The organism is Nocardia sp. NPDC004340 (assembly GCF_053602575.1).
Genome location: NZ_JBSGDW010000002.1, coordinates 114,302 through 171,972 on the forward strand (window position 1 = coordinate 114,302; position 57,671 = coordinate 171,972).

Below are 57,671 nucleotides of genomic sequence, written 5' to 3' on the forward strand. Positions count from 1 at the left end.
CCCCTCGCCCTGGCGCTCCAGCACGCCTGGCAGTTCGCCGTCCTGGCCGCGGCCGCGGTCTTCCTGCTGGCCGCCCGCCGTGGCGTGGTCACCACCCTCCTCGCCGCCGCCGCCATCGGAATCGGCGCCGCCGCGGTGGGCCTCCCGATCAGCTGACCGCAAAGCAAAGGGCCGACGCGGATTCCGCGTCGGCCCTTTCTCCCTACCCCGGGCTCTCGTCCCCCAGGCCAGTCACGTTAGTGAAACACTGCCGTTTCCGAAGGCCCCCGCTTTCATGGGCGAAGGAACCGACGGCCTGGGGTACGGAGCAGGTCACAGGTCGGCGATGGCGGCCAGCGGGGGTGTGCGAGCGGCTCGGATGGCGGGCCACAGGGCGGCCAGCACACCGACGAAACCGGAAGCCAGGAGCATCAGAATGATCTGACCCCAGGGGACGGCGATGGTCGCGATGCCGAGATCCTTTAGGGTGCTGAGGAATCCGATGCCGAGACCGATGCCGAGGATGACGCCGACCACCGCGCCGAAGATGGCGATCAGCATGGATTCCAGGTAGATGCTGCGGCGCACCTGTGGGCGTTGCATGCCGACCGCGCGGAGCATGCCGATCTCGCGGCGGCGTTCCACGACCGACAGGGCCAGCGTGTTGACGATGCCGAGGATGGCGATCACCACCGCCAGGGCCAGCAGGCCGTAGAGGATGGCCAGCAGGGTGTCGATCTGCTTGCCCTGCGCGCCCTTGAAGTCCTCGCGGTCCTGGACCTGGACGATCACATACTGCTCGGTGGCCTTCTCCAGGTTGGCGCGCATGGCCGGCAGGTCCGCGCCCGGCTGGGCGGCGACCAGGACCAGGAAGCTGCTCTGATAGCTGACCGGCACGGTCCGGTCGTACAGGGACATGGAGGTCACCAGGTTCTGCAGCAGCTGTGTGTCCTTGTAGATGCCCGCCACGGTGACCGGGAACTTGCGGTAGTCCAGGCTGGTGATGTCGACGCTGTCGCCGAGATGCCAACCGTGGTCGGCCGCATAGGTTTCCGAGACCATGATGTCGTCCGCGCCGAGCTGGTCGGTGCCTTCGCGCATGGTGTAGTCGAGCACCTTGGTCATCTGCCCCTCGGGCGCGGTGCCCAGCACCTGCTTGCCGTCGACCTTCAACGCCACCCCGTGGAAGGCCACCACATCCTTGACCTGCGGCACCTGGGCGACGGTGGCGGTGGCGGCGAGCGGGACGCCGATCAGGCCGCCGGGCGGGCCCGCCAGCATGTAGTCGGCCTTCACGCCGTGGTCGACCAGTTCGCTGATGCTGGCCTTGGCCGAGGACCCCAGCATGCCGATGGCCGACACCAGCATCAGGCCCAGCGTCAATGCGAACGCGGTCGCCGCGGTGCGCCGCGGATTGCGAATCGCGTTGTTGCGCGCCATCCGTCCGACCGGGCCGAACGGCCGGGTCAGCACCCCGAGCGCCGACACCACCGGCCGCGACAGGGCGGGCGAGGCGAACAGCACCGCGAGAATCAGTGCGGCCGCGCCGATCCCGACCACCGAGGCGGCCGTCCCGCCGGTACCGCGTGCGCCGAGCACCACCAGCACCACACCGGCCACCGCCAGCACCGCGCCGACAATGGTCCGCAGCCGCAACGACTCTCCGGACGAATTGGACTCCGACCGCATGGCCTCCACCGGCGGCACCTTGGCCGCCCGCCGCGCCGGGGCGTACGCGCTGAGCACGGTCACGACGGTGCCGACCACGATCGCCACCACCACGGTCCGCGTCTCCAGCGACATGGTCCCGGTGGGCAGCCCCAGCTTGAACGCGTTGAGCAGTCCGGACAATCCGAACGCCAGCCCGACGCCGGCGGCCAGACCCAGTGCGCTGCCGATCAATCCGACGATCAGCGACTCCCCCACCACCGACCGCGCGATCTGCTGCCGGCTCGCGCCGACCGCCCGCAGCAGCGCCAGCTCTCGCAGTCGCTGCGCCACCAGCATGGAGAAGGTGTTGTAGATGATGAACGTGCCCACCAGCAGCGCGATGGACCCGAACGCCAGCAGGAAGTAGTTGATGAACTTCAGCGCGTTGCCCAGCTGCGCCTTGAAGTCCTCGCGCACCTCGTCGGCGTTCTGCACCTTGTACTCGGGCAGCGCCGCCTTGATCTCGTCGCGCAGATCGTCGGCCTTCACACCGGGCGCCGCCGCGACGTCCACCCACGCCACGTGCTTGCCGTCGGTGAACAACTGCCGCGCCTGGGTGTCCTCGAACAGCAGCTGCACGAAGCCACCGGTATTGGAGGAGCCGTCGATCTCATAGATGCCGGACACGGTCACATCGACATTGCCCTTGGACGGCACCAGCACCTGGGTGCGATCGCCGACCTTCAAGCCGGCCCGATCCGCGCCGCCGTTGTTGATGGAGATCTCACCCGGCTTGGCGGGCGGAACACCGTCGACATACTTCTCCGGCTCGGCCACCGACTTCTCCGGCGGCAGATACGACTGCCCGAAAGCCGGTGCGCCACCGGTCTGTACGGCGTGCCCGTCCTTCAACAGGACCACGGGCCCGTTGACGCTCGGCGCGACGGTCCGCACCCCGTCCAGCTGGGAAATCTTGGTCACCACATCGTCCGGCACGCCCAGCGACTGCTGCCCCTTGGGCTGCACCCGAACGTCCACGCCCTTGGCCTGATTGGCGAAGATGCCGTCGAAGGTGCTCTGCAGGGTGTCGGTGAAGATGAACGACCCGGAGATGAAGGCGGTGCCGAGCACCACCGACAGCAGGGTCAGCACCAGCCGCACCTTGTGCGCGGCGAGATTGCGCAAGGCGACCTTGCGCATCGGGGAGCCGGCCATCAGAGCTCGTCCTCCCCGGCGGTCGTCTCCAGCGACTTCATCTTGTCCAGAATGGAATCCGCGGTGGGCTCGCGCAGCTCGTCCACGATCTGCCCGTCGGCGAGGAACACCACCCGGTCGGCGTGCGAGGCCGCGCGCGGATCGTGGGTCACGATGACCACGGTCTGCCCGAACTCGTCGACCGCGGCGCGCAGGATCGACAGCACCTCACCGGAGGAGTGCGAGTCCAGGTTGCCGGTCGGCTCGTCGCCGAAGATGATGTCCGGCTTCCCGGCCAGCGCGCGGGCGCAGGCCACACGCTGCTGCTGGCCGCCGGACAGCTCGGCGGGCCGGTGCGTCAGGCGGTCGTTCAGGCCGAGCCGCTTGGTCACCGTGGAGAGCCACTCCTCGTCGGGCTTGCGGCCCGCGATGTCCAGCGGCAGCGTGATGTTCTCCAGCGCGGTCAGGGTGGGGACCAGGTTGAACGCCTGGAACACGAAGCCGATCCGGTCGCGGCGCAGGTTCGTCATCTGCTTGTCCGAGAGCCGGGTCAGATCGGTGTCACCGATGTGGACCGTGCCCGCGGTGGCCGCGTCGAGCCCGGCCAGGCAGTGCATGAGCGTCGACTTTCCGGAGCCCGAAGGGCCCATGATCGCGGTGAACTCCCCCTTCGCGAACTCGGCCGTGACCCCGGCGAGCGCGCGGACCTGTGTATCGCCGGAGCCGTAGACCTTCACCAGGTCGGTCGCGCGAGCCGCGGCCGTGTCGGTGCCTGTGTCGAGAGTGACGGATTCCGAGACGTTCGAAGTCATGCTGTCCAGTGTGTCGAGCTTCGCGGGCGGATGCCATCCGGGATGTCCCTGATGGCCGTGTCCTCACGAAGTCCACACAAACGACCGGGTCGGAGCCTCAATTGATGGGGGCTGACCGCCACCAGTCCAGCAACTGGTCATCCGTGGCGAGGAAGCCGGTGCTGTACATGAGGAAGGCGTGCTTGCCGTCCTTGGCGTCCTTACCCTCCTTGCCCTCCTTGGCGTGGAACTCCGTCACCAGCCGCGGGCGCAGCAGCGCGCTGCCGCTGATCTGGTAGTTCGTGTACTTCCCGCCGCGCACCTTGACCTCGGAGCGGGTGTAGCCGGGCAGCGCTGCCAGCGCCTCTTCCAGCTCGGCGGTCGAGGAGTACATGACGAACCGGTACGCCGGATGACCGACACCGCCCGCGCAGTCCCAGGCCACCGACCAGTTGCCCAGATCCGGGTCCCCGGAACCGGAGTCCGGCGGCGGCGCGGAGTGCTGGTAGGTCGTGCAGGCCGCGCCCTGGTAGCCGATGCCGGCATTGGTCTCGGCGGACGGGTCGGCGGGCGGCAGCATCTGCGGGAAGCGCTGGCTCAGCAGCTGCGCGTCCGCGCCCGCGTGCTCGGGGACTCCGGCGGGCTCGGTCGCCTCGGTCGGCGCGGGCGCCTCGTCCGTGCTCGGCGCGGGCGCGGCGGTCGTGGTCGCGGGGGTGTTCGAGGTGGCGGCCCGGTCGAGCACGGCCAGGCAGCCCGCGATGCCCACCAGCGGCAGCACCACGATCGCGACCCCGCCGATCAGGCAGCCGCGCAGCTTGGAACGCTTCTTGCGGGGCGCGGGTGGGGGCGGCGGCAGCGGACGCGGCGGCGTGGTCACCGGAGCCATCGCGGTGTACTGCATCGTCCGGCGCGCTCCCGGAACGGAATTCGGATCGCCGCCCGCCGGGGTGTTCAGCACCGCCGTCGGAGCCGGGCCGGAAGGTCTCGGCGGCCCACCGTGCCCGAACGGCGCGGGCGCGAGGAACTGCGTCGCACCCGCCGGATTCTCCAGCGCGTCCTGCGCCGCGGCCGCGAACTCGCCGCACGAATCGAACCGTCCCTCAGGGTGTTTCGCGAGCGCCCGGGCCAGGACCGCGTCCAGGGCCGCGGGCAGGCCGGGCCGCAGCCCGCTCACCGGCGGCGGCGTCTGGTTCAGGTGACCGTGGATGATGCCGACCGGATGTTCGGCGTCGAACGGCACGTTCCCGGTCAGCAGCCGGAACAGGGTGCAGGCCAGCGAATACTGGTCCGACCGCGGATCGAGGGGCTGGCCCGAGAGCTGTTCGGGCGAGGCGTAGGTCAGTGTCGCGGTGAACGAGCCGGTCTGGGTGAGCTTGCTCGCGTCGTCGCGCAGCCGCGCGATGCCGAAGTCGGCGAGGAAGACCCGTTCCTCGCCGTCGGCCCGCTCCAGCAGAATGTTGGCGGGCTTGACATCCCGGTGCAGCACCCCGCGCTTGTGCGCGAAGTCCAGTGCCCGGGCGGTCTCGGCGATGATCCGGATCGCCTCGCGCGGCGGCAGATTCGCCGCCTCCAGCTGGGAGGCGTCCGGTCCGTCCACATACCGCATGGCGATCCACGGCTGGGCGTCGTCGATGCCCCGGTCGTAGATCGGCACGATGTTCGGGTGATCGAGCCGGGCGATCAGATCGCCCTCCCGCTCGAACCGGCCCCGGATCTCCGCATCGCCGAACAGCTCCCGGCCCAGCAGCTTGAGCGCGATCAGCCGAGGCAGGCGCGGATGCCGGGCGAGGAATACCGCCCCCATCCCGCCGCGCCCGAGCTCGCGTTCGATCTCGTACCCGGCGAACACTTCCCCGCTGCGCAGCACAAAGACCCTTCCTGTATCCAACTGCCTCCGCTTCGCTCCGGCGGGTTCGTGCGCGACACTAGCGTGCTCGGACAGGGGTTTCGAACTGCCCAGGTCAGGTCAGTTGATGGGGGCGCTCTTCCACCACTTGACGACGTCGTCGATGCTGCCGACCAGACCGTCGGTGTACATGAGGTACTGGGTGCGGCCCGGGTCGGTGAAGGCGGTCACCATGCGCGGGTGGCTGTCGTCGGTCATCTGGTAGTTGGTGTAGGTCTTGCCGCCGTTGGTGTCCTGGGTGGTGGTGTCGGCGGTCAGGCCCTTCACCACCGACTGCGCGTCGGCCGACGAGGAGTAGGCGAAGATGCGGTAGAAGGGGTCCTTGTTGTCGCTGCCGCCGTAGCAGCGCCACTGCACCTTCCAGTCGCCGAAGTCGGGGGTGCCGTCGGTGGCGTCGGAGGAGACCGGGGAGTCTGCCACCCAGCAGGTCGCGCCATTGAGGCCCTTGCCGCCGGTCTTGGTGGCGGGCAACAGCTTCGGGAACTCCTTGGCCGCGGCCGACCAGTCGATCGACTTGTCACTCTTGGGCGCGGCGCCCGGCGACGTGGTGGCCGAGATGGTCGGCGACCCCAACTTGTCGTCACCCGTCTTGCTGCCGATCGCCGCCAGCACCACGACCAGGACGATCAGCAGCACCACGGCCGCGGACACGATGCCGATGATGAGCCCGGCATTGGACTTCTTGGGCGGCATCGGGCCGGCGAGCGGCGCGATCGGCGGCCGCTGCTGCTGGCCCGGGCCCGCGTAGCCGTAGGCCGGCGGCTGCGTGTACTGGTTGGCGCCATGGCCGGTGTAGCTGCCGGTCACCGGCTTGGGCGGGACCGGATTGACCGGATTGACCTGTGTCGGAGCCGGATACGGCACGGCCGGGGTGGGCGGCGTGGTCTGCGGGCGCGCGGTCTGCATGTGGCCGCCGGTGACCGGCATCCCCGTCTGGTGCGCGCCGCCGGTCAGCGGATTGCCGGTCTGCATCGGCCCACCGGTCTGCATGGGCCCACCGGTCGGCATCGCGCCACCGGTGTACATGGGCATCCCGGTCTGCATGCCGCCACCGGTCAGCGGCGCGACCGGAGCCGGTCCCCCGGTGTAGGGCATGACCGGCATGGGCGGCGCGGTCCGATTGACCAGCGGGATGGCGGGCGCGCTCGGATTCGCGAGCGCACTGCGCGCGGCGGCCGCGAAGTCGCTGCAACTGGCGAAGCGGTCCTCGGGCCGCTTGGCCATGGCCTTGGCGATCACCATGTCCATGCTCGGCGGCAGTCCGGCCCGCGCGCTGCTCAGCGGCGGCGGCGGATTCTGCAGGTGCCCCTGGATGACCGCGGCCGGGTTGGTGGCCGAGAACGGCCCGGACCCGGTGAACAGCCAGAACAGTGTGCACGCCAGCGAGTACTGGTCGGAGCGGCCGTCCAGCGCGGACCCGGTCAGCTGTTCGGGCGAGGCGTAGGCGAGGGTCGCGGTGAACGTCCCGGTCTGGGTGAGATGACCGCTGTCGTCGCGCAGCCGGGCGATGCCGAAGTCGGTCAGGTACACCCGCTCGCCCTTACCGCCGGTGGAGCGGGCCAGCAGGATATTGGCGGGCTTCACGTCCCGGTGCAGCACCTCGTTGCGGTGCGCGTAGTCCAGGGCGTCGGCCATCTCGGCGACGATCTGCACGGCCCGCTCGGGCGGCAGGGTCTGCGGATTCACGCTGGCGGCGTCGATGCCGTCGATGTACTGCATGGAGATCCACAGCTGGCCGTCTTCCATCCCGCGGTCGTAGACGGTGACGATATTGTGGTGGTCCAGCTGGGCGACCAGATCGGCCTCGCGTTCGAAGCGGGCTCGGACCTCCTTGTCGAAGACCATCTCCCGATTCAGCAGCTTGAGCGCCGTCAGCCGGGGCAGCCGCGGGTGTTTGGCCAGGTACACCGACCCCATGCCACCCCGGCCGAGCTGCCGCTCGATGACATACTCAGCAAAAACGTCACCTTCGGACAGCATGACGATCTCCCACTTCCCACTCCACGCGCCGGGACCCACCAGCGTGCGGAGTACCACAGACGATCGGCGTGATCGTTAACGGGCCGATCCGGAAAACACCGAAACTGTAGCCGATCCGACCCGCGCCTCGCGCCGGGCCGGGCGCGCCGCGCGAACCTGCAGCGTTCGCCTGCAACGGTATTCACCTCCTCTGATCGGCCGGGCTTCGGAATTCCTACCGAACTATCTACGCACGACTCGCTAACGCAACACTCAACGTTTGCTTGTCGTCCCGGTCGGACCCGCCCTGAGCTGTCGGGGGTCGGGGATACGCTGGGCATATGCGCATTGGAGCTCACGTCCGGACGGACAGCGACCCGATCGGCTTCGGCGAGCAGCTCGGGGCCGATGTCATCCAGATGTTCGTGGTGGATCCGCAGAGCTGGGACAAACCCAAACCGCACCCGCTGACCGAGCAGATCAAGGCCAGCGACATCGACGTGGTGGTGCACTCGTCGTATCAGATCAATGTGGCCAGCCTGAACAATCGGCTGCGCATGCCCTCGCGCAACGCGGTCGCGCAGCAGGCCAAGGCCGCCGCCGACCTGGGAGCGTTCGGCCTGGTGGTGCACGGCGGGCACGTCCGCTCCGACGAGGAGATGGCGGAGGGATTCGTCAACTGGCGCAAACTGTTCGAACGCCAGGCCGACAAGGGCGGGTTCGCGGTGCCGATCCTGATCGAGAACACGGCCGGCGGGAATCACGCCATGGCACGGTATTTCGACGATATCGGGCGGCTGTGGGACGCGGTCGGCGAGTACGGGGCCGGGTTCTGCCTGGACACCTGCCACGCCTGGGCGGGCGGTGAGGAACTGGTCGGGATCGTGGAACGGATCAAGGCCATCACCGGGCGAATCGACCTGGTGCACCTGAACTCCTCGCGCGACGCCTTCGACTCGGGCGCGGACCGGCACGCCAATTTCGCCGACGGCACCATCGATCCGCAGTTGCTGGCGGAGGTGTGCCGCACCGCGGGCGCGCCGGTGATCCTGGAAACCCCCGCCGAGGGCGTGGCCGACGATCTGAAGTATCTGCGCGAACACCTGGGCTGAGCGCCCGCGGCGCCCGCCGCCGTCCTTTCGATCCCGCTGATCCTGAACCTGTTTCGGCGGCGCACCCGATGGTGTCCTGATCATGGCTCGAATCCGGGCCGGACTCCATCGGGCGAAAGGCATGGCATGTCCGTCGATTACGCAACTTCCACCCCCACGGTCGTGCAGTTGGGCAGCAGGATCGGTGCGCGCATCGACGGCGTCCGGCTCAGCGGCGACCTGGATTCGGTGACCGTGCAGGCCATCCAGGACGCGCTGCACAAGCACAAGGTGATCTTCTTCCGCGGCCAGGAGCATCTGACCGAGGACGGGCAGTACGAGTTCGCGCAGCTGCTGGGCGCGCCCACCACCCCGCACCCGACCGTCACCTCCAAGGGCGTCAAGACCCTGCCCATCGACTCCGAGTACGGCCGCGCCAACAGCTGGCACACCGATGTCACCTTCGTGGACCGGGTGCCGAAGGCGTCCATCCTGCGCGCGGTGCACCTGCCGTCCTACGGCGGCTCCACCACCTGGGCCTCCACCGTGGCCGCCTACGACTCGCTGCCAGCGCCGCTCAAGGTGTTCGTCGAGAACCTGCGGGCCCGGCACACCAACGCCTACGACTACGCCGCCGACCGGACCGAGGTGGCGCGTGGCGAGAACGCGGAGGTGACCGCCAATATCAAGGCCTACCGCGAGGAATTCGAGTCCAGCTACTACGAGACCGAGCACCCGGTGGTGCGCGTGCACCCGGTGACCGGCGAACGCGCCCTGCTGCTCGGCCACTTCGTGAAGAACTTCGTCGGTTTCTCCGCCGCCGAATCCCAGGCCCTGTTCCAGCTCCTCCAGAACCGCGTCACCCGCCTGGAGAACACCACGCGCTGGAACTGGCAGCTCGGCGATGTCGCGATCTGGGACAACCGCGCCACCCAGCACTACGCCATCGACGACTACGACGGCCAGCCCCGCCGCCTCACCCGCATCACCCTGGCGGGCGACGTCCCGGTGGACGTGCACGGCGACCCGAGCACCATCATCACCGGAAACGCCGACCACTACTCGATCATCGAGGAGGTCACGCCCCGCGCCGCCTGAAACCCGGCGCGAAGCACCGTGATTCGGGCCCTGCCGGGTGCTGCCACTCACCCGTGACCGCCCGATTTCGCGGACCGACACGACTCGATGCAGTGGGGCGCGTGCCACACGTACACCCCGCGCCCCACTGCCAGGCCGGTGCGACGACACCAACCTCACCAACGCCGTCGCGCCGGCCTTTGTCGTTTGCCTGCTCGCTCGTCGCTCGTCGTTCCCATCGACTTCGCCGGATTCGCTCGAACCCCATCGGGCAGACTGTGGGCATGGAGATTCGGCCGCTCGACGGCGTTCGGGTTCTGGAGTTGGGTAACTATGTGGCCGCGCCGACCGCGGGGCGGATACTCGGGGACTTCGGGGCCGAGGTGATCAAGGTCGAGCGGCCGGAAACCGGTGACGAGCTGCGGAATTGGCGGCTGTACGGCGGCGATACCTCGATGCTGTACCGGACGGTCAACCGGAACAAGAAGTCGATCACGCTGGATCTGCGCACCGAGGCCGGGCGCGGGATCGTGCTCGACCTGATCAAGCAGTGCGATGTGCTGCTGGAGAACTTCCGGCCGGGGATGCTCGAGAAGTGGGGACTCGGGCCCGAGGCGCTGAACGCGGCGAATCCGGATCTGGTCATCACGCGGATCTCCGCCTACGGGCAGACCGGGCCGCTGTCACAGCGGCCGGGCTTCGCGGCGGTGGCCGAGGCGGTCGGCGGGCTGCGCGAACTCGTGGGCGATCCGGATCGGCCGCCGGTGCGGGTCGGCGTATCGATCGGCGATTCCATCGCCGGCATCTACGCCGCCTTCGGCACCGTCATGGCCCTGTTCCAGCGGGAACGGGTGCAGCGGGTTCCGTTGGAGCAGCGCATCATCGACGTGGCGCTGAACGAGTCCATCCTCTCGGTGATGGAATCGCTGGTGCCCGACTACCTGGCCTACGGCATCAATCGCGAGCGGGTCGGCGGGCGGATGGAGGGCATCGCGCCCAGCAACGCCTATCCGACCAGCGATGGCTACAGCATCATCATCGGCGGTAACGGCGATGCCATCTTCCAGCGCTACATGCAGGTCATCGACCGCCCCGACCTGGCCGCCGACCCCGAGTTGCAGGACAACGCGGGACGCTGGCGCAACCGCGATCGGCTGGACGCCTCGATCGCCGAATGGACGCGTCTGCGCACCCGCGAGGAAGCGCTGAAGGTGCTGGAGGCGGCCGCCATCCCGTGCGGGCCCATCTACACCGCCGCCGACATCGTCACCGACGAGCAGTACAAGGCGCGCAATATGATCCAGCCCTTCCCGGTGGACGTGGGCGAGCCGGAGCCCAAGGAAGTCGGTTTCCCCGGCATCGTCCCCGTGATCGGCGGGCAATCGCTGCCCATCCGCAATGTCGGCCCGGACCTCGGCGAGCACACCCGCGAGGTGCTGTCCGAGCTGCTCGGCCTGACCGACGCCGAGATCGATGCCCTGGAGGCGAAGTCATGACCCTGCGCGATGTCACGCTGCGCGACGGCCTGCAGCTCACCGGGAAGGTGCTGCCCACCGAACGCAAGGTCCAGATCGCCCGGCAGCTGCTGGCCGCGGGCGTGCCGGAGCTGGAGATCGGTTCCATGGCGCGCCCGGATCTGGTGCCGCCCATGGCCAATACCCTCGAACTGGTCGAGCGGCTGACACCCGAGGAGCTGGAACGCTGCTGGGTGTGGGTGGCCACGCCGCGGCACGTGGCCAAGGCCGCCGAGGCCGGGGTGCGCAACTTCCAGTACTGCTTCTCGGTGTCGGACGCGCACAACAAGGCCAATATCGGCCGCACCACCGAGGACAGCCTGGCCGCCATGCCGGAGGCGGTGCGGTACGCGCACGAGGCGGGCGGGCGCATCCAGCTCTGTCTGGCAACGGCTTTCACCTGCCCGTTCGACGGGCCGGTGGATCCGGCGCGGGTGCTGGCCATCGCGGCCGATCCGCGCGCGGAGGGCGCCTCGGACATCGTGATCGCCGATACCCTCGGGCAAGCACATCCGGGTCAGGTTGGCGCACTGGTGGCTTCGGTGGCCGCGACCGGGCGCTGGGGAACTCCGGAGCACCGCATCGTCTTCCACGGGCACGACACCTGGGGCATGGGGGTGGCCAATTCGCTGGCGGCGCTGGCCGCGGGCGCGGACGTGGTGGACGGTTCGCTGGGCGGGCTGGGCGGCTGCCCATTCGCGCCGGGCGCCTCCGGGAACACCTCGAGCGAGGATCTGTTGTTCGCGACCCGGCCGGAATGGTTCACGCCGTCCGTATTGTCGGACTTGGTGCATATTTCCGAGGATTTGCTGAAAGAACTCGGCGAACCGAATCGATCCCGGACCATAGAAGGCGCGAACTCGGAAGCCACGGCATTCGAGTGGACAATTACCAGCCGGAATTGATTCGCTAGAAATTAGCTATCGTGCGCGTCGGCGCGAATCTTGAGCAGAATCAGACCCGCGGTACAGGCCAGGATCAAACCCGCGACGGTGATCTCCACCCGCAGTCCGGCAATACCGAGAATCGCGCCGGTGAGACCGCCGAGAAAGAACACCCAGGCGGCGATACGGGCCAGGAGTGCCGGCACCCGCGGCGTCGGAGGGGCGGCAGGCTCTCCGGAGCGCGCCGACGCGCGCAGCGGAGATGTCGAGAATGCACCCATCATCCACTCCTCGGTGACGCCCGCCGGGTTCGCGAATCTTCGGCGCGCCCCTCGGCTAATTTCGAGCGTCTCTTGTGTAACTTTGGACACACATTACGGCCCGGCAACGGAAAGTCCATACGACACGTATGCAAAACGCGCCGAGTTTACTAATTCGATATTTGAATCACTGCTGTTTGAGATATTTTCGAGGCCCCGAAAATGCCCCGCGCGGGTCCTCGGATCGAACCGACCACCCGCCTGGCCGATGCCCATCGGCTCCGTTAGGGTGAGCCCACTCGATACGAATCAGGAGTGCCACCCATGGACGGCAGCAACGCCCGCGCGGACGACCACGCGGTCACCCCGTGGCGTCGCCTGCCCAAGCCCGTGGTGTACGCCGCGGCCGCGGTCGGCACGGTCTCGGCGGGTCTCATCCTGCTCGGCGCGTGCGGCCTCGGCCACACCGACACCTATGTCGCGCCGCCGCCGATCAACGCGGATCTGCAAGCGGCCCCGGTGACTTCGGCCAAGAGCGGCGCCTCCGCCACCCCGGCCATCGTCATCCCGCCGTCCCCGACCTGGCGGGTAGCCGCTGACCAGCCGTCGCGGCGCGCTCCCATCTCCACCGTCACCGGCACCCCGGAGGATCCGGCCGACCCGAGCAATACCCGCTCGACCCCGGCCCGCCCGACCACCACCACCCGGCCGGTGACGACCGAATCCAGTCGGCCCACAACGGAATCCCCGCGCACCACCACCGAGGCGCCGGTCACCACCCGCACCGAGACCACGCAGCCCGCGAGCGTCTCGCCCACGGACCACGCGGCTTCGGACACCTCCGACAACTAGCGGACATCTCGGACGGCCAGCGCGCCTCCGACATTCGGCACGCCGGGGACGACCAGCCTCTACCAGTCGCCGTCCTCGACGGGCTTGCCCTGCTTGTCGCCCAACTGATGCACCTGACCGGGTGTCGGCGGATGCCAAGGTTCATGGTCGTCGCCCAGCCAGTCACCGACCGGGACCACATTCGCGAGCGGGTCGGCAGGCGCGAGATCGGTTGCGTCCGAATCGAAGTAGTCGAACCAGGGTAGGCCCGCGGCGGTGTACGCCGCGCGATCGACCGGCGACGGAGGCGCGGCCTCGCCGGTGATGCGCCGCCAGTCGGGCGGGGTCACCAGGTGCACGAAGACGCGGCCCGAGCGCTCGGTGGACCAATCCGCCAGGGGCCGTTCGTCTTTGTAGATCTGCTGCCGCATGGTGCCGCCGACGCCCAGTCCCATGGCGGTGGCGCGCGGCGCCCCGGCCGGATGACCACCCGGGGCCGGCGGCGCGCCGTAGGCCGGAGCCGCGGCCGGCGGCGGCAGGGCGCCGGGGGCTCCCGCCAGGAAGGCGGAACCCGACTTGCGGTAACGCCGGCGGGACGCCCGCTCGCGGCGCTCCTCCTCGGCCTTGCGCCAGCGCGCGAGCTCGAGATCGTTGAGCGCGAAGTTCTGGAGTTGAATCCCGCCCCAGGTCTCCTCCCCGGTGACCTGCCCCTCCACGGTCGCGCCCAATCCCAGTGGCACCGCGACGAATTGCCGGATGGTGCCCTTCCCGGAATTGATGCCGTCCAGCCACGGCTGCCGGGGCAGCACCACGTAGTTCTGCGGATCGCGATCGAGCCGGGCGCTCCACGGCTTCCCCGACACCGCGCACACCTTGCCCACGCCGATCTGCAGCGCCGCGGGCTCCTTCGCGGAGAACGACAGCCACATGGCCTCGCGCAGATACATGGGCAGCATGACGCCACCGCGTTCGGCCCATTCCGGCGGCACCGAGGCGGCGTAGTCCGCCACCCGCCGCACCGGGAACTCGCCGAGCCCGGGCGGCAGCGGATGCGTCCCCTGCTCGGGCAGTCTCAGCGTGCGGATGAACCGCACCCCCACCTCACCGGGCAACACCAGGGTGTTCCCGTCCAGCCGTACGGCGTCTCCTCCCATGCTCCGACCCTACGCCCGCCAATCCGATTGCCGACACCGGAATTTCAGCTTCGCACCCCGGATCGGACACGAACGCGCCCCGCTCGAGGCTCGAGCGGGGCGCGTTCAGGGGGCTTGCGGGTCAGAACTCCACGAGGCTGTACTCGCCGACCCGATCGCTGAGCACCCGCAGATGCTCCAGGTCGCCGCCCAGGGTCCGGGCGATGGCGGTGAGCCGGGCGACATAGTGGCTCACCGGGTATTCGGTGGTGATGCCGATGCCGCCGTGCATCTGGATCGACTCCTGGCCGATGTGCCGGGCCGAGCGGCCGACCTGCAACCGCGCCCGAGACGCCGCGACCCGGTCCGCGGAGCCGTCGGCCACCGCCGCGGTCGCGTACAGGCTCATGGAGCGGGCCAGTTCCAGCGAGACGTACATGTTCGCGGCCCGCTGGGTCAGCGTCTGGAACTTGGACAGCGTGACCCCGAACTGCTTGCGCGTCTTCAGGTAATCGGTGGTGAGCCGCATCGACTCCTCCATCGCGCCCAGCGATTCCGCGCACAGGCTCGCCTGCGCCGCCACCGTGACCGCGTCGATCACCGGCTGGGCGTCGCCGCCGTCGCCGAGGAGTTCGGCTGCCGCGGAGGCGAATTCGAGCTGCGCGCCCCGCCGCCCGTCGAAGGTGCGGAACGGGGTGCGGGTGACGCCCTCGGCGTCGGCGGCGAGCAGGAACAGCCCGACTCCTCCGCCGGGCAGGGCGGCGCTGACCACCAGCTGATCGGCGCAGTCACCGTGCGGCACCGGGTTCTTGACGCCGGTGATCCGGTAGACGTCCCCGTCCGGCACCGCGGTGGTGGCCGGATCGGCGGCGGGCCACCGGGAGCCGGGCTCGTCGTGGGCGAAGGCGAGCAGCGTCTCCCCGCCCGCCAGCGCGGGCAGCACCCGCTGCCGCTGGTCGGCCGTGCCCGCGCGGGCGATCAGCCCGCCGGGGACCAGCACGGCATCGAGGTAGGGTTCGGGCGCGTTGCGGCGGCCGATCTCCTCCATGACGACCATGGTCTCGACCGGGCCCGCGCCCACGCCGCCGTCCTCCTCGTCGAAAGGCAGTCCGAGGACGCCCAATTCGGCCAGCTGCCGCCACACGTCGCGGTTCCAGCCGAGTTCGGTGTCGATGACCTTCAGGCGCGTCTCCGGGTCGTAGGCGCGGCCCAGCAGGTCCCGGACCGTATCGCGCAGCATGACCTGTTCATCGGTGAGTTCGAAATCCATGGCGGCGGCTCACAATCCGAGGATGGTGGAGGCGATGATGGTGCGCTGCACCTCGCTGGAGCCTCCGTAGATGGTGGTCTTGCGGTAGTTGAGGTACCCGGGGCCGCTGCGCTGCGCCCAGCCCGGCGAGGCGATGTCGGCGGCGTTCACCGGCAGCGCGTCCGGACCGGCGATCTCCAGCAGCAGTTCGGTGGCGGCCTGCTGCAGCTCCGAACCGCGCAGCTTCAGCACCGAGGAGGCCGGATTCGGCTTGCCGTCACTGGAATTCGAGATCACCCGCATCAGGGTGAGCTCCAGCGCCAGCAGCTCGTTCTCGATCTCGGCCACCCGGGCCGCGAAGACCGGATCCTCGAGCAGCGTGCCGTTGCCCGAACGGATCTGCGCCGCATGCTCCTTCGCGACGCCCAGCTTGACCTTGGTGCGGCCCACGCCGGTGATGCCGGTGCGCTCGTTGCCGAGCAGGAACTTGGCGTAGGTCCAGCCCATGTTCTCCTCGCCGACCAGCTGGTCGGCGGGGACCCGGACGTTCTCGAAGAAGACCTCGTTGACCTCGTGGTGGCCGTCGATCAGCTTGATCGGGCGGATGGTGACGCCCGGAGTATTCACGTCGAAGAGCAGCATCGAGATGCCCGCCTGCTTCTTGGCGTTCGGGTCGGTGCGGACCAGGCAGAAGATCCAGTCGGCGTACTGGGCCAGGGTGGTCCAGATCTTCTGGCCGTTGACGATGTAGGAGTCGCCGTCGCGGACCGCCGTGGTGCGGAGCGAGGCCAGGTCCGAACCCGCGTCGGGCTCGGAAAAGCCCTGGCACCACCAGATGTCGAGGTTGGCCGTCGGCGGCAGGAAGCGCTGCTTGAGCTCCTCGGAGCCGAACTGGGCGATGACCGGGCCGATCATCTGGGCGTTGAAGGTGAGCGGCTCCGGCACCGACGCCAGCTGCATCTCGTCTTCCCAGATGTGCAGCTGCATGGGCGAGAAGTCGCGGCCACCCCACTGCACCGGCCACTTGGGCACGGCCAGGTGGTTCTCGTTGAGGATGCGGTGGGTGGTGACGATGTCATCGCGAGAGAGCTCGAGACCGTACTTGACGCGGTCACGGATCTCCGCCGGGATCTTGGTCCGGTAGAACTCGCGCAGTTCGTCCCGGAATGTCACCTCATCGGGTGAAAGGGCCAGCTTCATTGCTTCTCCCGAGCGTCGCTGTGATGTCGCCATCAAACCTACCCCCCGGTAACGATCCAATTGTCACCCGGATCACACCGACTGGACGGCTCGGCGGCACCGGGACCGACCTGAACTGGTAGGTTGCCCGAGAACCCCACACCCGCAACGCAGGAGCAGCCAGAGTGAACGGCAGCACGCTTTTCCGGCGCACCGCGGCGATCGCCGCGCTCACCACCGCCGCGGCCCTCAGCACCACCACGGCCACTGCCGATCAGCCCCGCACTCCCGCCGAGACCGGCGTCGAACAGCTCACCCACGCCGTCGGCGACGACGTGGCGGGCAGGACCGCGGTCGCCGACATTGCCAAGTCCGCCCAGCTGGTCGCCGCCGCGAAGCTGGAAAATGTTCAGTTCACACCGTTCTCGTACCTGGCCCCCACCCTGGGCTGCGGCTTCAACATGCCGTTCAGCCTCACCTCGGCCACCGCCGTCACCGGCATCGCGGGCCCGGCGGCCACGGTGTCGCTGCCCGCCGGCAATGTCAGCTTCCAGGTCATGGCCCAGCAGAACGGCTTCCCCCTGTCCTCCGGCTTGACCGTCGCCTGGCTGAACGTGAACAACGGCCGCAGCGGCATCGTCCCCCTCGACGATCACACCGAGTACAGCCTCCCGACGCTGTCCAAGACCGTCGAGACCGGCCCGGGCACCATCATCGCCTCGCTCTGGGGCACCATCGACTACCCCAACGCCCGCTGCGTCGTGCTCCCGACTGTCGGCCTCTCGACGGTCCCGGACGCCCCCGCGGTCCAGGCCACCCCGCCCGCCACCACCCCGGCGGCCCCCGACGCCTCCGGCGCGACCCCCTCGACCACCCCGGCCGCGCCGACCACTCCCGCGCAGACCCCGGCCGACAACTCCGGCTCCGGCAGCGCCCCGGCCTAGCCACTCACGACTCACCGAAAACACAACGCCCGCATCCATTCCGGATGCGGGCGTCGTCGTTTGGAATGCGCTACGTCAGAAGCGCGGCTTGCGCCGGTGCTGGTCCGGGCGCTTGCCCTCGCGGCGGGGGGCTCGGCTCATGGAGCGGGCGCCGGGGGCGCCGGCGTCCAGCTGCAGTTCGATGAGCTGACCGCTGATCCGGGTGCGGCTCAAGGCGTTCAGCGTCTCGTTGGACAGGTCCGCGGGCAGCTCCACCAGCGAGTGGTCCGGGCGGATGCTGATGTGCCCGAAGTCGCTGCGGCGCAGGCCGCCCTCGTTGGCGATGGCGCCGACGATCGCGCCCGGCGCGACCTTGTGGCGCTTGCCGACCGAGATCCGGTAGGTGACCAGTTCCGCGCCGGTCTGACGGTGCCGGGACGGACCGCTGGGCTCCCGGCGTTCGCGGGGGCCGCGATCGCGGTCGTCGAAGGTGCGGGGGGCACGCTCACGGCGCTCGCGCGGGGCGGGCTCCGGGTCGGGCTCCATGAAGAAGTTGTCACCGTCGTGGCCGCCGACCGCCAGCGCCGCCGCGATGTCCACCAGCGGGATGTTGTGCTCGCGCTCGTAGTCCTCGATGAGCTTGCGGAACAGCGGCAGGTTGTCCGAGGCCAGGTTGTCGGTGATGGCGTCGTGGAACTTGGTGACGCGCTGCGCGTTGACGTCCTCGACGCTGGGCAGCTGCATCTCGGTGACCTGCTGGCGGGTGGCGCGCTCGATGGCGTCGAGCAGCCGGCGCTCGCGCGGGGCCACGAACAGCAGGGCGGTGCCGGTGCGGCCGGCGCGACCGGTACGGCCGATGCGGTGCACGTAGGACTCGGTGTCGTGCGGGATGTCGTAGTTGACGACGTGCGAGATGCGTTCCACGTCCAGACCGCGGGCGGCGACGTCGGTGGCGACCAGGATGTCGAGCACGCCCGACTTGAGCTGGCCGATGGTCCGCTCACGCTGCGCCTGCGCGATGTCACCGTTGATGGCCGCGGCGGAATACCCACGCGCGCGCAACTTCTCGGCCAGCTCCTCGGTGGCCTGCTTGGTGCGCACGAACATGATGATGGCCTCGAAGGGCTCCACCTCGAGGATGCGGGTCAGCGCGTCCAGCTTGCGCTGATGCGACACCTGCACCCAGCGCTGGGTGATGTTGGTGTTGGTCGAGGTCTTGGTCTTGACCGTGATCTCGACCGGATCCTTCAGGTACTGCTTGGAGATCTTGCGGATCACCGTCGGCATGGTGGCCGAGAACAGCGCGACCTGCTTCTCCGCGGGCGTGTCACGCAGAATGCGCTCGACGTCCTCCTGGAAGCCCATCTTGAGCATCTCGTCGGCCTCGTCGAGCACCAGGTACTGCAGCTCCGACAGGTCGAGCGTGCCGCGCTCCAGGTGATCGATGACGCGACCCGGGGTGCCGACCACCACCTGGGCGCCGCGCCGCAGCCCCGACAGCTGCACCGCGTAGTTCTGACCACCGTAGATCGGCAGCACATGCGTTCCGGGCATATGGGTGGCGTACCGGCCGAACGCCTCCGCAACCTGGATCGCCAGCTCACGAGTCGGGGCCAGCACCAGCGCCTTCGGCGCCTTGCCCGCCCCGTGCATGCCCTGCAGCACCGGGATGGCGAACGCCGCCGTCTTACCGGTACCGGTCTGGGCGAGACCCACCACGTCATGGCCGTCCAGCAGCGGCGGAATCGTCGCCGCCTGGATGGGCGACGGCGATTCGTAGCCGACATCGGCGATGGCCCGCAGAATGCGGTCATCGAGGCCGAGATCGGCGAAGGACGGGCCGGAAACGTCCCTCTCGTCGTCAGTGGGAACGCTGTCGGCCGGTGAGGTGCTCATTGCCATGGATTTTACTGCCTGCTAGCTGCGGGGTTGACCATCGGGTGAATACCCTGGGAGTCGTGCAACCGGACAACCCGCCCGCGCCCGCCCTCCCGACGCCCTCGAGCCCGGTTTCCGGACTCGAAAATACCGAAGCCGCTCCCGTCCACAACTACGTCGCCGGGACCCTGGCCTCGCCCGATGCGGCCAGCTCGGGAGCCGTGGCGACGGCCGACCCCGAACCGGGCGCCGCGGCCCGGCAGCAGGCCGGCACCGCGCCCGCGGGGTCGGTGGACGTGGCGGTGGTGCAGTTCGATCCGCACACCGACACCGTGGCCAATCTCACCGCGCTGCGCGCCGAGGTCAAAGCGGCCAGCGAACTCGGAGCGAAGGTGGTGGTGGCCCCCGAGTACGCGATGTTCGCCACCAAGCGCCTGGACGAGCGGGTGCTGGCCGCCGCGGAGCCGCTCACCGGAGAGTTCGTCACCGGATTGCGTGGCGTGGCAGCCGAATTCGGCGTGCACGTGGTCGCCGGCGTGGTCGAGGCCGGGGGCCCGGACCAGCCCGCCGGGCACATCTACAACACCCTCGTCGCCGCCTCCCCCGACGCCGAGTTCGCCGCGGTGTACCGAAAAGTTCATCTCTACGACGCTTTCGGCTCCCGCGAATCCGACCTGCTCATCCCCGGCCCGCTCGACCAGTCCCAGACCTTCACCGTCGACGGCGTCGTGTTCGGCATGCAGACCTGCTTCGATCTGCGCTTCCCCGAGGGCATTCGCCGCCTGGCCGCCGCCGGCGCGCACACCCTGCTGCTGCCCGCGCAGTGGATTCCCGGCCCCGGCAAGGTCGATCAGTGGACAACGCTGCTGCGGGCCCGGGCCATCGAGAACACCATGTACGTGGCCGCCGCCGACCAGGCCGCGCCGCGCGGCTCCGGCGCCTCCATGATCATCGCCCCCACCGGTGCGGTGCTGGCCGAACTCGGCGACCAACCGGGCATCGCCACCGCCCGCGTCGACCTGGCGCACCTGGGCGAGGTCCGGTCCACCAACCCGAGCCTGGCGCTGCGCAGATACACCATCCGCGGCGAATGAGCCCCGGTCAGCCGAGGCTCACGCAACTAGACTGAATACCGATGATCTATCCGGATCGCGGGGCCGCCGGGCGCGCGCTGGGTGAGGTTTTGGGGCACCTGCGCGCGGCGGATCCGCTGGTGCTTGGACTGCCTCGCGGCGGGGTTCCGGTGGCGGCGGCGGTGCACGAGGCGATCGGCGGGGATCTGGATGTGCTGCTGGTCCGCAAGCTCGGGGTGCCGTGGCAGCCGGAACTGGCCATGGGGGCCATCGGCGAGGACCGGGTGCGGGTCCTCAATCACGACGTCATGCGGCACACGGGCGTGTCCCCGGAGCAGCTGATCGACATCGAGCACGTCGAACGCGCCGAGCTGGAACGGCGGCGGCGGGTGCTGCGCGAGGGGCAGCCGATCGACATGACCGATCGGACCGTGGTGATCGTCGACGACGGCATGGCCACCGGCGCGACCGTGGCCGCCGGCTGCGAGATCGCGCGCAAGCACGCGCCCCGGCGGGTGGTCGTGGCCGTGCCGGTGTCCTCGGCCGAAGCGCTGCAGCGGATCCGGGCCATCGCCGACGAGGTGGTGTGCCCGATGGTGCCGCGCAATCTCGGCGGCGTGGGCGGCGCGTATCGCGACTTCCACCAGCTCACCGACGCGGAGGTGGTGCGGCTGCTGCGGCCCGCCACCGCCCGCGACCCGGAACGGTGACCGCCGTCAGACCAGCGAGCGGGCGTGCACGAAATCGACCACCTCGGCGGTGACCGCCGCGTGCGCGGGCTCGTGCAGCAGATCGTGGCCGGTGTCCGGGTAGGTGAGGAAGCGCGCCCCGACCTGCTCGGACCAGGCCCGGACCGGATCGATCGGCGCGCGCCGATCGTCCGCGCCGTGCACGATCAGCACCGGCAGACCCTCGGGCAGCCGGGGGCCCGGCCAATCCGATTCGCTGGCGGTCGCCGCCGCGGCCCGGGAGCGGGCCTCGGCCGAACTCCCGCCGGAAACGGCTTGGGCCCGGCCACGATTCGCGACCGCGCTGCCGCGGGCGGACTTCGGCGACCGGCCCTCCAGCACCGCCTGCGGCGTGCCGGACAGCACCAGACCGGAGAAGTCCCGGGGTTCGGCGTCCCGCAGCACCGCCAGTGCGGTGGCCGCGCCCAGCGAGTGCCCCATCAGGAAGGGCGTGGAGTCGGAGTGCTCGTGCACCTGATCCAGGAACATCCGCGCGTCGGCGGCCAGTTCGTGAATATTGCCGGGCCGCTCCGGGTCTCCTTCGCTGAGACCGTGGCCCGAGGTGTCCAGGGCCCAGAGTTCGATTCCGTGGGCGGCGAGCGCCCGGGCAAACCGATGGTAGTGCGCGCTGTGCTGGCCGATTCCGGGCAGCAGAGCCAGGACGGCCTGCGCACGGTCGAGCCGCCATCGTCGGTAGTGAAGGCGGCCGCGAGCGCCCGCGAGGTAAAGCATCGGCAGATTGTGACAGACCGAACGCGGCTATGGGGGAGCTCCGAACAGGCAACTGGTCAGTAATTAACGCGGGGACCGAACGGTCGGCCCGGATTCCCGGTCCCAGGCCGGTCCCGGCGGCCGGACCGGACAGGCGACCCGGTCCCGCCCGCCGGACGACACGCCGGAATGGCGGGGCGATTTCTGGCGTCCGACCGGGCGTTGAGCCGACTACGGCCACCGCACCGCGCACGAGTCGCGTTGTCTCCCAACACCGCCCGCAAACGCGCGCTGACGTGGGCGGCTCGCGACCGGGACGACCCGGCGCGCGGGCCCGACCTGGCGGCACATCACACAGCCCGCAGTCATTACGCTATGGCCGACTCGGCACGTGACGATCCCGGCCGGGCGGGCGGAGCAATGGCACAGGAGGGCCGCGGTTGATGCTGTTCGGTGATCGTGTCGTGTGCAGCACCGGAGACCTGGTGGCGGCGGCGCGTTGTGAGTTCGCGCTGCTGCGCGCGCTCGACGCCGAACTGGGACTGGTGACCCCGGCCGAGTACCCGTCACGCGGCACGCTCACCCCCGGCCCGGACCCGGCCGTCGAACACCGCCTCGCCGACCTCCGCGACCGCCACGGCGACGCCGTCACCCGCATCCGCCTATCGCCGGCCGCCACGGCCACCCTCGGCGTGGCCGCCCTCACGCCCCCGGACGCCGACCCGCTCGCGGGCCTACCCGACGACCATCCCTGCGCGCTCCGCCGCGACACCGCGGCTGCGCCGCCCGAGCACACGCGGGACGAGGCGCTGGCCGGGCTGCGGGTCGCGCACGAGCAGACCGCCACGGCACTGCGCGGCGAGGCCGAGGCGGTCGCGGGGGCCGTCCTGTTCGACGGCGACTTCGCGGCGCGCTGCGAATTCCTGGTCCGCGACCACGCACCCGAGGGCCACGACTACATCGTGACCGGCGTCGCCGGACGCCGCGGCGGCGTCGCCACCCTGCTCGGCCTTGCTGCGGCGGCGGAAGCCCTGCGGCACAACGGCTTCCGGGCCGCGTCGCACGCGCTGGTGTGGGAGGACGGGGTCCCGGTCACCCATCGGCTCGCGGACATGGCGGTGGTCTACCAGGCCCGGCGCGCGCGGCTGAACCTCATCGTGGAATCCAAACTCGGCGAACTACTCCCCGTGCAGTGGGGCGATCGGCGCTTCCTGGCCTGCGGCCACTGCCCCACCTGCACCGCCGAACTCGAGGCCCGCCGGGACCTGCTGCTGGTCGCGGGCATGCGCCCGGCCACCCGCGCCCACCTGCGCGACGCCGGCATCACCACCGTGGACCGACTCGCGGTCGCCGACTCCACGGTCACCGGCATCCCCGCCGCCACGCTCACCGCGCTGCGCCGCCAGGCCGAGGTCCAGATCCTTCGCGAACGCACCGGCCGCCCCGTGCACGGCCTCGTCGAGCCGGCCGCCCTCGCCGCGCTGGCCGCCCCCGCCCCGGGCGACCTGTTCGTCAGCGTCACCGCGCCGCCGGGACCCGACGGCGTCGGCGTCCCCACGGTCAGCGCCTGCGGAACAGCCCGATCTCGGGCCGGGATATGCCGTACCGCAGGCGATTTGATCGTTCACGTGGGTTTCGCAGCGGCGATCGGCGACTCCGATCCCGCGAACGCCCGCTCCCATCGCGCCGACGGCCCCCGTGACACCCTGGCCGATGCCGCTGAACACCCGCGCGAGCCGGAGCGCGCCGCCGCCGGGCTCGGCAACGCGGAAATCCCGCCGGTGGCACTGAGTTTCGGTCCCAGAACGCCCGGCGCGACGGCCCCCGGGACCGTCTGCGATCGCGTGGCCACCGCCGAGCGCGAGCCGATGCCCGGCGTGAGCACCATCGACCTGGGCTTCGTGCCCGCGCCCGCGCTGCCGAAAACCGAGCGCACCTTCGTGATTCGAGGCGGTGAGCGCGACGGCGGGGTGTCGCTCACCCGGCGGCGGGACGACGCGGACGAGCTGCTGGAGTTCCTGATGGAGCGGCAGCGCGAATTCCCGGAGCTGCGGATCCACCATTACCGCGGCGATCTGCGCGAGGTGCTCGACACCGTCGGGGAGCGCGACTCCGAGGCCGAGGACGCCGTGGCGGAGCTGCTGCCCGCGCTGGTCGACCTGTACCCGGTGGTGCGGGCCGCGCTGGTGGTCGGCGAGCGGTCCTACGACCTGCACCAGCTGCCGCCCAATCAAGAGGAGACCGCGCACGGCGCCGAAGCGGTCCTGCGCCTGCGGGATTGGCTGCTGGAGCTGGCCGCCGAACACCGGGTGCGGCCGAGCCGCCGCTGGGCCTACGACTACGCCGAGACCGGACCCGACGACGTCGAGGCCGCGCTGCGGGAATTCGCCGAGAGTTCGGGCGCGCGACGCGGCCCGGCCCAGGAGGCGGCCGGACTGACCGCCGCCGCGCTGGGCTATCACCGGCGCGAACGCCGCCCGCTGCGCTGGGCCCACGACGACCGCCTCGACCACCCCGTGGACGAATGGGCCGACACCGCGGGCGTACTCGTCGCCGACTCCGGCTCGGTCGACACCGACTGGCACGGCACCGGACAGCGACCCCTGCGCCGGTACCTGACCCTGACCGGACGCCTGGGCACCGGCAACGCGCCGCCGCCCGGCACCCCCGTGCTCACCCTCTACGACCACGCCGCGCCCGGTATGGCCGTCACCCCCGGGCTGCGCGCCACCGCGCACGCCACCGTGCTCGGCTGCTCCCTGGACGCGGGCTTCGAGGACGTGATGCGCGTCGTCGAGTTCCTACCCGAGGGCTGCGCGCCCTACGACGAGCTGCCCACCGCCATCGCGCCCTGCCCGCCCGGCCCCGACGCGCGTCTCGCGGAAGCCTTGGAGGACACCGCACATCAGCTGCTGGTGACGCTCCCCCAGGTGCCCGAGACGGCCGTCTTCGACATCCTCGCCCGCCGCCCGCCCCGGCTGCGCACCCGCGCGACGCTGCCCGAGGTGTTCGGCGACCAGGCCGCCGCCGTCACCGCGGCCGTGCTTGACCTCGACAATTCCTATGCGGCCGTGCAGGGTCCGCCCGGCACCGGCAAGACCGTCACCACCGCGCGCGCCGTGGAACGCCTCGTCACCCGCCACAAGTGGCGGGTCGGGGTGGTGGCGCGCACGCACCGGGCGGTCGAGCATCTGCTCGACGCCGTCGTCGAGGTGGGCGTGCTCCCGGAGCTGGTGGCCAAGGCCGACAGCCGCGCGGTGGCCCCGGAATGGCTGCCCATCGAGGCGTCCCGCTATCCGCGTTTCCTCGACAATGCCGTGAACGGCTGTGTGGTGGGCGGACTCTCGGGCGACTTCACCGATCCGGAACGCATCGCGCGCGACAGCCTGGACCTGCTGGTCATCGTGGACGCCGGGAAGTTCCCGCTGGCCGAGGCGGCCGCGGTGGCGGTGTGCGCGCGCAACCTGCTGCTGATCGGCGACCCCGCGCCGCCCGCCGCGCACGGCACCCATCCCGAGCCCATCGCCGAATCCGTGCTGGGCCGGCTGCTCGGCGCGCACCGCACCCTGCCCGCCGCCTACGGCTACTTCCTGGACCGCACCTGGCGCATGCATCCGCGCATGTGCGGGCCGGTGTCGCGGCTGCGCTACGACAATCGGCTGCGCTCGAACGAAACCGTCACCCTGGCACGCGAACTCGACGGCATCCCGCCCGGCGTGCGCACGGTCGCGGTGGAGCATCACGGCAACGGCACCGAATCCGCCGAGGAGGCGCGCGAGATCGTGCGCCAGGTACGGACGCTGCTGGGTCTGCCCTGGCACACCGGAGCGGTCACCCGCCGCCTGCACCCGCACGACATCCTGGTGGTTGCCCCGTATCACGCGCAGGTGGCGCGCATCCGAACCCTGTTGTCGCGGGCCAAGATCGAGGACGTGCTGGTCGGCACGCCCGACCACTTCCAGGGTCGCGAGGCGGCGGTGGTGCTGGTCTCCATGACCACCTCCGCGCCCGAGGACGCGCCGCACGGCATCGGCGCGCTGCTGTCGCGGCACTGGCTGACCAGCGCCATCTCGCGGGCCATGTGGTCGGCGATCATCGTGCGCTCACCGCTGCTGACCGAATTCCTCCCGGCCACCACCGCCGAACTGTCCGACCTGGCCGCGGTCCTGCAACTCGACCGGGTCTGACAGCGCGGCACCGAGTTCCCCCCGACAGCCGGAACTCGGCGCCGCACGTGCCGTCAGCCGAAGTTGTGGCCTTCGCCGCGGTAGGTCGGCACCGTGGTGCGGCTGCCGTCGGCGTCGACGAGGTGGACCTCGTTGAACCGCTCGCACAGCTCGCCCGCCTTGGCGTGCCGGAACCAGACGCGATCACCGATCCGCAGCCCGTCGGCGCCTGTCAGCGGGGTCTGCACCTCGCCCGCGCCCTCGGTGCCGATCAGCTTCAAGCCCAAGGGCCACACCGGTTTCGGCACCCGCGACGCGCCCGTGGGACCGGAGGCGATGTAGCCGCCGGAGTACACGGTGGCGATCCCCGGCGCGGGACGGCGCAGCACGGGGGCCGCGAAGTACATGGACGGACGCGGAGCGAGATTGCGGTAGCCGTCGAACAGGGTCGGCAGGTACAGGCCCGAACCCGCGGTCACCTCGGTGACGCCCGGGTCGGTGATGGAGACCTCGATGGACCCGGTGCCGCCGCTGTTGACCAGCTCCAGTTCACCGGCCACCGACCGCACCGCGTCCAGCACCTGGCGGCGGCGCTTGCCGATCTCCGCAGTGGAGGCCCACTTCACCAGGCGCACAGCCGGGTTGGTGTCGGGCAGGCCAGCGATCTGGGCCTCGTAGGTCATCACGCCGACGAGCCGGAAACCGCGGGAACGGGTTTCGGTCGCCAGCTTCGCGGCCTGGTCGGGGGTGCGGATCGGGGAGCGGCGCACGCCCAGGTGCAGCGGGCCGATGCGCAGGGAGGCGTCGACATCCAGACACACACGGGGAGCGGCCTTCTCGCCGACGACGGCGCGGATGAAGTCCAGCTGGTCGACGTCGTCGACCATGAGGGTGATGGAGTCGAGCAGCAGCGGATCGGCGGCGAGTTCGGCCAGCGCGTGCCGGTCGGCGGTGGGATAGCCGAGCAGCACATCGCGCGCGCCCTCGCGGACCAGCCAGATCGCTTCGCGCAGTGAGTAACCCATGATCCCGGCGAAGCCGCCGGACGCGGTGAGCTTGTCGCCCAGCACTTCCTCGAGCACCGCGCGGCAGCGCACGGATTTACTGGCCACCCGGATCGGCACGCCGCGGGCGCGGCGCACCAGATCGGCGGCATTGGCGCGCAGGGCGGTCAGGTCGACCGCGGCCAGCGGCGGTTCCAGGTCGGCGGTGGCCGCGTGCAGCCCGCTGATCGGCGACGAATCGGTCACCAGATCATTCGACCACGAACCTGGTCACTCGTCCAGCACAAAGTTGGGGCGAATCCGCCGGAGCGAATTCTCAGAGGTCGACGGCCTTGGTGGACAGGTACGAGACCAGGTCGTCCAACACGACCAGTGAGATCTCGTCATCGCAGTCCGCCAGCCAGCGCAACACCATGCCCTGGATGACGGCCAGCAGGTAGGCGGCGATGGCGTCGACCGGTTCCAGCCACTGGGTGCCCGACCGGCGGGCGCACAGGTCCAGGAACTCGGTCACATCGGCGTCCAGTTCCCGGAACATGGCGGTGGCGATCGGATCCGGCACGCAGCCGGTCTGGTTCTCCCAGCGCCGCCGCAGCACCGACAGGGTCGACTCGTAGGCCCGCAGCTGGCGGTCGGGTGAGGATTTCAGGATCGGCCACAGCGTGCTGACGCCCGCGTGCAACAGAACTCGAAGCGCACGATTACCGCTGAAATCGAGCGACCCGGCCGCGGCCTCGATGGCCTCGGTCATAGCCGGACGAAGTCCGACCTGGGTGATTTCTCCACTTGCGCTCAACGACGACTCCCTTTGGCGAAAAGACTCGCGCACCTCGCCTGCGCGGCTCGCTCAACGGGTTGCAGATCAGCATCGATCACCGGCCTGTACCCCGGCGTACCCGTTCAACGGGTACCGATGTTACGTCGTTTACCGGCCTTGCGACCAGCTTTGATAGTCCAATACGTACCTCAGGATTGTTTTGTTACCTGATTGAAACGGGCCTGCGATCGATTGGGAATGATCAAATTGAACGATCGCCAGGTAAAGACGTTGTTTGGACCAATCGGTATTTTATTGAGGTATGCGCGACACGCATAGCGGGTGTGCGCGAAACCCACACCCGAGAGCGCATTTCGGGAACCCGGATTCGCCGCGAACGAGTCCCGCTCACCGATCGATCGCCGACCACTAGTCCCACTCACCGATAGCCTGAGCTGGTGACCTCTGCGCGCTACGACCAATTCCTGATCTCCGGCACCTTCAACTTCCGCGATCTGGGTGGAGCACGGACCATCGGTGGATCCACCGTCAAGGAAGGCGTCCTGCTGCGGTCCGCCCAGCTCAGCCGGATCGACGACGCCGGTGTCGACACCCTGCGCACCCTGGGCGTCACCGATATCCACGACCTGCGCGGACACGCCGAGATCGACTACATCGGACACGACGTCATCCCGGACGGCGTGCGACTGCGGGTCACGCCCTTCGACTCCCGCATGGGCCAGACCCCGCCGCACGAGGCGCGCGACAAGGCGACCGCCCAGGCCCACATGCTCGAGGTCTACCGCCAGTTCCCGGCCCTGCCCGAGGCCCACCTCGCGATCAAGTCGCTGGCCGACTCCACGCTGGCCGGCACCGCACTGGTGCACTGCGCCGCGGGAAAGGACCGCACCGGCTGGGCGGTGGCCACGCTGCTGCGCGCGGTCGGGGTCACCGAGGACGACGTGTTCGCCGACTACCTGCTCAGCAATGACGCGGTGCCGGTGCTGCGGTCGTTCATGACCGCGGAGTCCGACAAGGAGGTCTCCGACGACCTGCTCGGCGTCCGCACCGAATACCTGGAGTGCGCCACCACCTCGATGCACGCCCTCTACGGCGGCCTCGACGGCTACCTCACCGAAATCGGCATCACCGTCGAGATCCGCGACGCCCTGCACACCCGCCTGTTGGGCTGACCCCGACACACCCGGGACGCCCGCGCGGCGCCTGAGCCGGTCCGCGCGGCGGCTCGGCGATGTGTCCGACCGCGGCGGTCAGCCGACCCGGCGGACCAGACCGTCGGCGGTAATGCTGACCTGGTTCCCGGTGTGGAACCAAGGCCCGGTGAAGCGCGATTCGGTGGTCTTCGGGTCGTTCCAGTAGCGCGGGCTCACATTCGGCCCGCGGCACAGCAATTCGCCGCACCCGGCGTCCGCGCGCGGGCCCCACAACGCCAGTTCGGTTCCACCGAAGGCGAATCCGAGGGTGTCGCGGGCGCTGTCGTGATCGTCGAAGTCCAGGGCGGTGTCGTCGCGGGCCAGGCCGATGCCGGAGGTCTCGGTCGCGCCCCACACCGACCACTGCCGCGCGGCCGGGAAGACCTCGCGCAGGGTGTCGGCGACCGAGCCGGAGGCGGCGGAGGCCGCGGCCAGTTCGGCGCGGTGCCCGGCGCTGCACACCTGACGCACCTGCTCCACCCGCAGCCCGGCCAGGCCGGGCAGCAGCCCGGCGAAGATGCTGGGGGTCGCGGCGACCATGTCGATGCGTTCGGCCACCAGCGCCCGCGGCACCAGGGACCGGTCCGGGGTGAGCACCACCGTGCCGCCGACCGCGAATGTCGGCAGCAGTTGATCCACGCACCCGCTGGCGTGCGCGAGCGGCAGCAGCACCAGGTTGCGCAGGCCGTCGGTGGGCAGATCCAGCGCGCCCACCACGGAACGGATTGCGGAGAGCAGGTTCTCGTTGGTCAGCTCCACCCCGCGCGGGGCGGTGTCGGGGCCCGGGCTGGTGTAGGAGAGCAACGCCAGCTCGCCCAGGGACGCGCCGTCGTCGATGAAGGCCGCGCCGTCGGGCAGGGCCGCGGCGAAACCGGCCGCGGTGCCGCCGCCGTCCAGCACGAAGTCGGCGCAGGCGTCGCGAATCACGCGGTCCGCCAGCGCGTCCGGGAGGCCGTCGTGGACCAGCACCGGGACCGCGCCGGAGAGCAGCGCGCCCAGGAAGGCCTGGACCCAGCGGGCGCCGACCGGCATGCGGACCGCGACCCGGTCGCCGTAGCCGATGCCGTGCTCCTGCAGCCCGCCCGCGATGCGGGAGGCCGAGTACCAGAGCTCGCGGTACGTGAGCCGGGGGCCGCCGATCTCGACGACGGCCTCGCGGGCGGCGAAATTGTGGACCTGGATGTCGAGTAGCTCGGTCAGTGCGGGGGTGAGGTTTCCGTAGCGCAGGATGCCGTCGGCGGCGCGCGCAAGCGGGTTGTCACACCAGCCGTTTCGCGTGTGCGGGAATTCCACGAGTAACTGCGACATCGTCCCTCCGAGTGCCTCGAAGCCCTGCCAGGCATGAGTGACTATATGATGCAGATCACAGGAGTGGGCGGATTGTCGGCAAACGGATGTCAGGCTTTGACCCCACGGAAACAGATCGGCGTCCTGCCAAACCTCGGTTCCCCCAATCGAGCCTGCGGAAACGTCGGATTTGGGCTGCCGTTCACGACCCTGCGTCCGAAATGGCCTCCGAGTGGTCTCGTGTCGCTACCAATCCGACACCATCGCAGGTAGACGGCTTGACACGCCCGGGCGTCATTGGACACGCCCGGGCGCGCACAGCCGGTCCGACCGGCCGGGCCTATTTGCCCGTGTACGTGGCCTTTCCGGGGCCGACCTCCAGGAAGCTGCGCACCGCGCCCTTCAGGTCCTCGGTGCCGAAAAGTTGCCCGGACACCTCCGGGGTCACCGAATCCGCGTGGGCGACACCGCCGGACCGCCAGGCCTCGATGATCGCCTTGGTGGCCGCGTGCGCGCGGGTCGGGCCGTCGGCGAGGCGGGCCAGCAGCGCCCGGGCGGCGGCGTCCACGTCCTCGTGCACGGCATTGACCACACCCCACTCGGCCATGGTGGCGGCGTCGTAGAGGTCACCGGTCATGACGAACTCGCGGGCCCGGCCCGAACCGGCCCGCTCGGCCAGCCGCTGCGGGCCGCCCATGGACGGGGTCAGGCCGACCACGGTCTCCACCAGGCCGAACTTGGCCTTGGGGGCGGCCAGGATGATGTCGCAGGCCAGCGACATCTCGAAGGCCGCGGTCAGGGTCAGCGAGTGGGCGGCGAAGACGACCGGGCACGGCAGCGCCTCGAGCGGGTGGATGATGCGCGCGAACAGGGTCTGCCACAACTGCGCGCCCTCCTCCTCCGACAGCCCGTCGAAGACATGCACGTCCACGCCGCCCGACACCAGCTTCCCGTCGGCGCGGATCAGCAGCGCGCGGGGCGGATTCGCCGACAACTCCTCGAGATCCGAGGCGAGGGTGTCCATCAACGCCTTGTCGAAGAGATTCAGCGGCGGATGGTCGATGGTGAGGATCGCCGCGTCCGCGCCGCCGGCGGTGACGATGCGCTCCAGGCGGGTGGGCTTCGAGTCAGTCATGCCCTGAATGTATGCGGACGCTTACCTTCGCAAAAGGGCAAGCGCAACATCGGCGGTGCCGACCGCAGAAGATCACCCCGATGGTTCGCGGCCGTCTCGATTCTGGACTGACGGAGCGGGGGAGCGAAGCGGAGGAGCGGAGGAGGGAAGAATCGAGACCTAGGGGCCGCGAACCCGCCCGGAGCGAAGCGGAGGGCAAAATGGGCACAGTGACCACCTCGAAATCCGAGCCGGGGACCTATGTCGAGCCTGGCGAATTCAAGCGGGACACGAACTACATCGAGACGCGGATCACCGCGGACGGGCGGGACGGGTATCCCGTGGAGCCCGGCCGGTACCGGCTGGTCGCGGCGCGGGCGTGTCCGTGGGCCAATCGCACACTGATCGTGCGGCGGCTGCTGGGGCTGGAATCGGCGTTGTCCCTGGGCTTGTGCGGGCCGACCCACGACAAGCGCAGCTGGACATTCGACCTGGATCCGGGCGAGGTGGATCCGGTGCTCGGCATCCACTTCCTGCAGGACGCCTACTTCAAGCGGTTCCCCGACTACCCGCGCGGCATCACCGTGCCCGCCGTCGTGGACGAGCGCACCGGCGCGGTGGTCACCAACGACTACGCGCAGATGACCCTCGACTTCTCCACCGAGTGGGCCGAGTACCACCGGACCGGCGCGCCCGACCTGTACCCGGAAGATCTACGCGCGGAGATGGATCCGGTCATGCGCCGCATCTACACCGAGGTCAACAACGGCGTGTACCGATGCGGGTTCGCGGGCGACCAGCAGGCCTACGACGCCGCCTACGACCGGCTGTTCACCGCGCTCGACTGGCTCAGCGAACGGCTCGCGGGCCAGCGGTACCTGATGGGCGACACCATCACCGAGGCCGATGTGCGGCTGTTCACCACACTGGCCCGGTTCGACCCGGTGTACCACGGCCACTTCAAGACCAACCGGCAGAAGCTCACCGAGATGCCGGTGCTGTGGGCGTACTCCCGCGACCTGTTCCAGACCCCCGGTTTCGGCGACACCGTCGACTTCGTGCAGATCAAGCAGCACTACTACATCGTGCACACCGACATCAATCCGACGCGGGTCGTGCCCAAGGGCCCCGAACTCGGCGACTGGCTGACCCCGCACGGCCGGGAAGCCCTGGGCGGCAAGCCGTTCGGCGACGGCACCCCGCCGCCTCCGCCGGTGGAGGCCGAGCGGGTGCCCGCCGGTCACGGCGCGGTCTGACCGCTCACTCCCCCGCCGCGCCCCGATAGGTGCCGAAGCTCCAGTAGACGCCTTCGGGGTCGCGGCAGGTGAAACCCTTTGATTCGTAATCGGTTTCGTCACGCAGTTCGCGGGTGATGGTCGCGCCCGCGGCCCGCGCCCGCTCGTACAGCGCCTCGACCTCGTCGAGGGCGATGTACACCGAGCCGACACCGGGCGGCTGGCAGTCCAGCGCCATGCCCTCGCGCACCCCGCCGAGCATGATCGCGCCACCGCCCGGCCAGGCCAGCTCGGCGTGGTCGACGGTGTCGCCCGACTCGTAGCGGGCGGTGGTCTCGAAGCCGAAGGCGGCCTCCAGGAACGTGATCGCGGCCGCGGCGTCGCGGTAGACCAGGGTCGGCCAGACGACGGTGGCGGTCCGTACGGGATTGGTGGTTTCGCTCATGGCACTAGCCTCCGACCTCGGCCCCTAATTGGTCTTGGACGAATGGGAACTCCTCGTTCTCCCGCCACACCGACGGCGGCATGCCCGCCAGCTCCCGCCACTCGCGGGCCATGTGCGCCTGGTCGTAGTACCCGGCGGTGGTCGCCACCGTGGCCAGCGGCGGCGCGACCGGCTCACGCAGCAGCCGGTGCGAACGTTCGAAACGGGCCACCCGGACCGCGTCCTTGGGGGTGATGCCGAACTCCGCGCCGAACCGGTTGCCGAGATGCCTTCGGCTCCAGCCGATCTCGTCGGCCACCTCGGCCACCCGCACCGCCGGGTCCGGCCCGGACAGCAGCGCCCAGGCGCGGGTCAGCTCGTCCTCCCAGCGCACGGGGGCGATGTGCCGCAACAGGATCTCGTCGATGACGGCGAACCGCTCCGGCCACGACACCGGCTCCGCCAGCCGTTCGCGCAGCTCCGTGGCGCGCGGCCCGATCACGTCGGCCAGGTCCACGATCCACGAGCCGAGCGCCGCGGCGGGCATCCCCAGCACCGCCCGGCAGCCCAGCGGGGTCAGATTCAGCTGCACGCCGTGCTGGAAGCCGTTGTGCGCGATCACCGCCGGACGCACCGTGAGCCCGCTGGCCAGCATGTCCCAGTGGCCGCCCGCCTGCTCGGGATGACTGGAGACGGGGACGTGGATGGATTCGCCGATGGTGATGATCACCGTCAGCGCCGAGCCCGGCATGCCGATATGGGTGCCCGGGGTGAAGCCGTGCAACAGGTAGCCCTCGTAGTCGAGGACGTACGCGCTCAGCCGCGGGTCGGGCACACCCGACGCGCCTTCGGACACGCCTGCCACCCGGTCCACCCTAGGCCGATCCGGCGTGGCGCGCGATGGTCCCGTCCGGAACCGGTCTATCTCGCGAATCGTTGTCGGGGTGCCATAGAGTTTCGGTCGGAGAGGACCGCACGGAAGTAAGGGGTTGCCGATGTTCAAGGGCGGATTCGAAAAGGCGGTCGTTTCGCTGCTCGACAACGGGTCCCAGGTGCAGGCCCCGGCGGTCGCGAAATACGTCGCCAAGCTGCGGGCCGATCACCCGGACGAGACACCCGGGCAGATCATCGCGCGGTTCGAGAAGTTGTATCTGAACACCGTCACCGCCTCCGGCACCGCGGTCGGCGCGACCGCGGCCGTGCCCGGCGTCGGAACCGTCGCGTCGGTGGCCGCCATGAGCGCGGAGACCGCGTTCTTCCTGGAGGCGTCCGCGGTGTTCACCCTGGCCGTGGCCGCGGTGCACGGCATCGCGCCCGAGGACAAGGAACGCCGCCGCGCCCTGGTGCTGGCGGTGGTGCTCGGGGAGAGCGGCATGGAGATCGTGCAGAAGAGCGTCGGCGTATCGGCCAAGAACTGGGGTGGCCTGATGGCCGCCAAGATCCCCGGCCTGAGCTCCATGAACGACTCGCTGCTCAAGCGGTTCATGGTGCAGTTCATCGCCAAGCGCGGAGCGCTCATGGTCGGCAAGGTGATTCCGGCCGGAATCGGCGCGGCCATCGGCGGATTCGGCAACCGGGCGCTGGGCCGCCGCACCGTCGACAATGCCCGCAACGCCTTCGGCGCGCCGCCGCTGAGCTGGCCGCAGCCCATGATCGTCGACGCCGACCCGCTGACCGCCCTGAACGCGCCGGCCTGGAACAAGCAGCAGTGAGCGCCCGGCCCCTCGCCTTCGCCGCCGGCGGGCTGACCAAGACCTTCGAGAGCATCACCGCCGTCGACGACGTCAGCTTCGTGGTGCCCGCCGGGACGGTGGCCGCGCTGGTGGGACCGCACGGCGCCGGCAAGTCCACGGTGCTGCGCATGCTGCTCGGACTGCTCACCCCCACCTCCGGCACCGCCAGTGTGGGCGGGCCCGGTTCCGGGGCGCGGGCCGGGCGGCGGGCGGTCGGCGCGATGCTCACCCCGCGCGGGCTGGACCCCGCGCGGCGGGTGCTCGCCCAGCTGCGCGTGTACGCCGCGGCCGCGGGCGTCTCCGACGAACGGGCCGAGGAACTGCTGCGGCTGGTCCGGCTCCTCGACGCCGCCGACGAACGGATCGGCGGACTCACCGAGGGCATGCGGACCCGGCTGGCGCTGGCCGTCGCCCTGCTCGGCGATCCCCCGCTGCTGGTGCTCGACGATCCGGCCACCGGACTCGACATCGGCGAAACCGCCTGGCTCAACGACCATCTGCGCGGCCACGCCCGCCGTGGCGGCACCGTGCTGCTCACCTCGCGCACGTTGAGCACCGTGCTGCCCATCGCCGACGAGCTCATCGTCATGGACCGCGGCCGCATCGCCTACCAGGGCAGTCCCGCCCGGCTGCGCCGCAGCCACCCGGACCGGCTGCTGGTCAAGGCCTCCAGCCCGATCGCGCTGGCCACCTCGCTGGCCGCGCAGGGCTTCACCGACGCGGTCATGCGGCCCGACGGCCGTCTCGCCATCGCGGAAGCCTCACTGTCGCAACTGGAATCGGCCGCCGGCGCCGCCCGGGTCCAGCTCACCGAGGTCACGCCCGAACACATCCACCCGGATCAGGTGCTGGCCGCCCTCACCCACACCGGACCCACCAACCCCGCCTACCCCGGCCCGGCCGCCTACGGAACGCACCGGTGACGTCGTCGCGCGGCGGCTCGAGCACCGAGGTTCCACGAAAGGACGCTCGATGAAGTTCACTGTGCCGCCGGTGGTGGCCCGGGCCGCGAATTCCGAAGTGCGGAAGGTGACTTCGGTGCGGCTGAACTGGGTGATCGGCGGCGGGGTCGTCGCGGCGGGCGTGGCGGCCTTCGTGGCGCTGGGCGCCGGATTCCAGCCCGGCGGCGAGAACGCGCAGGGGTTCAGCTCCGGGTCCGGGTGGACAGCCATGCTCACCGCCTGGGTGGTGGTGCTGACCGTGGCCGCGGCCGCCGCCTTCGGGGCGGTCGGCGCGGGCTCGGAGTTCGCCACCGGGGGTGTGGCGATGAGCTCGCTGTTCACGCCCGACCGGACGCTGCTGCTGAGCACGAAACTCGCGGTGGCGGGGGCGTTCTCACTCGCCACCGTGGTCGCCATGGAGGTGCTCGGCGGGGCCGCCATGCGGCTGGCGGGCGGCTCGCGGGTGCCCATGGACGGCGGCTACTTCGGCGTGCTGATCGGGGTGGCGCTGGCGGCGGTGTGCTGGGCGGTGATCGGGACCGCGGTGGGCTTCGTGCTGCGCTCGCCCACCCAGGCGCTGATGGCGGTGCTGGGCTGGGCGGTGCTGGAGCCGCTGATCTGGATCACCGCGCGCGCCATCGGATTCGGCGGGCTGGCGGCCATTCTGCCGGTGTCCTCGACGGTCGGGGCGATCAGCGGCGGACGGTACGCCAAGAACGCGCTCATCGCGCCCACTCCGGCGGCGATGGCGATGTTGGTGCTGTGGAGCGCGGCCGCGGGCGCGGCGGGCTGGTGGTTCTACACCCGCCGCGACATCTGACGCTCAGTCGCGGTCGGCGAACACCCGCTGCCAGACCGCGTGGTCGGTGCGCGGGCCACCCGGGGTGTACGCGCCGTACTCGGCGATGAGCCCCGGCAGATCCAGCGGCAGGCTCGGCGCGGTCATACCCGCCAGTTCGGCCTCCACCGCGGAGTCGGGAACCAGCCAGCAGACCTCGAATTCGATGCCGTCGGGATCGGCGGCGTAGAGGGCCTTGGTGGAGGCGTGGTCCGACGCGCCCGTGAGCGCGCCCGCCGCGATCAGGGCGTCGCGCACCCGCTGCAACTCGCTGAGCGTGTCCACCTCCCAGGCCAGGTGGTAGAGCCCGACGCGGCCGGTGCGGTGCGGCACCGACGGGTCCGGGGACTGGAACAGGCCCAGGTCGTGGTCATTGGCCGACCCCTCGGCCTGCAGGAACGCCCCGCCCGGGAAGCCGCCGGGCAGGCGGCGGAAGCCGAGCACCTCGCTGTAGAACGCGACCGAGCGTTCCACGTCGGAGACGAACAGGACAGCGTGATTGAGGCGCTGAATCGGCATGGCGGGAACTCCGTTTCGACGGGACCGGACGCGGGGGTACGAAGTTCAGCGGAACACGCCGGGACCAGAGACACAAGGCGGCGTCCCGGCCACACTGGTGAGGGGACGGGAACAAACAGGGGGTGGGGCGGTCGTTGTTCTCCGGGATGAGTTCGAGTGATGTGGGCGAGACGAAGGTGACCGGGGCCGGTGACGGAACCGGCCGCGGATGGTTGCGGCGGCTGTGGGACCGGTGCGCGGGGCACCCGTGGATGCTGGCCGGGCTGGCGGTGGCGATCGTGGCCGGCGCGGTCGTCGAGGTGACCGGGCCGCTGCTGGCCAAACGCGCCCTCGACGGCGCGACCGCGGGCAATACCGGCATCATCGCGGGCCTGGCGATCGCGTTGGGCGCGCTGGCCCTCGGCCGCTTCCTGGCCTCCTTCGGCCGCCGCATGCTCGCCGGGCGGCTCGCCCTCGACGTCCAGCACGAACTGCGGGTGGATCTGCTGGCCGCGCTGCAACGCCTGGACGGGCCTGGGCAGGACGAGCTGCGCACCGGCCAGGTCATCTCCCGCTCGATCAGCGACCTCACCCTGGTGCAGGGGCTGCTGTCGATGGCGCCCTGGTCCTCGGTGGCGGCGCTGCAATTCGTGCTCGCCGCGGGCGTCATGCTGTGGCTCTCGCCGCCGCTGGCGCTGGCCGCGCTGCTGGTGGTGCCGGTACTGGCCTTCGTGGTCTACCGGGTGCGGCCGCGTCTGTACGCCGCCACCTGGTCGGCGCAGCAGCGCGCCGCCGACCTGGCCCAGCACGTCGAGGAGACCGTCACCGGCGTGCGCGTGGTGAAGGGCTTCGGCCAGGAGGCCCGCATGGTCGACCTACTGGAGGGCCACGGACGCGAGCTGTACGCCGAACGCATGCGCGCGGCCCGCATCGACGCCCGCTTCAGCCCGACACTCGGGTCGATTCCACAGGCCGGGCTGGTCGCGGTGATCGCGGTCGGCGGGCTGCTGGCCTTCCACGGCAGCATCGGGCTCGGCACCTTCCTGGCCTTCGTCGCCTACGTCGCCACCATGACCAACTCCACCCGCATCGTGTCGTACGTGGTGGTGATGGCGCAGCTGACGCGAGCCGCCGCCGAACGCGTGCACCAGGTGATCGACAGCGCGCCCGACCGCGTCGACCCCGAGCAGCCGGCGCCGGTGCCCGCCGGGCCACTCGGCATCGACATCAAGGACCTCACGTTCGGTTTCGATCCGGACCGCCCGGTGTTGCGCGATTTCAGCCTCGACATCGCGCCCGGGGAGACGGTGGCGATCATCGGCCCGGCGGGCTCGGGCAAGTCCACGCTGAGCCTGCTGCTGCCGCGCTTCTACTCCCCCGACTCCGGCCGGATCAGCCTGTACGGCACCGACTCCCGCGCCGACGTCGCCGATCTCCGTGCGGCCGACCTGCGCGCGGCCGTGGGCGTGGTGTTCGACGAGGCGTTCCTGCTCTCCGACACCATCGCCGCCAATATCGCTCTGGGCCGCCCGGAGTCGACCGAGGCCGAGATCCACGCGGCCGCCAAACAGGCCGCGGCGGACGATTTCATCAATGCCCTCGCCGACGGCTACGACACCGTGGTCGGCGAACGCGGCCTGACCCTGTCCGGCGGTCAGCGCCAGCGCATCGCCTTGGCCCGCGCCCTGCTGGCCAACCCGCGCGTCCTGATCCTCGACGACGCCACCTCGGCGGTCGACGCGGTCACCGAGGCCGCGATCTTCGCGTCCCTGCCCACCGATTCCGGCCGGACCACGCTGATCCTGGCCCACCGCGAATCGACGCTGTCCCACGCCGACCGCGTGATCCGGCTGCCCGCACCGGAATTCGCGCCCCTCGATCCCGCGGCCGCGGACTCCGACCTCGAACTCGGGCAGACCGCGGCGGGCGCGCAACCGGACCGGGATACGCCCGAGGAAGTGCGGCGGGTGCTCGGCAAGCTGCCGCCCGCGCTGGAAGAGCCGGGGCTGGACGCGGACTCGTTGCGGGAGCCCGACCCCGGGTTCCGGCTGAGTCACGCGCTGAGACTGGTGAAATGGCTGGTCGCGGGAACCATGATCCTGCTGGCGCTCAACGCGCTTGTCGGCGTGGGCTTCCCGTCGGTGGTGCGGTACGCGGTGGACGCGGGCGTCGGACGGCACGACGGCGCGGCGCTGGTGCGGGCCACTGTCATCGGCGTCGTTCTGGTCGTGGCCGGGTGGCTGGTCGCGGCGGCCGCGCTGCTGTGGAGCAATCGGGCCGGGGAGCGGGTGCTGTTCGGCTTGCGGGTGCGCAGTTACGCGCATCTGCAGCGGCTAGGCCTGGACTTCTACGAGCGGGAACTGTCCGGCCGCATCATGACCCGAATGACCACCGACATCGACGCGCTGTCGACGTTCATGCAGACCGGTCTGCCGGACGCGCTGGTCGCGCTGCTGACCGTCGGCGGAATCGCGGTGGCGCTCACCATCATCGACCCGGGCCTGGCCCTGGTGGTGTTCGTGACGGTGCCCGCGCTGCTGGTGGCCAGCTGGAAGTTCCGCAAGGTCTCCGACGCCGCCTACAGCGCCTCCCGGGAGCATTCGGCGACCGTGAACGCCGACTTCGCCGAGAACGTCGCGGGACTACGGGTGGTGCAGGCCAACCGGCACGAGGCGATCTCCGAGCGGCGCTTCGCCGGGTACTCGGACAACTACCGGGTCAGCCGGATGCAGGCGCAGCGGGCCATCGCCACCTTCTTCGCCTTCGTCGGCATGTGGGCGGATCTGGCGCTGGCCGCGGTCGTGTTCACCGGGGCCCGGGCGGTGGCGCACGGGACCACCACCGCGGGCACCCTGGTCGCGTTCGTGCTGTACCTGCAGCTGCTGTTCGGGCCGATCATGCAGTTGTCGCAGCTCTTCGACGGGTACCAGCAGGCGCGGGTCGGGTTGCGGCGCATCGGGGAACTGCTGCGCACCCCGTCCTCCATCGCCCCCGATCCCGCGGACGCGGCCCCGATCGACGGGCGGCTGCGCGGCGAGGTGGTGTTCGACGACGTGCGCTTCCAGTACCCGGGCGCGGTGCGGCCCGCCCTGGAGGGCGTCAGCCTCAGCATCCCGGCGGGCGGCAGCCTCGCGCTGGTGGGTGAGACCGGCGCGGGCAAGTCGACCATCGTGAAGTTGCTGGCCCGGCTCTACGACATGCCACGAGAACGTGTGTCCGGTGACGCGAATCACGAAGTTACCGACGCCGCGACGGCAATCTCCATAGCGAAAACGCATGACAAAGCCCATGATCCGGGCACTCACGGCGTAATTCGGGTGGACGGCGTGGATATTCGCGACTATCGCCTCGCCGAGTTCCGTTCGCGGCTCGGCGTGGTCCCGCAGGAAGCTCACCTCTTCACCGGCGACATTGCCAGCAACATTGCATTTGGCAAACCTTTTGCGAGTCGCGTTGAAATCGAGGCGGCGGCCGCCGCGGTCGGCGCGCTGGACACCATCGCCGCACTGCCCCGGGGCATGTCGCAGCCGGTCGGGGAACGCGGGCGCGGGCTCTCGGCCGGGCAACGCCAGCTCATCGCCCTGGCCCGCGCCGAACTGGTCCGGCCCGACCTGCTCCTGCTCGACGAGGCCACCGCCGTACTGGATCCCGCCGCCGAGGCATCGGTGCTGGTCGCGAGCGAATCGGTGACGCGGGGGCGGACCTCGATCATCGTGGCGCACCGGCTCGCGACCGCCGCGCAGGCCGATCGGATCGCGGTCGTCGAGCACGGCCGGATCAGCGAAATCGGGTCACACGACGAACTCCTCGGGACCGACGGCCCGTACTCCCGCTTGTGGGCTGCGGCGCGGGCGACGGAAGGAATATTCTCGAGCGAGGACGAGTCGTCACGAGAGAATGCGTCCGCTCGGTGGTAGCCACGACCGACGGCGAACAGGGGTGGGCATATCCTCAGTGGGGGCGCATCGGCGCGCATCCGCCGATTACCCGTGCCGGGCACGTCACAAACGTCGCAGCGCGAAGAACGAAATGAGGCGAACACCTGCTGTGAGCAGCTCAACAGACCAGTTCGGACAGAACCAGTGGCTTGTCGACGAGATGTACCAGAAGTACAAGCAAGACCCCTCGTCCGTCGATGAGAGCTGGCACGAGTTCCTGGCGGACTACACGCCGGAGAACACTGCCGAGATTGGTAACAACAGCCAGGCGCCTGCCGCCGTCGCTCCGGCCCCCGCCGCCGCCGCGCCTGCCGCCACCCCCGTCGCCGCCACCGCGGCCGCGCCCGCCCCGGCTCCGGCCCCGGCGCAGGTGCGCGCCCCGCAGACCACTCCGGCCCCGACCTCGAACGCGGCCCCGACCTCCGGCGGCCCCAAGCCGTCCGCCGAGGACGAGACCAAGGTGCTGCGCGGACCCTCCGCGGCGGTCGCGAAGAACATGTCGGCGTCGCTGGCCATCCCCACCGCTACCTCGGTGCGCGCCATCCCCGCGAAGCTGATGATCGACAACCGGCTGGTCATCAACAACCACCTGGCCCGTACCCGCGGCGGCAAGATCTCCTTCACCCACCTGCTGGGTTACGCGATCGTGCAGGGCATCAAGGCCTTCCCGAACATGAACCGGCACTTCGCCGAGATCGACGGGAAGCCGAACTCGGTCACCCCGGCGCACACCAATCTCGGTCTGGCCATCGACCTTCCGGGCAAGGACGGCAACCGGGCGCTGGCGGTCGCGGCCATCAAGAACACCGAGACCATGACCTTCACGCAGTTCCACACCGCGTACGAGGACGTGGTCCGCCGGGCGCGCGTGGGCAAGCTGACCAACGACGACTTCGCCGGTGTCACCATCTCGCTCACCAACCCGGGCACCATCGGCACCAACCACTCGGTGCCGCGCCTGATGCTGGGCCAGGGTGCGATCATCGGCGCGGGCGCCATGGAGTACCCGGCCGAGTTCCAGGGCATGAGCGATCAGCAGCTCGCGGAGATGGGCATCGGCAAGCTGATGACCCTGACCTCGACCTACGACCACCGCATCATCCAGGGCGCGGAGTCCGGCGACTTCCTGCGGACCGTGCACAACCTGCTGATCTCCGACGAGTTCTACGACGAGATCTTCCACGGCATGGGTGTCCCCTACGAGCCGGTGCGCTGGCGCAAGGACATTCAGGAACGCGGCATCGACAAGTCGACCCGCGTCCAGGAAATGATCAACGCCTACCGCAGCCGCGGCCACCTGATGGCCGACACCGACCCGCTGCGGCTGGTGAAGGACAAGTTCCGTTCGCACCCCGACCTGGATGTCACCCAGCACGGCCTGACCCTGTGGGACCTGGACCGCGAGTTCAATGTCGCGGGCTTCCACGGCCAGGAGCGCATGAAGCTGCGCGACGTGCTGTCCATCCTGCGCGACGCCTACGCCCGCCACGTGGGTGTGGAGTACACCCACATTCTGGATCCCGAGCAGCTCAAGTGGATTCAGGAGCGCGTGGAGCAGAAGCACGCGAAGCCCACCGTGGCCGAGATGAAGTACATCATGTCCCGGCTCAACGCGGCCGAGGCGTTCGAGACCTTCCTGCAGACCAAGTACGTCGGCCAGAAGCGCTTCTCGCTGGAAGGCGCCGAGTCGGTCATCCCGATGATGGACGCCGTCATCGACCAGTGCGCCGAGTACGCCCTCGACGAGGTCGTCATCGGTATGCCGCACCGTGGCCGCCTGAACGTGCTGGCCAACATCGTGGGCAAGCCCTACTCGAAGATCTTCACCGAGTTCGAGGGCAACATGAACCCGGCCGCCACCCACGGCTCCGGCGACGTGAAGTACCACCTCGGTGCGCGCGGCACCTACCTGCAGATGTTCGGCGACAACGAGATCGAGGTGTCGCTGACCGCGAACCCCTCGCACCTCGAGGCCGTCGACCCGGTGCTGGAGGGTCTGGTCCGCGCCAAGCAGGACCTGCTCACCAAGGAAGACATCGTCACCACCGGCGAGGAGAACCGCTCGTTCTCCGTCGTGCCGCTGATGCTGCACGGTGACGCGGCCTTCGCCGGCCAGGGTGTCGTGGCCGAGACCCTGAACCTGTCGGTTCTGCGCGGCTACCGCACCGGCGGCACCGTGCACATCGTGGTGAACAACCAGATCGGCTTCACCACCGCTCCCGAGTACTCGCGTTCCACCGAATACTCCACCGACATCGCGAAGTTCATCGGCGCCCCGATCTTCCACGTGAACGGCGACGACCCGGAAGCCTGTGTGTGGGTGGCCAAGCTGGCCGTCGACTACCGGCAGAAGTTCCAGCGCGACGTCGTGATCGACCTGATCTGCTACCGCCGCCGCGGCCACAACGAGGGCGACGACCCGTCGATGACCCAGCCGGGCATGTACGACGTGATCGACACCAAGCGTTCGGTCCGCAAGGCGTACACCGAGTCGCTGATCGGCCGTGGCGACATCTCCATGAAGGAAGCCGAAGACGCCCTGCGTGACTACCAGGGTCAGCTGGAGCGGATCTTCAACGAGGTGCGCGAACTGGAGAAGTTCCCGCCGGAAAAGTCGGAGTCGATCGAGGAAGAGCAGCAGCTGCCGCCGAATCTCGTTACCTCCGTGGACAAGACGGTGCTGCAGCGCATCGGCGACGCGTTCCTGAACGTGCCCGAGGGCTTCACCGTGCACCCGCGCGTCAAGCCGGTGCTGGAGAAGCGCCGCGAGATGGCGTACGAGGGCAAGGTCGACTGGGCCATGGCCGAGCTGCTGGCCTTCGGCACGCTCATCGACGAGGGCAAGGCCGTCCGACTGACCGGTCAGGACTCGCGCCGCGGCACCTTCTCGCAGCGCCACTCGGTCATCATCGACCGCAAGAACGGCGACGAGTACACCCCGCTGCACAACATCGGCTCGGCGAACCCGGGCTGGTTCGCGGTGCACGACTCGGCGCTGTCGGAGTACGCGGCGGTCGGCTTCGAGTACGGCTACTCGCTGGGCAACCCGGACGCACTCGTGTTGTGGGAGGCGCAGTTCGGTGACTTCGTCAACGGCGCGCAGTCCATCATCGACGAGTTCATCTCCTCCGGTGAGGCCAAGTGGGGTCAGCTCTCCGAGGTCGTGCTGCTGCTGCCGCACGGTCATGAGGGCCAGGGTCCGGACCACACCTCGGGTCGTATCGAGCGCTTCCTGCAGCTGTGCGCCGAGGGTTCGATGACGGTGTCGGTCCCCTCCACCCCGTCGAACTACTTCCACCTGCTGCGCCGCCACGCCCTGGACGGCATCCGCCGCCCGCTGGTGGTCTTCACCCCGAAGTCCATGCTGCGCAACAAGGCTGTCGTCTCCGAGGTCGAGGACTTCACGGACAACAAGTTCCGCACCGTGCTCGAGGAGCCCACCTACGAGTCGGGCAACGGCGACCGCTCCAAGGTCAAGCGCGTGCTGCTCACCTCCGGCAAGATCTACTACGAGCTGGTGGCCGAGAAGAACAAGCACAACCGCGACGACGTGGCCATCGTCCGCGTCGAGCAGCTGTACCCGATTCCGAAGTTCCGCCTCAACGAGGCCCTGGAGCAGTACCCCAACGCCTCCGATCTGGCGTGGGTCCAGGAGGAACCGGCCAACCAGGGCGCCTGGCCCTTCTTCGGCCTCAACCTCCCGGAGATCCTCCCGGCCCGTTTCGGCAAGCTGCGCCGCATCTCCCGCCGCGCCATGTCGGCCCCGTCCTCGGGTTCGTCCAAGGTGCACGCCGTGGAGCAGCAGGAAATCATCGACGAGGCGTTCTCCCCGACCGCCTGATAGTCGAATCCTCGCGCGGGGCCGGAACTCTCACGAGTTCCGGCCTCGTGTCGTTTCCGGCCCTCGAACCGGGCCGGAAGCTCACACGTCACCACAGGAATCGTTGGCAAGGCTGATCCGGCCTGGGTCCGCGAGCACTGGGACGACCGCATGGCCCTGATCGGTCGCGGCCGAGACCTGGTGGCCCACGCGAGCGCATGAGGTCCGAGGCAGGGGTCTCAGCCGAGGTGGTAGATGTCGTAGTCGCCGAGGGGACGGAAGCCGAGGCGCTGGTATAGGGCTGTGCTGGTGGGGTTGGCGAGGTCGGCGAAGAGCATGATGTGGCTCGCGCCGGAGGCGAGGGCCTGGCGGCAGGCGAAGGTGGTGGCGGCTGCCGCGAAGCCTCTGGCGCGCAGGGGTTTCGGGGTGTAGACGGGGGCGATGCGGATGGTTCCGGCTACGGCCGGGCCGGTCCCGGCCATCGAGACCGGGGTGCCGTCCACTTCCCACAGGGTCAGGCCGTCGCGGGTCAGGCGGTCGTCGATCATGCGGTCCGGGTGCGCCGGGGGCGGATCGCCGATGTCCCTGGTGAATTCGAGCAGCCATTCGATTGCCAGGGCTCGGTCACGGTCGGTCGCGAGGCGTCCGCGGCCGTCGGGCGTCGGTTCCGGCGGGACCAGGTCATCCAGCCGGTAGAGGCGATCGGCGCGGCGCAGGGTGGCCGCTGTGCCGTGTGACCGCGCCCAGACTTCGGCGACGGCCCGGGCGGAGTCCGACGGGCCGGACACCGCGGGCAGCGCCGGATCGATCGCCGAGTAGTCGCGCACGAGTGGAGCGATCGCCTCGAACGGCAAGGGGGACACCACGATTCCGAAGGGCGGTGTCCGGAAGAACGCGGCCGCGACCTCGCCGCCGGGAGTGGTCCACCACCCGAAATGGGGAGCGGCGTCCCCGAAGACCGTCACCCCCTGCCGTAGCAGCCGGTCCAGCACCGTGACCAGCACGGTGTGCCGGATCGGATCCGACAGCAGGAATTCGCCGGCCGCCCGCTCGTATGCCGACACATCCTCGGTAATCGTCCACCCCATGCGTTCATCATGGCGCAGATGACCCGGAACGGAAACAGCCCGCCGAGGACGACTCGGCGGGCTGTTCGGTGTCCGGTGCCGGGGACGGGTTACTCGCCGGTCGAATCCGCCTGCTCCGCAGTGGAATCGGCCTCACCCTTGATGTCCCAGGCGGCCATCATCGCGGCGAGGCCGTCGGCGGCGGCGGTGTCCTGGGTGGTCGATTCCTGGTCCGACATGGCGGGTACCTCTTTCTGCTACTTCCCTGACGAAAGGTTGATGGTACCGGCCGGTTTCAGTTGCCGCGCATCGAGAGATGGCTTGCGACAAGCGATTTCACAGGACAGTGACGGGGGTCACAAATGCCGGGGAGTGATCCGCTCGGGAGGGGTTGCGAGCGCGGTGTTCGGCGTCGTATATTCCACGTGGAATATTTGGTCCGGAGGATGGGGTGACGGTTGATGGCGTCACTCGAAACGGAGGTCGTGGTGATCAAGAAGCAGTCGGCTCCAGCGCTCACGCCGATGGCGCTGCTGGTTCTCGCACTGCTGGAGGAACGTCCGATGCACCCGTACGAGATGTATCAGCTGTTACTGAGCCGCCACGAGGACCAGTTCACCAAGATCAAGCCGGGGTCGCTGTATCACACGGTCGCACGCCTGACCGATCAGGAACTGATCGCGGCGGAGAGCACCGACCGGGCCGGTAACCGGCCGGAACGGACCACCTACCGCATTCGCACGGCCGGGCACGCGGCGCTGCGTGAACGAGTCCGGGACCTGCTGCGGGAACCGGTTCACGAGTACCCGGCGTTCGTGACCGGACTGGCCGAAGCGCACAATCTGCCCGTGGACGAGGTCATCGATGCCCTCCGCGAACGCGTCGCCTCGATCGAGGCGCGGGTCACCGAGCTGACCATGCTCCGCGACCTGGCCGCCGCCTCTGATGTCCCGCGCCGTTACTGGATGCGGGTCGACTACATACGCGCGCACAGCACCGCCGAAGTCACCTGGCTGCGCGGACTCATGGACGAGCTCCGCAGCGGCGACCTCGAATGGGAAACCTTCGACTCCGAGACCGGCGAGCGCGTCGACACCAGAACCCACTCCCAGGGATAGGAACCCGAATCCATGTCCACTCAACGCAACCCGTGGCTAGCGCTCTACGCGCTGGTCGTCGGGTTCTTCATGATCCTGCTGGACATGACCATCGTCGCGGTGGCCAATCCGGCGATCATGAAGGACCTGAACGCCGATGTCTCCCAGGTCATCTGGGTCACCTCCGCCTACCTGCTGGCCTACGCGGTGCCGCTGCTGGTCACCGGCCGGCTCGGGGATCGCTTCGGCCCCAAGAACATCTACCTCGGCGGCCTGGTCGTGTTCACCCTCGCCTCGCTCTGGTGCGCCGAGTCGACCAGTGTCGACATGCTGATCGCGGCCCGCGCCGTGCAGGGCCTGGGCGCGGCGCTGATGACGCCGCAGACCATGGCCGTCATCACCCGCACCTTCCCGCCGGACAAGCGCGGCGCGGCCATGGGCCTGTGGGGCGGCGTGGCCGGTCTGGCCACCCTGGTCGGCCCGATCCTGGGCGGCGTGCTGGTGGACTGGCAGGGCTGGCAGTGGATCTTCTACGTGAACGTGCCGATCGGCATCATCGCCTTCGCGCTGGCGTTCTGGCTGGTCCCGTCGCTGCCCACGCACGAGCACAAGTTCGACCTGGTCGGCGTGGCGCTGTCGGGCGTCGGCATGTTCCTGCTGGTGTTCGGTATCCAGGAGGGCAATACCCACGACTGGGACGCCGAGATCTGGGCCATGATCGCGGCCGGCGCCGTGGTGCTGGCGCTGTTCGTGGTGAACCAGGCGCGCAATACCGGTGAGCCGCTGGTGCCGCTGAGCCTGTTCAAGGACCGCAACTTCGCGCTGTCCAATGTCGGTATCGCCGCCATGGGCGCGGCGGTGACCAGCGTGTTCGTGCCCGCCTACTTCTACCTGCAGCAGGTGCACGAGCTGTCGCCGACCCGCTCGGCGCTGATCTTCGCGCCGATGGCCATTCTGACCGGCGTCTTCGCGCCGATCATCGGCAAGATCTCCGACAAGGTCGCGCCGCGGGTCATCCCGACCATCGGTTTCGCGGTGTTCGCGGCCACCCTGTTCGGTTTCGCCGCGCTGATGAAGCCGGACGGCTCGCTGCCGCTGTTCATGATCGTCGGCGGCTTCGCCGGTATCGCCAACGCCTGCATCTGGGCGCCGCTGGCCTCCACCGCCACCCACAACCTGCCGGTGCAGCAGGCCGGTGCGGGCGCGGGCGTCTACAACACCACCCGCCAGGTGGGTTCGGTGCTCGGTTCGGCGGCGATCAGCGCGCTGCTGTCGGCGCGGATCTCGGCGCAGGGCCTGCAGAGCGGTCCGATCGGCGAGGGCTCGGGCGGTAAGAGCCTCAGCGATCTGCCCGCGGCGGTGCGGGATCCGATCCTGGAGAAGCTCAGCACCGCGCTGAGCCAGTCCATGTACCTGCCCGCGGCGATCCTGCTGATCGGTGTGGTCGCCTCGGCGATGTTCATCGGCTTCGGCAAGCAGGGCGAAGGCCGGGCGGACGATATGGCGAAGGCCGATATCGGGGCGCACTGATCCCGACTGTTCGGAAGGCGCTGCCCGCCGGGGATTCCCGGCGGGCAGCGTCGTCTTCGGAGAGCGGATCCGCTCAGAGCAGCAGCCCGATCAGCCGCGTCCAATCGATCCCGATCTCGATGGGCATGTCGATCAGCGTCTCCCCGACGTGCGCGCTGAGGCGGCGCAGCGGCCGGTAGTGCCCCAGCACCAGGACGTGGGTCTGAATCGCCTTCACCCGGTCCCGATCCATGTACACCAGCCAGTACCAAGGGATTCCGGCCAGCGCGTACTCGGCCATCTTGTCGGCGGCGTCGACCCGTTCGGTGGCCGGGGACACCACCTCGACGGCGATCTTCACCCGCGCGGCCTGCAGCGGCCCGACATCGGCGGGAGCACAGGAGAACATGATGATGTCGGGGCGGCGGACGGTGAGCCGCGGCGATTCCCACAGCAGCACGTCCTGGTCGACGCCGACGTAGAGCGAGCCGTCGTTGTAGCGGCTCATATGTTGCTCGGCCCCGGATTCCAGCATGGCGGCCAGCCGCCGGGTGGCATTGCGGTACGGCAGCGCGGGCGTGTCGGCCCGCACCACATCCCCGTTGACCACCTCGACCAGCCGGCGGAAGTCGGGCGGCAGCTGCTGCCAGACGTCGAGCGTGATCGGTCCGGGCTGCAGGTTCTCCGCCCGCGCCCATTCGAGTACTCCGGTCATGCGCTTCCTCTGTTCCGTCGAGGGATGCTCCCTGAACCGGTCGGACTGGGCGACGACTGCCGCGCCGATCCTAAACGGCGGCCGCGGGCAAAACGGCCATTCGGAACTGTCGCCCGTGCTCGACCGGCGTGTTCGTCAGCCGATTCGCACTGTCAGCGAGGGATATCCGGTCGCGCCGTCGGGTACGACGTCCTGTCGCCGCTCGGTCTGGGTCTCCCCCGTGCCGTCGGTGGCGCGCGCCCACACGGTGTGCACGCCGCTGCCCGCGGGCGCGTCCCAGTCGAAGGCCCACTGCACCCAGGTGTCGATGGAGGGGGCGGTCGCCAGGCGCGCGGGCTGCCAGTCCCCTTGGTCGATACGGACTTCCACGCCGCGGATGCCGCGATGCTGCGCCCACGCCACCCCCGCGATGGTGACCTTGCCGGGCGCGAGGGTGCGGCCGCGCGGGGTGTCGATGCGACATTCGGTCTTGATGGGGCCGTATGCCGACCAGCCGCGTTTGGTCCAGAACGCTTCCGCGCGATCGAATCTGGTGATCTCGAGTTCGGTCACCCACTTGGTGGCCGACACGTACCCGTACAGGCCCGGCACCACCAGTCGCGCGGGATAGCCGTGCGCGGTGGGCAAAGGTTCACCGTTCATGCCGACGGCCAGCAGGGCGTCGCGGCCGTCGGTGAGGACGGCGAGGGGGCTGCCCGCGGTGAAGCCGTCGATGCTGCGGGAGAGCACCATGTCGGCGTCGGGGTGCGGCCCGGCCTGGGCGATGAGTTCGTCGAGCCGGTAGCCGAGCCAGCGGGCATTGCCGATCAGTTCGCCGCCGACCGGATTGGAGACGCAGGTCAGGGTGACCAGCCGCTCGATGGGGGTGCGCGCGGCGAGATCGGCGTAGCTCAACCGGATCTCGCGATCGACCATGCCGTGGATGCGCAGGGACCAGTCGTCCTTGCTGACCTGCGGGACGGTCAGCGCGGTGTCGATGCGGTAGAAGCTGGAGTTCGAGGTGAGGTAGGGAGTGAGGCCCGGCAGCTTCAGGTCGGCGCCCGGGTCGATCGGCGGCTCGACGCTGGTCGGCGTGGGCAACTCGACGTCGGCCCGCTCGGCGGAGACGTCCCGCGACCGCAGCCCGATGATCCGTCCGGCCACGCCACCGGCGACCGCGACGGCTCCGGTGATGGCGAGCCAGCGCATCACCTGCCGCCGTTGCGTGGTCTGTTCTTCGAGGGACTCCGCGGTGGCCGGTGTCTCGTCGGCGCGTTCCGCGGACTCCTCGAGTCGGCGAATCAGGCTGCGCAGCACGAGAATTCCGGCCGCAGTGCCGAGCAGCGCGGGTATCGCCCAGGTCCAGGCGGCGGCCGGACGTCCCACCGCGGCCAGTACGGCGAGCAGTCCGAAGGCCCCGAACAGGATCGATCCCCAGGGCCGCCGGGCCCGCTCGGCGAGTCCGGCGACGGCCGCCAGCACGACGGCCGCCACGCCCATCGACACGAACAACAGCAGTTTGTCGTTGGTGCCGACCAGCCCGATCACCCATTCCCGGAACCCGTCCGGCGTATGGTCGACGACCCACGCCCCGACGGCTTGCAAGGGGGTGCTGTCGGGACTGATCAGCACCGACACCGCTTCGGCCACGCCCAGCGTGACCAGGCCCGCGACGATGCCGCCGGCGATTCGTACTTCGCGATCGGGCACGAAACCGACCCTACTGCTGGAACCACCGCGCGAACCCGCGCGAGAAATGACGATCCGGTGACGTCGTCACATGGTGGCGGAACCGGTGTAGTTGATCATCCACGGCACCGAGAACTTGTCGGTGACCATGGCGAAGGCCTCGGCCCACTCGACCTTGCCGAGCGGCATGGTGACGGTGCCGCCGGGGGCGAACTCGTTGAACAGGCGCTCGGCCTCGGCCGCGGACTCCACCTCGACCTGGACGGCGAAGCCGGGGTTCGAGTTGTCGATGTCGTTGCCGGGCGGGGTGTCGGACACCATGAGGATATTGGTGGCGCTCAGCGGCAGCTGCGCGTTGGCGACCCGGCTGGCGATCTCCGGGGGCAGGTCGCCGGGGGTGTCGCCGCCCATGTCACCGAAGCGGACGATGGTGGCCTCGCCGCCGAAGACGGACTGGTAGAAGGTGATCGCCTCCTCGGCATTGCCGTTGAAGACGAGGTACGGGTTCAGTGCGGGCATGGGTTCCTCCTCGGTCGGTGTGGCGGGTGCGGCGGCACCCGACAGGTAGGACGCGGGGGCCGCCCGGAAATCATCGGTCGTGGCCGGGAAATTTCGGTGAATGCGAGAAATATTCGGTGCGTCCCCCGGTTGACCTTGCTATGAGCGAACTGCCCCGGGTCCAGCACCGTCACCTCGAGGTGGACGGCGTCGACGTGTTCTACCGCGAATCGGTCCCCACCCGCGCCGATGCCCCGGTCCTGCTGCTACTACACGGTTTTCCCACCGCCTCGCACCAGTTCCGGCGGCTCCTGGACGCGCTCGGCGACCGCTACCGGCTGATCGCGCCCGACTACCCGGGTTTCGGAAACACCGTGGCGCCGGCGGATTTCGACTACACCTTCGACCGGTTGGCCGATATCACCGAGGGATTCGTGCGGGGGCTGGGCCTGACCCGGTTCGCCATGTACATCTTCGACTTCGGCGCGCCGATCGGCCTGCGGCTGGCCGCCCGCCATCCGGAGTGGATCGCCGGGCTCGTGGTCCAGAACGGCAATGCCTACGAGGCCGGACTGTCCGAGGCCGCACAGGGTTTCGTCGCACTGCGGCCCGATCACGAGGGTGACGAGGAGGCCATCCTCGGCCTGCTCACCCTCGAGGGCACCCGCGGCCAATACGAGGGCGGCGTCCCCGATCCGAGCCTGCTGAACCCCGACGCCTGGACCCTGGACCAGCACTACCTGGACCTCCCCGGCCGCAAGGAGGCGCAGCTGGCCCTGGCCTACGACTACAAGTCGAATGTGGCCCGCTACCCCGAATGGCAAGCGTGGCTGCGCAAGTACACTCCCCCGACCCTCATCACCTGGGGTGCGAACGACATGTTCTTCCCCGCCCCCGGCGCCCACGCCTATCTCGCGGACGTTCCCGAGGCCGAACTGCACCTGTTCGACACCGGCCACTTCGCGCTGGAGACGCATGCAGCCGAGATCGCCCCGCTCATCGCGGACTTCCTCGACCGGCTGCCCGCTACCCAGGAATGAGAATGGGGCGCACGGGAAGTCCCGTGCGCCCCGAGTCCGCTCATCCGGGGGTCCGGGGGCCTGGCCCCGCAGCCTCCCGACTCCGGTCAGGAGTTGTAGATCGCGTCCACGTCGGCCGCGTACTGCTTCATGACGACGGCCCGCTTGAGCGACAGCTTCGGGGTCAGCTCGCCACCCTCCTGGGTCCAGTCGACCGGCAGGATGCGGACCTTCTTGATCGCCTCCGCGTGCGAGACCAGCTTGTTGGTGGCCGCGACCGCGTCATTGATCTCGCCGACCAGGGCCGGGTTCTCGATGAGGTGCTCGATCGGGGTGTCGGCGGGAATCCCGTTGCGCGTCTTCCACGCCGGCAGGGCCTCGGGGTCGAGGGTGACCAGCGCGCCGATGAAGGGCTGCCCGTCACCGACCACCATGACCTGGCTGATCAGCGCGTTCTGCCGCAGCGAGTCCTCGAGCATGGCCGGGGAGACGTTCTTGCCGCCCGCGGTGACCAGGATTTCCTTCTTGCGACCGGTGATCGCGATGAAGCCCTGCTCGTCGATGGCGCCGAGGTCGCCGGTCTTGAACCAGCCGTCGGCGTCGAACGCGTCGGCGCTGGCCTCGGGGTTGTTCCAGTAGCCGCCGAACACGACCGGGCCGCGGATCAGCAGTTCGCCGTCGTCGGCGACCTTGGCGCCGTGGCCGGGCAGCGGACGGCCGACCGAGCCGACCTTGATGTACTTGGGGGTGTTGACGCTGACGGCCGCGGTGGACTCGGTCAGGCCGTAGCCCTCGTAGATGGTGACGCCGGCGCCGCGGAAGTAATGGCCCAGGCGCGCGCCCAGCGGGCCGCCACCGGAGACGGCGGAGGAGCACTGGCCGCCCATGGCCTCACGCAGCTTGCTGAACACCAGCTTGTCGAGCACCGCGTGCTGCAGCTTGAGCACGATGCCGGGGCGGCCGGTCTCCAGCGACTGGCTGTACTGGATGGCGATCTCGGTGGCGTAATCGAAGATCTTGCCCTTGCCGCCGTCGTGCGCCTTCTGCTTGGCGCCGTTGAACACCTTCTCGAACACTCGCGGCACCGAGAGGATGAAGTTCGGCTTGTACTGGCCGAACTGCTCGACCAGGGTGGACCAGTCGGCGGTGTGGGCGACCGTGACGCCGGCGTCGAAGGCGGCCAGCGCCACCGCGCGGGCGAAGACGTGGGCCAGCGGCAGGAACAGCAGCGACTTGCGGCCGGGCTGCAGGAACTCGCTCATGGAGGAGCGGTCGGCAGCCGACTCAGCGTAGAGGTTGGCATGCGAGAGCATGACGCCCTTGGGCCGGCCGGTGGTGCCGGAGGTGTAGATCAGGGTGGCCGGGGAGGCGGCCTTCACCTGGGCGCGGCGCTCGTGCACCACGGCGTCGTCGAGATCCTTGCCGCGCGCGGCGAGCTCGGCGATCGCGCCCTTGTCGAGCTGCAGGACCTCGCGCAGGCTGTCCAGCCCGGACTCGATCTCGGCGATGGTGGCGCGGTGCTTGTCGTTCTGGACGACGGTGAGCTTGGTGGCGGAGTCCTCGAGGATCCAGCGCGCCTGCTCGGCGGAGGAGGAGTCGTAGATCGCGACGGTGCAGCCGCCGGCCGCCCAGATGGCGAAGTCCAGTACGACCCACTCGTAGCTGGTCTGAGCCATGATGGCGACGCGGTCGCCGAGCTCGATACCGGAGGCCACCAGTCCCTTGGCCACGTCGGTCACGGTCTTCGCGAACGTCGCCGCCGTGACGTCGTTCCAGCCGCCCTTGCCATTCGGAGTGTTGAAGACCACCAGGTCAGGGGTCTTCTCAGCATGCCGGAACGCGCCGTCCGACATGTTGGCGTTCTCCGGAATGGTGTAGGTAGCCGGGACTTCGAACTCTCGCATCGCTGCCCTTCCACAGAGGTTTACTGGCGGGTAATTTACGCCACGCTCACAGGTAACTCTTCGCGGACCGCCCGAACCTGTTCCCGGACGGTCTCGCGCTGTGACTCTTCTCTATCCTATTGACCGGCTTTGGGCCGGTCGAAGCGCCTGGCGCAGGAACTGTCCGAGTTCGACGGTGACCGCCGCGGCCGGCGCCACCAGCGCCGCCTGCAGCTGGGCCACATGCCAGAGACCCTCGGTCTCGGTGAACTCGGTCGGCACCCCCGCCGCACGCAGCTGCGCCACCAGCCGCGTGCACTGGTCGTGCAGCAGCTCGGCCTTGTCGGCCTGGACGTAGGTAGGCGGCAGGCCGCGCAGTTCGCCCAGCAGCGGCGCGTACCCGGCGTCCGTGCCGTCGCCGCCACCCAGGTAGGCCGCGGCGCAGGCCCGCGACCACGGCTTGTTGATGACCAGATCGCGGTTGCGGGTGGGGACCTCGTTCGGGTCGGCCCACGGCGCGATCAGGCCCAGGGCGGCCGGGGTCAGTCCGTGCCGGTCGCGCAGCCGCTCGGCCAGCGCCAGCGACAGCCCGCCACCGGCCGAATCACCGGCCACCGCAATGCGTTCCGGCCGGAAACCGGCCCGGACCAGTTCCAGGAACGCGGCCTCGGCGTCCTCGAGCGCCGCCGGGAACGGGTGCTCGGGGGCGAGCCGGTAGTCGGGAACCTGCACGGCGCAACCGGTTTCGCGGGACAGATAGGCCGCCAGCGAGCGGTGCGTGAGCGGCGAGCCGACGGTGTAGCCGCCGCCGTGCAGGTACAGCACGGTGGCGCTGTCGGAGACCGGCCCGACCGAGACGCGCTCGGTCGGGCGGCCACCGAGGCGGACATGCTCGACATGGGTGCCGCGTGGCGCCCGCTGCGCCACCGAACCCCAATCCATCAGTGCCCGCTGGACACCGAACGGGAGCCGGTGATTGAGCATCACCCGGAAGACCGGGTTCAGCACGGCTCGGACGACAGGCAACGGCAGTGTCACATCGGGCATGACCGAATGTCCTTCAGAATCGCGGTATTACGGCAGGATCCGCTTCTGCACCACGGCGGAGATCCGCTGGTAGTACGAAGCCGTGGTGCGCACGAACAGGTCGAGGGCCTTGGCCTCCCAGCCGATCAGTACGCGGCCGTGGCCCTTGCGGACCGCCTCGGTGATGGTCTGCGCGGCCATCTCCGGGGTGTGCAGCGCGAGCTTGCTGTCGAACAGCGCGGCCAGGTTCTTCTGGTCCAGGCCCTCGGACACGCTGGCGTTGCGGGCGACGGCGGTCTTGATGCCGCCGGGGTGCACGCAGGTGACCTGAACCGGGGTGCCGCTCATCAGCATTTCCTGGCGCAGCGCCTCGGTGAAGCCGCGGACCGCGAACTTGGCCGAGTTGTAGGCGCTCTGGCCGGGGACCGCGATCAGGCCGAAGAGGCTGGACACGTTCACCACATGGCCGTCACCGGATTCGATGAGGTACGGCAGGAACGCCTTGGTGCCGTTGACGACGCCCCAGAAGTCGACGTCCATGATGCGGTCGAAGTCCTTGAACGCGGTGTCGGTGACATTGCCGTGGTGGGCGATGCCGGCGTTGTTGTAGATCTGGTTGACCTTGCCGAAGTGCTTCTTCACCTCATCGGCGTAGAGCAGCACGGCCTCGCGCTCGGCCACGTTCAGGCGATCGGACTTGATCTTCACGCCGAACTTCTCACAGCGCCGCACGGTCTCGGCGAGTCCCTCGGCGTCGATGTCGGACAGCGCCAGGTGCGCGCCGCGCTTGGCCAGGTTCTCCGCCAGCGCGCGGCCGATGCCGGAACCCGCACCGGTGATCACGCAGACCTTGTCCTTGAAGTAAGCATCGTTGCTCACGGTTACCGCTTTCGGTTGGTGAAGGAGTGGGGGTGACTCAAACGGCCTGTGCGACAGGCTCGGTGGTGGTCTCGTAGGCCGCGACGTCGAAGTGCTCGAGCAGACTACGGAACCGGAAGGTGAAGTCCGGCCACAGCGTGGTGTTGTTGCCGTGCTTGTCCAGGTACCAGGAGGCGCAGCCGCCGGTGCTCCACACCGCGCCCTCCAGCTTGCGCTGCAGACCCGCGTTGTACTCGTCCTGCACGTCCTTGCGGACCTCGACGGTGCGCAGGCGCAGGTTGTCGAACTGTGCGATGGCGTCGGAGATGTAGTTGATCTGCGACTCCAGCATGAACACCATCGAGGTGTGGCCCAGGCCGACGTTCGGGCCGAGCATGAAGAACATGTTGGGGTAGTTGTTGATCGCCGAACCCTTGTAACCCTGCTGACCGATGGCGTCGAACACCTCGGACAGGGTACGGCCGTCGCGACCGGAAACGGTGTCGTAGACCGGCGAGTCGGTGACGTGGAAGCCGGTGGCCACGATGATCGCGTCCACCTCGCGCTCGACGCCGTCCTTGGTGACGATGGCGTTCGGGCGGATCTCCTTGATCCCGTCGGTCACCAGGTCCACATTGTCGCGGCCCAGCGCCGGGTAGTACTCGTTGGAGATCAGCATGCGCTTGCAGCCGATGCGGAAGTCCGGGGTGACCTTGCGGCGCAGCTCCGGGTCGCGGACCTCGGCGAACAGCTTGGCGCGGGCGATCGCCTCCAGGGCGAGCATGGCGGGCGGGAACTTGGCCAGGCCGACCACCTGGGTCTCGCGGGCCGCGTAGATGCCGGCGCGGTACAGGTTGCGCAGCGCGGGAATCTTCTTGAGCGCGAAGCGCTCCGGGGCCAGGTACTCGCGGTCGACGCGGGGCAGCAGCCAGGGGGCGGTGCGCTGGTAGACGTCCAGGTGCGCGACCTTGGCGGCGATGTTCGGGACGATCTGGATGGCGGAGGCGCCGGTGCCGATGACGGCGACGCGCTTGCCGGTCAGGTCGGAGTCGTGGTTCCAGCGGGCGGAGTGGAAGATCTCGCCCTGGAAGTCGTTGATGCCCTTGATGTCCGGCAGGTTCGGCTCGCACAGCGCGCCGACGGCGGAGACCAGGATGTCCGCGGTGAACGCGCCCTGGCTGGTCTGGATCTCCCAGCGCGCCTCGGCGGCGTTCCACTGGGCGCCGGTCATCTCGCAGTCGAAGATGTGCTTGTCGCGCACGTCGTACTTGTCGGCGACGCCCTGGATGTAGCGCTGGATCTCCGGCTGCTTGGAGAAGGAGCGCGACCACTCCGGGTTGGTGGCGAAGGAG

Annotated in this window: 46 protein-coding genes (2 of these 46 running past the window's edge); 20 read left to right on the plus strand and 26 right to left on the minus strand. The window is 69.6% G+C overall.

Translation table 11 applies throughout. The annotated features are described in order from the left end of the window. Window positions 1-156 carry the 3' end of a chromate efflux transporter gene (chrA, locus tag ACWEOI_RS07990; RefSeq protein ID WP_433667907.1) on the plus strand. Its footprint begins 1,026 nt before the window's first position, so only the last 156 of its 1,182 coding nucleotides appear in the window; its start codon lies beyond the left edge, outside the window; the stop codon is at window positions 154-156. Between the two features lie 156 nt (window positions 157-312). Here the strand turns inward: chrA and ACWEOI_RS07995 are convergent, their stop codons facing one another. From ACWEOI_RS07995 to ACWEOI_RS08010, 4 genes are all read right to left on the minus strand, one after another. Further along, complete coding sequence (locus ACWEOI_RS07995) at window positions 313-2,844, minus strand: ABC transporter permease (protein WP_452359236.1); 2,532 nt, start codon at window positions 2,842-2,844, stop codon at window positions 313-315. Beyond that, window positions 2,844-3,635 (minus strand): ABC transporter ATP-binding protein, encoded by a 792-nt coding sequence (locus ACWEOI_RS08000; protein WP_379279354.1) that lies wholly within the window; start codon window positions 3,633-3,635, stop codon window positions 2,844-2,846. The genes ACWEOI_RS07995 and ACWEOI_RS08000 overlap by 1 nt, the downstream gene beginning before the upstream one ends. Before the next feature lie 97 nt (window positions 3,636-3,732). Further along, the gene (locus ACWEOI_RS08005; RefSeq protein ID WP_433667911.1) at window positions 3,733-5,481 is read right to left on the minus strand and encodes a protein kinase domain-containing protein; all 1,749 of its coding nucleotides are present in this window, start codon (window positions 5,479-5,481) and stop codon (window positions 3,733-3,735) included. Window positions 5,482-5,580: 99 nt separating this feature from the next. Next, a complete protein-coding gene (locus ACWEOI_RS08010; RefSeq protein WP_452359237.1) occupies window positions 5,581-7,500 on the minus strand; it encodes a serine/threonine protein kinase in 1,920 nt (639 codons plus the stop codon). 320 nt (window positions 7,501-7,820) lie between these two features. Between ACWEOI_RS08010 and ACWEOI_RS08015 the strand changes: the two genes are divergently transcribed. The 4 genes from ACWEOI_RS08015 (at window position 7,821) to ACWEOI_RS08030 (ending at window position 12,066) form a co-directional block, all read left to right on the plus strand. Next, the gene (locus ACWEOI_RS08015; RefSeq protein WP_433667913.1) at window positions 7,821-8,591 is read left to right on the plus strand and encodes a deoxyribonuclease IV; all 771 of its coding nucleotides are present in this window, start codon (window positions 7,821-7,823) and stop codon (window positions 8,589-8,591) included. Between the two features lie 126 nt (window positions 8,592-8,717). Next, complete coding sequence (locus ACWEOI_RS08020) at window positions 8,718-9,668, plus strand: TauD/TfdA dioxygenase family protein (RefSeq protein ID WP_452359238.1); 951 nt, start codon at window positions 8,718-8,720, stop codon at window positions 9,666-9,668. Between the two features lie 263 nt (window positions 9,669-9,931). Continuing rightward, a complete protein-coding gene (locus ACWEOI_RS08025) occupies window positions 9,932-11,143 on the plus strand; it encodes a CoA transferase (protein WP_433667915.1) in 1,212 nt (403 codons plus the stop codon). Continuing rightward, complete coding sequence (locus tag ACWEOI_RS08030; protein WP_433667916.1) at window positions 11,140-12,066, plus strand: hydroxymethylglutaryl-CoA lyase; 927 nt, start codon at window positions 11,140-11,142, stop codon at window positions 12,064-12,066. Before ACWEOI_RS08025 ends, ACWEOI_RS08030 begins: the two co-directional genes overlap by 4 nt. Window positions 12,067-12,077: 11 nt before the next feature. On the opposite strand, the gene ACWEOI_RS08035 is transcribed toward ACWEOI_RS08030, so the two are convergent. Beyond that, window positions 12,078-12,326, minus strand: a complete 249-nt coding sequence (locus ACWEOI_RS08035) for a hypothetical protein (RefSeq protein WP_379279343.1) — start codon at window positions 12,324-12,326, stop codon at window positions 12,078-12,080. 303 nt (window positions 12,327-12,629) lie between these two features. Here ACWEOI_RS08035 and ACWEOI_RS08040 point away from each other — a divergent pair, with 303 nt between their 5' ends. Then, window positions 12,630-13,157, plus strand: a complete 528-nt coding sequence (locus ACWEOI_RS08040; protein WP_452359239.1) for a hypothetical protein — start codon at window positions 12,630-12,632, stop codon at window positions 13,155-13,157. 59 nt (window positions 13,158-13,216) lie between these two features. Here ACWEOI_RS08040 and ACWEOI_RS08045 read toward each other — a convergent pair whose 3' ends face one another. From ACWEOI_RS08045 to ACWEOI_RS08055, 3 genes are all read right to left on the minus strand, one after another. Beyond that, window positions 13,217-14,290 (minus strand): hypothetical protein, encoded by a 1,074-nt coding sequence (locus ACWEOI_RS08045; RefSeq protein WP_452359240.1) that lies wholly within the window; start codon window positions 14,288-14,290, stop codon window positions 13,217-13,219. Between the two features lie 121 nt (window positions 14,291-14,411). Further along, entirely contained in the window at window positions 14,412-15,539 is a 1,128-nt protein-coding gene (locus ACWEOI_RS08050) for an acyl-CoA dehydrogenase family protein (protein WP_433667919.1), read from the minus strand. 9 nt (window positions 15,540-15,548) lie between these two features. Further along, the gene (locus ACWEOI_RS08055) at window positions 15,549-16,718 is read right to left on the minus strand and encodes an acyl-CoA dehydrogenase family protein (protein WP_357087196.1); all 1,170 of its coding nucleotides are present in this window, start codon (window positions 16,716-16,718) and stop codon (window positions 15,549-15,551) included. A gap of 164 nt (window positions 16,719-16,882) precedes the next feature. Between ACWEOI_RS08055 and ACWEOI_RS08060 the strand changes: the two genes are divergently transcribed. Beyond that, window positions 16,883-17,641: a hypothetical protein gene (locus tag ACWEOI_RS08060; protein WP_433667920.1), complete on the plus strand. Its 759-nt coding sequence runs from the start codon at window positions 16,883-16,885 to the stop codon at window positions 17,639-17,641. A gap of 75 nt (window positions 17,642-17,716) precedes the next feature. Here ACWEOI_RS08060 and ACWEOI_RS08065 read toward each other — a convergent pair whose 3' ends face one another. Next, the gene (locus ACWEOI_RS08065) at window positions 17,717-19,516 is read right to left on the minus strand and encodes a DEAD/DEAH box helicase (protein WP_433667921.1); all 1,800 of its coding nucleotides are present in this window, start codon (window positions 19,514-19,516) and stop codon (window positions 17,717-17,719) included. 272 nt (window positions 19,517-19,788) lie between these two features. On the opposite strand from ACWEOI_RS08065, the gene ACWEOI_RS08070 reads away from it, so the two are divergent. Continuing rightward, window positions 19,789-20,592 carry a carbon-nitrogen hydrolase family protein gene (locus ACWEOI_RS08070; protein ID WP_433673464.1) on the plus strand — a complete coding sequence of 268 codons (804 nt, stop codon included), beginning with the start codon at window positions 19,789-19,791 and terminating at the stop codon, window positions 20,590-20,592. 41 nt (window positions 20,593-20,633) lie between these two features. After that, window positions 20,634-21,281: a phosphoribosyltransferase gene (locus ACWEOI_RS08075; protein WP_452359241.1), complete on the plus strand. Its 648-nt coding sequence runs from the start codon at window positions 20,634-20,636 to the stop codon at window positions 21,279-21,281. 6 nt (window positions 21,282-21,287) lie between these two features. Here ACWEOI_RS08075 and ACWEOI_RS08080 read toward each other — a convergent pair whose 3' ends face one another. Then, window positions 21,288-22,031: an alpha/beta fold hydrolase gene (locus ACWEOI_RS08080; protein WP_433667924.1), complete on the minus strand. Its 744-nt coding sequence runs from the start codon at window positions 22,029-22,031 to the stop codon at window positions 21,288-21,290. 422 nt (window positions 22,032-22,453) lie between these two features. Between ACWEOI_RS08080 and ACWEOI_RS08085 the strand changes: the two genes are divergently transcribed. Continuing rightward, window positions 22,454-26,197 carry an AAA domain-containing protein gene (locus tag ACWEOI_RS08085; RefSeq protein ID WP_452359242.1) on the plus strand — a complete coding sequence of 1,248 codons (3,744 nt, stop codon included), beginning with the start codon at window positions 22,454-22,456 and terminating at the stop codon, window positions 26,195-26,197. Window positions 26,198-26,250: 53 nt separating this feature from the next. Here the strand turns inward: ACWEOI_RS08085 and ACWEOI_RS08090 are convergent, their stop codons facing one another. Beyond that, the gene (locus ACWEOI_RS08090) at window positions 26,251-27,426 is read right to left on the minus strand and encodes an amino acid deaminase/aldolase (RefSeq protein ID WP_452359243.1); all 1,176 of its coding nucleotides are present in this window, start codon (window positions 27,424-27,426) and stop codon (window positions 26,251-26,253) included. Window positions 27,427-27,496: 70 nt separating this feature from the next. Then, window positions 27,497-27,976, minus strand: a complete 480-nt coding sequence (locus ACWEOI_RS08095) for a TetR family transcriptional regulator (RefSeq protein ID WP_357283428.1) — start codon at window positions 27,974-27,976, stop codon at window positions 27,497-27,499. A 419-nt stretch (window positions 27,977-28,395) separates the two neighbouring features. On the opposite strand from ACWEOI_RS08095, the gene ACWEOI_RS08100 reads away from it, so the two are divergent. Further along, complete coding sequence (locus tag ACWEOI_RS08100; RefSeq protein ID WP_452359244.1) at window positions 28,396-29,130, plus strand: tyrosine-protein phosphatase; 735 nt, start codon at window positions 28,396-28,398, stop codon at window positions 29,128-29,130. Window positions 29,131-29,208: 78 nt separating this feature from the next. Here ACWEOI_RS08100 and ACWEOI_RS08105 read toward each other — a convergent pair whose 3' ends face one another. Together ACWEOI_RS08105 and ACWEOI_RS08110 are read right to left on the minus strand one after the other, a co-directional pair. Next, a complete protein-coding gene (locus tag ACWEOI_RS08105; RefSeq protein ID WP_452359245.1) occupies window positions 29,209-30,459 on the minus strand; it encodes a class I adenylate-forming enzyme family protein in 1,251 nt (416 codons plus the stop codon). A gap of 319 nt (window positions 30,460-30,778) precedes the next feature. Then, a complete protein-coding gene (locus ACWEOI_RS08110; protein ID WP_433667932.1) occupies window positions 30,779-31,573 on the minus strand; it encodes an enoyl-CoA hydratase-related protein in 795 nt (264 codons plus the stop codon). A gap of 200 nt (window positions 31,574-31,773) precedes the next feature. On the opposite strand from ACWEOI_RS08110, the gene ACWEOI_RS08115 reads away from it, so the two are divergent. After that, entirely contained in the window at window positions 31,774-32,808 is a 1,035-nt protein-coding gene (locus tag ACWEOI_RS08115; RefSeq protein WP_452359246.1) for a glutathione S-transferase family protein, read from the plus strand. Between the two features lie 4 nt (window positions 32,809-32,812). Here ACWEOI_RS08115 and ACWEOI_RS08120 read toward each other — a convergent pair whose 3' ends face one another. Then, window positions 32,813-33,232 (minus strand): VOC family protein, encoded by a 420-nt coding sequence (locus ACWEOI_RS08120; RefSeq protein WP_452359247.1) that lies wholly within the window; start codon window positions 33,230-33,232, stop codon window positions 32,813-32,815. Between the two features lie 4 nt (window positions 33,233-33,236). Beyond that, window positions 33,237-34,076 carry a helix-turn-helix domain-containing protein gene (locus ACWEOI_RS08125; RefSeq protein ID WP_452359248.1) on the minus strand — a complete coding sequence of 280 codons (840 nt, stop codon included), beginning with the start codon at window positions 34,074-34,076 and terminating at the stop codon, window positions 33,237-33,239. A gap of 130 nt (window positions 34,077-34,206) precedes the next feature. Here ACWEOI_RS08125 and ACWEOI_RS08130 point away from each other — a divergent pair, with 130 nt between their 5' ends. Genes ACWEOI_RS08130 through ACWEOI_RS08140 form a run of 3 tightly spaced genes read left to right on the plus strand, consistent with a single transcriptional unit; the run spans window position 34,207 to window position 36,705 of the window. Then, a complete protein-coding gene (locus ACWEOI_RS08130; protein WP_357087233.1) occupies window positions 34,207-34,923 on the plus strand; it encodes a hypothetical protein in 717 nt (238 codons plus the stop codon). Then, window positions 34,920-35,867 (plus strand): ATP-binding cassette domain-containing protein, encoded by a 948-nt coding sequence (locus tag ACWEOI_RS08135; RefSeq protein ID WP_433667939.1) that lies wholly within the window; start codon window positions 34,920-34,922, stop codon window positions 35,865-35,867. Before ACWEOI_RS08130 ends, ACWEOI_RS08135 begins: the two co-directional genes overlap by 4 nt. A gap of 49 nt (window positions 35,868-35,916) precedes the next feature. Beyond that, the gene (locus tag ACWEOI_RS08140; RefSeq protein ID WP_433667940.1) at window positions 35,917-36,705 is read left to right on the plus strand and encodes a hypothetical protein; all 789 of its coding nucleotides are present in this window, start codon (window positions 35,917-35,919) and stop codon (window positions 36,703-36,705) included. 3 nt (window positions 36,706-36,708) lie between these two features. On the opposite strand, the gene ACWEOI_RS08145 is transcribed toward ACWEOI_RS08140, so the two are convergent. Next, window positions 36,709-37,242, minus strand: a complete 534-nt coding sequence (locus ACWEOI_RS08145) for a VOC family protein (RefSeq protein WP_452359249.1) — start codon at window positions 37,240-37,242, stop codon at window positions 36,709-36,711. 146 nt (window positions 37,243-37,388) lie between these two features. Between ACWEOI_RS08145 and ACWEOI_RS08150 the strand changes: the two genes are divergently transcribed. Both ACWEOI_RS08150 and ACWEOI_RS08155 read left to right on the plus strand, forming a co-directional pair. After that, window positions 37,389-41,138, plus strand: coding sequence for an ABC transporter ATP-binding protein (locus ACWEOI_RS08150; protein ID WP_452359250.1), 3,750 nt, complete (start codon window positions 37,389-37,391; stop codon window positions 41,136-41,138). 112 nt (window positions 41,139-41,250) lie between these two features. Next, window positions 41,251-45,000 (plus strand): multifunctional oxoglutarate decarboxylase/oxoglutarate dehydrogenase thiamine pyrophosphate-binding subunit/dihydrolipoyllysine-residue succinyltransferase subunit, encoded by a 3,750-nt coding sequence (locus ACWEOI_RS08155; protein ID WP_452359251.1) that lies wholly within the window; start codon window positions 41,251-41,253, stop codon window positions 44,998-45,000. 218 nt (window positions 45,001-45,218) lie between these two features. Here the strand turns inward: ACWEOI_RS08155 and ACWEOI_RS08160 are convergent, their stop codons facing one another. Together ACWEOI_RS08160 and ACWEOI_RS08165 are read right to left on the minus strand one after the other, a co-directional pair. After that, window positions 45,219-46,067 carry a GNAT family N-acetyltransferase gene (locus tag ACWEOI_RS08160; protein ID WP_433667948.1) on the minus strand — a complete coding sequence of 283 codons (849 nt, stop codon included), beginning with the start codon at window positions 46,065-46,067 and terminating at the stop codon, window positions 45,219-45,221. A gap of 89 nt (window positions 46,068-46,156) precedes the next feature. Then, window positions 46,157-46,285, minus strand: coding sequence for a hypothetical protein (locus tag ACWEOI_RS08165; RefSeq protein WP_433667950.1), 129 nt, complete (start codon window positions 46,283-46,285; stop codon window positions 46,157-46,159). A gap of 222 nt (window positions 46,286-46,507) precedes the next feature. Here ACWEOI_RS08165 and ACWEOI_RS08170 point away from each other — a divergent pair, with 222 nt between their 5' ends. After that, complete coding sequence (locus ACWEOI_RS08170) at window positions 46,508-47,164, plus strand: helix-turn-helix transcriptional regulator (RefSeq protein WP_433667952.1); 657 nt, start codon at window positions 46,508-46,510, stop codon at window positions 47,162-47,164. A 12-nt stretch (window positions 47,165-47,176) separates the two neighbouring features. Continuing rightward, entirely contained in the window at window positions 47,177-48,673 is a 1,497-nt protein-coding gene (locus ACWEOI_RS08175; RefSeq protein WP_433667954.1) for a DHA2 family efflux MFS transporter permease subunit, read from the plus strand. A gap of 73 nt (window positions 48,674-48,746) precedes the next feature. On the opposite strand, the gene ACWEOI_RS08180 is transcribed toward ACWEOI_RS08175, so the two are convergent. The 3 genes from ACWEOI_RS08180 to ACWEOI_RS08190 form a co-directional block, all read right to left on the minus strand. Next, window positions 48,747-49,367 (minus strand): Uma2 family endonuclease, encoded by a 621-nt coding sequence (locus ACWEOI_RS08180; RefSeq protein ID WP_433667956.1) that lies wholly within the window; start codon window positions 49,365-49,367, stop codon window positions 48,747-48,749. A gap of 135 nt (window positions 49,368-49,502) precedes the next feature. Further along, on the minus strand, window positions 49,503-51,056 hold the full coding sequence (locus ACWEOI_RS08185) for a molybdopterin-dependent oxidoreductase (RefSeq protein ID WP_452359252.1): 1,554 nt from the start codon (window positions 51,054-51,056) through the stop codon (window positions 49,503-49,505). A gap of 66 nt (window positions 51,057-51,122) precedes the next feature. Next, complete coding sequence (locus tag ACWEOI_RS08190) at window positions 51,123-51,554, minus strand: VOC family protein (protein ID WP_452359253.1); 432 nt, start codon at window positions 51,552-51,554, stop codon at window positions 51,123-51,125. A 140-nt stretch (window positions 51,555-51,694) separates the two neighbouring features. On the opposite strand from ACWEOI_RS08190, the gene ACWEOI_RS08195 reads away from it, so the two are divergent. Continuing rightward, window positions 51,695-52,573 (plus strand): alpha/beta fold hydrolase, encoded by an 879-nt coding sequence (locus ACWEOI_RS08195; RefSeq protein ID WP_433667959.1) that lies wholly within the window; start codon window positions 51,695-51,697, stop codon window positions 52,571-52,573. Between the two features lie 86 nt (window positions 52,574-52,659). Here the strand turns inward: ACWEOI_RS08195 and ACWEOI_RS08200 are convergent, their stop codons facing one another. The 4 genes from ACWEOI_RS08200 to ACWEOI_RS08215 form a co-directional block, all read right to left on the minus strand. After that, window positions 52,660-54,456: an AMP-dependent synthetase/ligase gene (locus ACWEOI_RS08200; RefSeq protein WP_452359254.1), complete on the minus strand. Its 1,797-nt coding sequence runs from the start codon at window positions 54,454-54,456 to the stop codon at window positions 52,660-52,662. Between the two features lie 111 nt (window positions 54,457-54,567). Continuing rightward, window positions 54,568-55,482 carry an alpha/beta hydrolase fold domain-containing protein gene (locus ACWEOI_RS08205; RefSeq protein ID WP_433667963.1) on the minus strand — a complete coding sequence of 305 codons (915 nt, stop codon included), beginning with the start codon at window positions 55,480-55,482 and terminating at the stop codon, window positions 54,568-54,570. Between the two features lie 27 nt (window positions 55,483-55,509). Further along, window positions 55,510-56,340 carry an SDR family NAD(P)-dependent oxidoreductase gene (locus ACWEOI_RS08210; protein WP_433667965.1) on the minus strand — a complete coding sequence of 277 codons (831 nt, stop codon included), beginning with the start codon at window positions 56,338-56,340 and terminating at the stop codon, window positions 55,510-55,512. A gap of 37 nt (window positions 56,341-56,377) precedes the next feature. Continuing rightward, on the minus strand, window positions 56,378-57,671 hold the 3' portion of the coding sequence (locus ACWEOI_RS08215) for an NAD(P)-binding domain-containing protein (protein WP_433667966.1). 227 nt of this gene lie beyond the right edge of the window; the window shows 1,294 of its 1,521 coding nt (coding positions 228-1,521); its start codon lies beyond the right edge, outside the window; it ends in the stop codon at window positions 56,378-56,380.

Coding starts and splice junctions, on each gene's coding strand:
- ACWEOI_RS07995 (WP_452359236.1), bottom strand. CDS start 2,844: ATGGCCGGCTCCCCGATGCGCAAGGTCGCCTTGCGCAATCTCGCCGCG.
- ACWEOI_RS08000 (WP_379279354.1), bottom strand. CDS start 3,635: ATGACTTCGAACGTCTCGGAATCCGTCACTCTCGACACAGGCACCGAC.
- ACWEOI_RS08010 (WP_452359237.1), bottom strand. CDS start 7,500: ATGCTGTCCGAAGGTGACGTTTTTGCTGAGTATGTCATCGAGCGGCAG.
- ACWEOI_RS08015 (WP_433667913.1), top strand. CDS start 7,821: ATGCGCATTGGAGCTCACGTCCGGACGGACAGCGACCCGATCGGCTTC.
- ACWEOI_RS08020 (WP_452359238.1), top strand. CDS start 8,718: ATGTCCGTCGATTACGCAACTTCCACCCCCACGGTCGTGCAGTTGGGC.
- ACWEOI_RS08025 (WP_433667915.1), top strand. CDS start 9,932: ATGGAGATTCGGCCGCTCGACGGCGTTCGGGTTCTGGAGTTGGGTAAC.
- ACWEOI_RS08030 (WP_433667916.1), top strand. CDS start 11,140: ATGACCCTGCGCGATGTCACGCTGCGCGACGGCCTGCAGCTCACCGGG.
- ACWEOI_RS08035 (WP_379279343.1), bottom strand. CDS start 12,326: ATGGGTGCATTCTCGACATCTCCGCTGCGCGCGTCGGCGCGCTCCGGA.
- ACWEOI_RS08040 (WP_452359239.1), top strand. CDS start 12,630: ATGGACGGCAGCAACGCCCGCGCGGACGACCACGCGGTCACCCCGTGG.
- ACWEOI_RS08045 (WP_452359240.1), bottom strand. CDS start 14,290: ATGGGAGGAGACGCCGTACGGCTGGACGGGAACACCCTGGTGTTGCCC.
- ACWEOI_RS08050 (WP_433667919.1), bottom strand. CDS start 15,539: ATGGATTTCGAACTCACCGATGAACAGGTCATGCTGCGCGATACGGTC.
- ACWEOI_RS08055 (WP_357087196.1), bottom strand. CDS start 16,718: ATGAAGCTGGCCCTTTCACCCGATGAGGTGACATTCCGGGACGAACTG.
- ACWEOI_RS08065 (WP_433667921.1), bottom strand. CDS start 19,516: ATGAGCACCTCACCGGCCGACAGCGTTCCCACTGACGACGAGAGGGAC.
- ACWEOI_RS08075 (WP_452359241.1), top strand. CDS start 20,634: ATGATCTATCCGGATCGCGGGGCCGCCGGGCGCGCGCTGGGTGAGGTT.
- ACWEOI_RS08080 (WP_433667924.1), bottom strand. CDS start 22,031: ATGCTTTACCTCGCGGGCGCTCGCGGCCGCCTTCACTACCGACGATGG.
- ACWEOI_RS08085 (WP_452359242.1), top strand. CDS start 22,454: ATGCTGTTCGGTGATCGTGTCGTGTGCAGCACCGGAGACCTGGTGGCG.
- ACWEOI_RS08105 (WP_452359245.1), bottom strand. CDS start 30,459: ATGTCGCAGTTACTCGTGGAATTCCCGCACACGCGAAACGGCTGGTGT.
- ACWEOI_RS08110 (WP_433667932.1), bottom strand. CDS start 31,573: ATGACTGACTCGAAGCCCACCCGCCTGGAGCGCATCGTCACCGCCGGC.
- ACWEOI_RS08115 (WP_452359246.1), top strand. CDS start 31,774: ATGGGCACAGTGACCACCTCGAAATCCGAGCCGGGGACCTATGTCGAG.
- ACWEOI_RS08120 (WP_452359247.1), bottom strand. CDS start 33,232: ATGAGCGAAACCACCAATCCCGTACGGACCGCCACCGTCGTCTGGCCG.
- ACWEOI_RS08130 (WP_357087233.1), top strand. CDS start 34,207: ATGTTCAAGGGCGGATTCGAAAAGGCGGTCGTTTCGCTGCTCGACAAC.
- ACWEOI_RS08140 (WP_433667940.1), top strand. CDS start 35,917: ATGAAGTTCACTGTGCCGCCGGTGGTGGCCCGGGCCGCGAATTCCGAA.
- ACWEOI_RS08145 (WP_452359249.1), bottom strand. CDS start 37,242: ATGCCGATTCAGCGCCTCAATCACGCTGTCCTGTTCGTCTCCGACGTG.
- ACWEOI_RS08150 (WP_452359250.1), top strand. CDS start 37,389: ATGAGTTCGAGTGATGTGGGCGAGACGAAGGTGACCGGGGCCGGTGAC.
- ACWEOI_RS08155 (WP_452359251.1), top strand. CDS start 41,251: ATGAGGCGAACACCTGCTGTGAGCAGCTCAACAGACCAGTTCGGACAG.
- ACWEOI_RS08160 (WP_433667948.1), bottom strand. CDS start 46,067: ATGGGGTGGACGATTACCGAGGATGTGTCGGCATACGAGCGGGCGGCC.
- ACWEOI_RS08165 (WP_433667950.1), bottom strand. CDS start 46,285: ATGTCGGACCAGGAATCGACCACCCAGGACACCGCCGCCGCCGACGGC.
- ACWEOI_RS08170 (WP_433667952.1), top strand. CDS start 46,508: ATGGCGTCACTCGAAACGGAGGTCGTGGTGATCAAGAAGCAGTCGGCT.
- ACWEOI_RS08175 (WP_433667954.1), top strand. CDS start 47,177: ATGTCCACTCAACGCAACCCGTGGCTAGCGCTCTACGCGCTGGTCGTC.
- ACWEOI_RS08180 (WP_433667956.1), bottom strand. CDS start 49,367: ATGACCGGAGTACTCGAATGGGCGCGGGCGGAGAACCTGCAGCCCGGA.
- ACWEOI_RS08190 (WP_452359253.1), bottom strand. CDS start 51,554: ATGCCCGCACTGAACCCGTACCTCGTCTTCAACGGCAATGCCGAGGAG.
- ACWEOI_RS08195 (WP_433667959.1), top strand. CDS start 51,695: ATGAGCGAACTGCCCCGGGTCCAGCACCGTCACCTCGAGGTGGACGGC.
- ACWEOI_RS08200 (WP_452359254.1), bottom strand. CDS start 54,456: ATGCGAGAGTTCGAAGTCCCGGCTACCTACACCATTCCGGAGAACGCC.
- ACWEOI_RS08205 (WP_433667963.1), bottom strand. CDS start 55,482: ATGCCCGATGTGACACTGCCGTTGCCTGTCGTCCGAGCCGTGCTGAAC.